The sequence below is a fragment of the Gemmatimonadota bacterium genome, from assembly GCA_026702745.1.
Lineage (GTDB): Bacteria > JAAXHH01 > JAAXHH01 > JAAXHH01 > JAAXHH01 > JAAXHH01.
On the sequence record JAPPBT010000020.1, the window covers coordinates 1 to 57,671 of the forward strand.

The 57,671-nt window shown below is 63.8% G+C and carries 51 protein-coding genes (1 of these 51 running past the window's edge); 24 read left to right on the forward strand and 27 right to left on the reverse strand.

Annotated features, from left to right (window positions below; genetic code table 11):
- From OXH56_03485 to OXH56_03500, 4 genes are all read right to left on the reverse strand, one after another.
- A partial coding sequence (locus OXH56_03485; protein ID MCY3554364.1) for a mitomycin antibiotic biosynthesis protein occupies positions 1-303 on the reverse strand: 303 nt, incomplete at its 3' end.
- A 210-nt stretch (positions 304-513) separates the two neighbouring features.
- Positions 514-870, reverse strand: a complete 357-nt coding sequence (locus OXH56_03490) for an L-rhamnose mutarotase (GenBank protein ID MCY3554365.1) — start codon at positions 868-870, stop codon at positions 514-516.
- 159 nt (positions 871-1,029) lie between these two features.
- On the reverse strand, positions 1,030-2,190 hold the full coding sequence (locus OXH56_03495) for an aldo/keto reductase (protein ID MCY3554366.1): 1,161 nt from the start codon (positions 2,188-2,190) through the stop codon (positions 1,030-1,032).
- Positions 2,177-3,277, reverse strand: coding sequence for a Gfo/Idh/MocA family oxidoreductase (locus tag OXH56_03500; protein MCY3554367.1), 1,101 nt, complete (start codon positions 3,275-3,277; stop codon positions 2,177-2,179). The genes OXH56_03495 and OXH56_03500 overlap by 14 nt, the downstream gene beginning before the upstream one ends.
- A gap of 757 nt (positions 3,278-4,034) precedes the next feature.
- Here OXH56_03500 and OXH56_03505 point away from each other — a divergent pair.
- Together OXH56_03505 and OXH56_03510 are read left to right on the forward strand one after the other, a co-directional pair.
- Complete coding sequence (locus OXH56_03505; GenBank protein MCY3554368.1) at positions 4,035-5,672, forward strand: DUF2339 domain-containing protein; 1,638 nt, start codon at positions 4,035-4,037, stop codon at positions 5,670-5,672.
- A 202-nt stretch (positions 5,673-5,874) separates the two neighbouring features.
- Positions 5,875-6,543 (forward strand): hypothetical protein, encoded by a 669-nt coding sequence (locus tag OXH56_03510; GenBank protein ID MCY3554369.1) that lies wholly within the window; start codon positions 5,875-5,877, stop codon positions 6,541-6,543.
- 88 nt (positions 6,544-6,631) lie between these two features.
- Here the strand turns inward: OXH56_03510 and OXH56_03515 are convergent, their stop codons facing one another.
- The 6 genes from OXH56_03515 to OXH56_03540 all read right to left on the reverse strand — a co-directional run bounded on the left by OXH56_03515 (position 6,632) and on the right by OXH56_03540 (position 13,626).
- Entirely contained in the window at positions 6,632-8,500 is a 1,869-nt protein-coding gene (locus OXH56_03515) for a bifunctional homocysteine S-methyltransferase/methylenetetrahydrofolate reductase (GenBank protein ID MCY3554370.1), read from the reverse strand.
- A gap of 88 nt (positions 8,501-8,588) precedes the next feature.
- Positions 8,589-9,497: an HAD hydrolase family protein gene (locus OXH56_03520; GenBank protein MCY3554371.1), complete on the reverse strand. Its 909-nt coding sequence runs from the start codon at positions 9,495-9,497 to the stop codon at positions 8,589-8,591.
- A gap of 19 nt (positions 9,498-9,516) precedes the next feature.
- Complete coding sequence (locus OXH56_03525; GenBank protein ID MCY3554372.1) at positions 9,517-11,292, reverse strand: PfkB family carbohydrate kinase; 1,776 nt, start codon at positions 11,290-11,292, stop codon at positions 9,517-9,519.
- 155 nt (positions 11,293-11,447) lie between these two features.
- Entirely contained in the window at positions 11,448-11,975 is a 528-nt protein-coding gene (gene dcd, locus OXH56_03530) for a dCTP deaminase (GenBank protein MCY3554373.1), read from the reverse strand.
- A gap of 30 nt (positions 11,976-12,005) precedes the next feature.
- On the reverse strand, positions 12,006-12,821 hold the full coding sequence (locus OXH56_03535; protein ID MCY3554374.1) for a DMT family transporter: 816 nt from the start codon (positions 12,819-12,821) through the stop codon (positions 12,006-12,008).
- A 157-nt stretch (positions 12,822-12,978) separates the two neighbouring features.
- Positions 12,979-13,626, reverse strand: a complete 648-nt coding sequence (locus OXH56_03540) for a DUF1326 domain-containing protein (GenBank protein MCY3554375.1) — start codon at positions 13,624-13,626, stop codon at positions 12,979-12,981.
- A 250-nt stretch (positions 13,627-13,876) separates the two neighbouring features.
- Here OXH56_03540 and OXH56_03545 point away from each other — a divergent pair, with 250 nt between their 5' ends.
- On the forward strand, positions 13,877-14,818 hold the full coding sequence (locus OXH56_03545; GenBank protein MCY3554376.1) for an aldo/keto reductase: 942 nt from the start codon (positions 13,877-13,879) through the stop codon (positions 14,816-14,818).
- Between the two features lie 10 nt (positions 14,819-14,828).
- On the opposite strand, the gene OXH56_03550 is transcribed toward OXH56_03545, so the two are convergent.
- The 12 genes from OXH56_03550 to OXH56_03605 all read right to left on the reverse strand — a co-directional run bounded on the left by OXH56_03550 (position 14,829) and on the right by OXH56_03605 (position 25,996).
- Entirely contained in the window at positions 14,829-15,251 is a 423-nt protein-coding gene (locus OXH56_03550) for a SufE family protein (protein MCY3554377.1), read from the reverse strand.
- Positions 15,252-15,417: 166 nt separating this feature from the next.
- On the reverse strand, positions 15,418-15,990 hold the full coding sequence (locus tag OXH56_03555) for a HupE/UreJ family protein (GenBank protein ID MCY3554378.1): 573 nt from the start codon (positions 15,988-15,990) through the stop codon (positions 15,418-15,420).
- 130 nt (positions 15,991-16,120) lie between these two features.
- On the reverse strand, positions 16,121-16,699 hold the full coding sequence (locus OXH56_03560; GenBank protein MCY3554379.1) for a hypothetical protein: 579 nt from the start codon (positions 16,697-16,699) through the stop codon (positions 16,121-16,123).
- A 10-nt stretch (positions 16,700-16,709) separates the two neighbouring features.
- Positions 16,710-18,206 carry a M28 family peptidase gene (locus OXH56_03565; GenBank protein ID MCY3554380.1) on the reverse strand — a complete coding sequence of 499 codons (1,497 nt, stop codon included), beginning with the start codon at positions 18,204-18,206 and terminating at the stop codon, positions 16,710-16,712.
- 87 nt (positions 18,207-18,293) lie between these two features.
- On the reverse strand, positions 18,294-18,809 hold the full coding sequence (locus OXH56_03570) for a MogA/MoaB family molybdenum cofactor biosynthesis protein (GenBank protein MCY3554381.1): 516 nt from the start codon (positions 18,807-18,809) through the stop codon (positions 18,294-18,296).
- Positions 18,810-18,820: 11 nt separating this feature from the next.
- Positions 18,821-19,060 (reverse strand): 50S ribosomal protein L28, encoded by a 240-nt coding sequence (rpmB, locus tag OXH56_03575; GenBank protein MCY3554382.1) that lies wholly within the window; start codon positions 19,058-19,060, stop codon positions 18,821-18,823.
- A 23-nt stretch (positions 19,061-19,083) separates the two neighbouring features.
- Positions 19,084-19,245 carry a 50S ribosomal protein L33 gene (gene rpmG / locus OXH56_03580; GenBank protein MCY3554383.1) on the reverse strand — a complete coding sequence of 54 codons (162 nt, stop codon included), beginning with the start codon at positions 19,243-19,245 and terminating at the stop codon, positions 19,084-19,086.
- Positions 19,246-19,409: 164 nt separating this feature from the next.
- Complete coding sequence (locus tag OXH56_03585) at positions 19,410-19,769, reverse strand: DUF2237 domain-containing protein (GenBank protein ID MCY3554384.1); 360 nt, start codon at positions 19,767-19,769, stop codon at positions 19,410-19,412.
- 46 nt (positions 19,770-19,815) lie between these two features.
- Positions 19,816-22,116, reverse strand: coding sequence for a DUF5916 domain-containing protein (locus OXH56_03590; protein MCY3554385.1), 2,301 nt, complete (start codon positions 22,114-22,116; stop codon positions 19,816-19,818).
- Between the two features lie 4 nt (positions 22,117-22,120).
- Entirely contained in the window at positions 22,121-24,469 is a 2,349-nt protein-coding gene (locus OXH56_03595) for a TonB-dependent receptor (protein MCY3554386.1), read from the reverse strand.
- 82 nt (positions 24,470-24,551) lie between these two features.
- Positions 24,552-25,232 (reverse strand): type 1 periplasmic binding fold superfamily protein, encoded by a 681-nt coding sequence (locus OXH56_03600; GenBank protein MCY3554387.1) that lies wholly within the window; start codon positions 25,230-25,232, stop codon positions 24,552-24,554.
- A gap of 485 nt (positions 25,233-25,717) precedes the next feature.
- Positions 25,718-25,996: a hypothetical protein gene (locus tag OXH56_03605; protein MCY3554388.1), complete on the reverse strand. Its 279-nt coding sequence runs from the start codon at positions 25,994-25,996 to the stop codon at positions 25,718-25,720.
- A gap of 250 nt (positions 25,997-26,246) precedes the next feature.
- On the opposite strand from OXH56_03605, the gene OXH56_03610 reads away from it, so the two are divergent.
- From OXH56_03610 to OXH56_03635, 6 genes are all read left to right on the forward strand, one after another.
- Positions 26,247-26,969, forward strand: a complete 723-nt coding sequence (locus OXH56_03610) for an ABC transporter ATP-binding protein (protein MCY3554389.1) — start codon at positions 26,247-26,249, stop codon at positions 26,967-26,969.
- Complete coding sequence (locus OXH56_03615) at positions 26,966-29,713, forward strand: Gldg family protein (GenBank protein MCY3554390.1); 2,748 nt, start codon at positions 26,966-26,968, stop codon at positions 29,711-29,713. The genes OXH56_03610 and OXH56_03615 overlap by 4 nt, the downstream gene beginning before the upstream one ends.
- A gap of 2 nt (positions 29,714-29,715) precedes the next feature.
- Positions 29,716-31,152, forward strand: a complete 1,437-nt coding sequence (locus OXH56_03620; GenBank protein MCY3554391.1) for a DUF4340 domain-containing protein — start codon at positions 29,716-29,718, stop codon at positions 31,150-31,152.
- Between the two features lie 12 nt (positions 31,153-31,164).
- Positions 31,165-32,865 carry a thiamine pyrophosphate-binding protein gene (locus OXH56_03625; protein ID MCY3554392.1) on the forward strand — a complete coding sequence of 567 codons (1,701 nt, stop codon included), beginning with the start codon at positions 31,165-31,167 and terminating at the stop codon, positions 32,863-32,865.
- A gap of 190 nt (positions 32,866-33,055) precedes the next feature.
- Positions 33,056-34,318: an inorganic phosphate transporter gene (locus OXH56_03630; GenBank protein MCY3554393.1), complete on the forward strand. Its 1,263-nt coding sequence runs from the start codon at positions 33,056-33,058 to the stop codon at positions 34,316-34,318.
- A gap of 56 nt (positions 34,319-34,374) precedes the next feature.
- On the forward strand, positions 34,375-35,142 hold the full coding sequence (locus OXH56_03635) for a type II CAAX endopeptidase family protein (protein MCY3554394.1): 768 nt from the start codon (positions 34,375-34,377) through the stop codon (positions 35,140-35,142).
- Between the two features lie 156 nt (positions 35,143-35,298).
- On the opposite strand, the gene OXH56_03640 is transcribed toward OXH56_03635, so the two are convergent.
- The gene (locus OXH56_03640) at positions 35,299-35,475 is read right to left on the reverse strand and encodes a hypothetical protein (protein ID MCY3554395.1); all 177 of its coding nucleotides are present in this window, start codon (positions 35,473-35,475) and stop codon (positions 35,299-35,301) included.
- Positions 35,476-35,748: 273 nt separating this feature from the next.
- Between OXH56_03640 and rlmN the strand changes: the two genes are divergently transcribed.
- The 3 genes from rlmN to waaF all read left to right on the forward strand — a co-directional run bounded on the left by rlmN (position 35,749) and on the right by waaF (position 39,124).
- A complete protein-coding gene (gene rlmN, locus OXH56_03645; protein MCY3554396.1) occupies positions 35,749-36,834 on the forward strand; it encodes a 23S rRNA (adenine(2503)-C(2))-methyltransferase RlmN in 1,086 nt (361 codons plus the stop codon).
- A gap of 133 nt (positions 36,835-36,967) precedes the next feature.
- The gene (locus OXH56_03650) at positions 36,968-37,996 is read left to right on the forward strand and encodes a glycosyltransferase family 9 protein (GenBank protein MCY3554397.1); all 1,029 of its coding nucleotides are present in this window, start codon (positions 36,968-36,970) and stop codon (positions 37,994-37,996) included.
- 66 nt (positions 37,997-38,062) lie between these two features.
- Positions 38,063-39,124, forward strand: a complete 1,062-nt coding sequence (waaF, locus tag OXH56_03655; protein ID MCY3554398.1) for a lipopolysaccharide heptosyltransferase II — start codon at positions 38,063-38,065, stop codon at positions 39,122-39,124.
- 39 nt (positions 39,125-39,163) lie between these two features.
- Here the strand turns inward: waaF and OXH56_03660 are convergent, their stop codons facing one another.
- From OXH56_03660 to OXH56_03675, 4 genes are all read right to left on the reverse strand, one after another.
- On the reverse strand, positions 39,164-39,715 hold the full coding sequence (locus tag OXH56_03660) for an adenine phosphoribosyltransferase (GenBank protein MCY3554399.1): 552 nt from the start codon (positions 39,713-39,715) through the stop codon (positions 39,164-39,166).
- 30 nt (positions 39,716-39,745) lie between these two features.
- Entirely contained in the window at positions 39,746-42,610 is a 2,865-nt protein-coding gene (locus OXH56_03665) for a protein kinase (protein MCY3554400.1), read from the reverse strand.
- Positions 42,611-42,726: 116 nt separating this feature from the next.
- Positions 42,727-43,782, reverse strand: a complete 1,056-nt coding sequence (locus tag OXH56_03670) for a Gfo/Idh/MocA family oxidoreductase (GenBank protein MCY3554401.1) — start codon at positions 43,780-43,782, stop codon at positions 42,727-42,729.
- 2 nt (positions 43,783-43,784) lie between these two features.
- Positions 43,785-44,390: a cysteine hydrolase gene (locus OXH56_03675; GenBank protein ID MCY3554402.1), complete on the reverse strand. Its 606-nt coding sequence runs from the start codon at positions 44,388-44,390 to the stop codon at positions 43,785-43,787.
- Positions 44,391-44,689: 299 nt separating this feature from the next.
- Between OXH56_03675 and OXH56_03680 the strand changes: the two genes are divergently transcribed.
- From OXH56_03680 to hpaD, 12 genes are all read left to right on the forward strand, one after another.
- Positions 44,690-45,883: a phytanoyl-CoA dioxygenase family protein gene (locus OXH56_03680; GenBank protein ID MCY3554403.1), complete on the forward strand. Its 1,194-nt coding sequence runs from the start codon at positions 44,690-44,692 to the stop codon at positions 45,881-45,883.
- Positions 45,884-45,917: 34 nt separating this feature from the next.
- Positions 45,918-47,036: a hypothetical protein gene (locus tag OXH56_03685; GenBank protein ID MCY3554404.1), complete on the forward strand. Its 1,119-nt coding sequence runs from the start codon at positions 45,918-45,920 to the stop codon at positions 47,034-47,036.
- A 28-nt stretch (positions 47,037-47,064) separates the two neighbouring features.
- The gene (locus tag OXH56_03690; GenBank protein MCY3554405.1) at positions 47,065-47,676 is read left to right on the forward strand and encodes a hypothetical protein; all 612 of its coding nucleotides are present in this window, start codon (positions 47,065-47,067) and stop codon (positions 47,674-47,676) included.
- Positions 47,677-47,678: 2 nt separating this feature from the next.
- A complete protein-coding gene (locus OXH56_03695) occupies positions 47,679-48,803 on the forward strand; it encodes a mandelate racemase/muconate lactonizing enzyme family protein (GenBank protein MCY3554406.1) in 1,125 nt (374 codons plus the stop codon).
- 16 nt (positions 48,804-48,819) lie between these two features.
- Entirely contained in the window at positions 48,820-49,797 is a 978-nt protein-coding gene (locus tag OXH56_03700) for a DUF523 and DUF1722 domain-containing protein (GenBank protein ID MCY3554407.1), read from the forward strand.
- Positions 49,798-50,051: 254 nt separating this feature from the next.
- Positions 50,052-50,828: a phytanoyl-CoA dioxygenase family protein gene (locus tag OXH56_03705; protein MCY3554408.1), complete on the forward strand. Its 777-nt coding sequence runs from the start codon at positions 50,052-50,054 to the stop codon at positions 50,826-50,828.
- A 53-nt stretch (positions 50,829-50,881) separates the two neighbouring features.
- Positions 50,882-51,853, forward strand: coding sequence for a D-glycerate dehydrogenase (locus OXH56_03710; protein MCY3554409.1), 972 nt, complete (start codon positions 50,882-50,884; stop codon positions 51,851-51,853).
- A gap of 34 nt (positions 51,854-51,887) precedes the next feature.
- On the forward strand, positions 51,888-53,546 hold the full coding sequence (locus OXH56_03715; protein ID MCY3554410.1) for a thiamine pyrophosphate-binding protein: 1,659 nt from the start codon (positions 51,888-51,890) through the stop codon (positions 53,544-53,546).
- Between the two features lie 91 nt (positions 53,547-53,637).
- Positions 53,638-54,522, forward strand: a complete 885-nt coding sequence (locus tag OXH56_03720; GenBank protein MCY3554411.1) for a hypothetical protein — start codon at positions 53,638-53,640, stop codon at positions 54,520-54,522.
- A 40-nt stretch (positions 54,523-54,562) separates the two neighbouring features.
- On the forward strand, positions 54,563-55,318 hold the full coding sequence (locus tag OXH56_03725) for a fumarylacetoacetate hydrolase family protein (GenBank protein ID MCY3554412.1): 756 nt from the start codon (positions 54,563-54,565) through the stop codon (positions 55,316-55,318).
- 53 nt (positions 55,319-55,371) lie between these two features.
- Positions 55,372-56,844 carry a 5-carboxymethyl-2-hydroxymuconate semialdehyde dehydrogenase gene (gene hpaE / locus OXH56_03730; protein ID MCY3554413.1) on the forward strand — a complete coding sequence of 491 codons (1,473 nt, stop codon included), beginning with the start codon at positions 55,372-55,374 and terminating at the stop codon, positions 56,842-56,844.
- Between the two features lie 11 nt (positions 56,845-56,855).
- A protein-coding gene (gene hpaD / locus OXH56_03735) for a 3,4-dihydroxyphenylacetate 2,3-dioxygenase (protein ID MCY3554414.1) crosses the window boundary here: on the forward strand, positions 56,856-57,671 show its 5' portion. It continues 180 nt past the right edge of the window; 816 of the gene's 996 nt are visible here — the first part of the coding sequence; it begins with the start codon at positions 56,856-56,858; the stop codon falls past the right edge of the window.

Here is a 57,671-nt window from a genome sequence, read left to right on the forward strand (position 1 = left end):
GGCGTCGAGCAGGTTGTCGTTCCGAAGGAAGTCGAAGACTGGTTCCGCCCGCAGATCGTAGATGTCCATGCCGCGGCCGATCTCGGCGCTCTGGGCAAACAGCCTTGCATAGCGCGTCAGGAAGGGTTCGTCCTCGTAGAGATCGATGATCTTGCCCTCGGCCTGAAGGTCCCGCGCCCGCCGGTCTACGAACTCGGTCATGGTCTCGATCACGGGATCCAGGTCCGCGTCGGTCAGCACGTCCTCGACGACCACCAGGCCGCGGTCGTGGAATTCCGCCAATTGCGCTTCGGTGAGGGCCATATGCGTTCTCCTTCACTCTCCTTCACAAATAAACGATAGAGTCTTTTAGCCTTAACAATCCAATCGTTGTGCTGCTACCGGTAACATAACTGTAGCAACGACCATTGGCAACTTTGGAAATGCCAGGCCCGGTTGAAAACGCGTTGTCCTGCTTTTGCCCAAATTCGCAACTACGCGTCGCCTCATCCCAATGGCGATCGCGAATCGATATCAGTCCTGGTGGAACACCTCTTCCATCTCCGCCCACCATTCGCCTTCCTTCCGCGTCGGCAGCGGTTCCTGCATGGGCATCATGATGTCCCACCACTCCTGCGTGACCGGGTCGGCGGCCATCTTCGCCATGTCCGCCTCGAAGTCGTCGCCAACATATTCGAAATAGGAGAAGAGAAAGCCGTCCTTCAGGTAGATGGAGTAGTTTGTAATGTTGCATTCCGTGATCATCTTGGCAACGCCGGGCCAGATCTCGACATGATATTCTTTGTATTCCTCGATCCGTTCGGGCCTGACCTTGAGGACCATGCCGTAGCGCTGGGGCTTGGTTTCCGGTACGGGCCTGTGTGCGGTCATTGGGATCTCCTTTAAGATGCGGTGTGCTGGCCGCCGGGCAGATGACGGGCCGCCGGGCGGGGGTATCCAAAACAGATTTATATGTTGATGGATATTTCAATCAATATTGACAATGCTATTTTCTGCGTTTTGGGACATATGCGCCGTCCCCCGCAAGTATCACGCCGAAGCCGGCACATCAGGCGTCGGCGCCGCTGGCGGAGGCACCCCCGGCGTCGGCGCCTCCTCGGGAATCAATCCTTCCTCCCGCAATTCCGACCAGAAATCCGCAGGAATCTCGACTTCAAACATCCGCACGTTTTCGTCCACTTCCCCCGGAGACCGCGCGCCTGGAATGACGGCGGCCACCGCCGGATGAGCCGGGGGAAACTGCAGGGCAGCCGCCTTGAGGGGCGTGCCGTGGCGGCCACAGACCGCTTCGATGCGCCGCACCTTATCCACGATATGCGAAGGCGCCTTGCGGTAGTCGAACTTCGCTCCGTCCACGGCGCCCTGCGCCAGGATACCGCTGTTGTATGGGCCGCCTATGATGATACTAATGTTTCTTTCCTTGCAAAGGGGCAGAAGCCGCTTGAGCGCCGTATGATCCACCAGGGTGTACCTGCCCGCGCACAGAAAGCAGTCGAAATCGCCTTCGGCGGCGAAACGGGCGAGCATCTTCGCCTGGTTCATGCCGACCCCGATGGCGCGGATGACCCCTTCATCCCGGAGCCGGACGAGCGCTTTGTAGCTGCCCGTCATCGCTTCTTCGTAGTGATTGTCCGGATCGTGGATATGGAGGATATCGACCCGGTCGAGTCCAAGTCGGGCGAGGCTCTCTTCCAGGGAGCGCAGCGTGCCGTCGTAGCTGTAGTCGAAGACGGGGCCGACGGGCGGGAGATCGTCGGACCAGACGTCCTGGTCGCGTGCCGGATCGGGCACGAGGAGGCGCCCCACCTTGGTGGCAAGGACGAAGGAATCGCACGCGGGGGCGTTGCGCGCGTGGGCATTGCGCGCGGGGGCGTTGCGACCGTATCCGCGGTTTGAGAGTGCGGCCCCCAGGCGGGTCTCGCTCACGCCGCTGCCGTAGAGCGGGGCCGTGTCGAAGAACCCCAGGCCGTGGCCGAGGTAGGTGTCTACGACCCGGGCGGCAGCCTCATCGGTAACCCCCTGGTACAACCCCGCCAGAGGCGCGCCGCCGAGTCCCAGGCGGTTGACCTTGAGCCCCGTGCGGCCAATTACCGCTTCCGCGCGTTTGGTCTCCGATGCCGCGCGACCGCTCTCGGCTTCCGTGCGCACGGGCCTTACTGCACTGGTCCGGCGCTGTTCATCCTGCTTCATCTGGCTCGCCCTGCATCTCGTCCGGCGTCTCGCCCTGCATGGACTCCCCGCGCAACAGGAAGGCTCGGATGTCGTAACGACCGGGACGCTCCACGGGCAGGTCGCCCGCCTCGATCATCTCCTCGATGGGCGAACTGTGGGTGCGCACGGGCATCTGGACGACCTCGTGGAGTCGGGCGGATTCGTATATACCCATGATGATCTCCACGGCAGCCCGGCCGTTGGACGCTTCGCCCCGGTGTTCGGACTTGCCCTCGATCCAGTCCGCCAGTTCCACGGCCTGGTCCACGCTCGGGTCCTCACCGGTCGAGGGGCGCTCCTCCCAGCCGCCGGTCTTCGAATTAATGAGCAGGACGCGCTGTTCGTTCACGTCCATCATGCCGTCTGTGCCGTAGAGGTAGCCGCCCTGCCGCCGCTCCGGATGAAGCTCCTGAAGAAGCTGCCCCACGGCCCCGTTGTCGAAGCCCACGATGCCCGCGCTGCGGTCCTCGATCCGGATGTCGCGCTCGTACCGGTCGGTCTTGCGTTCGATGTTCCCGAGCACCCATTCGGGCGCGGGATCGCTCATGACGTAGCGCATGAAATCGAACATGTGGGAGCAGTCGTTGAGCAGGCCCTGGCTGCCGCTGCAGTGGACGTGCCGTACGTCGCCGATGGCCCCTTCGGCCACCAGGTTCCGGGCATCGGTCCACACCGGGTTGAACCGGCGCTGGTGGGCGATGGCCAGCTTGACGTCGTTCCGGCGGGCCGCGATCATCATCTCGTCGCATTCGCCCATGTTGACGGCCATGGGCTTTTCGCAGAGAATGGCCTTGGGACGGCGCGCGCAGGCGGCAATGGTCAGGGGGGCGTGGAGCTTGTGCCAGGTACAGATGCTGACGACATCCAGCCCTTCCTCGTCCAGCATTTCCCGGGCGTCGGCATAGCGTTTTCCGATATCGTACCGGTCGCCGAAATCCTGCCTGGCATCGGCCACCGGGTCCGAAAGCGCCACGACCTCGAACCGCTCTTCTCCCAGGTATCCCTTCATGTGGAGGTGCGAGATGCTACCGCACCCGATTATGCCGACACGATAGACCGTGGACATCTAAGACTCCTCCCAGGACGAATTTTGCGTGTATACGCGTTGCGACAATATGTGTAGACGATGTGATGACGCGTTGCGACGATATGTGTAGACGATGTGTGGACCCGTCGCGACGACGCGGCGAAGCGTTGCACCGATGCGGCGAAACTCGACGATCGGCCGCGCCAGACCTTTAGATGGTCGAAATCGAATATCGGAATATAGACGGCGGCATGGGCCGTGTCAACGGTCCCGAAGGGGGCGACGCGCGACGTGTCTACGATGTCGCTATCGGCGCCTCGGAGGGGTGTCGACGATCCCGATGTCGGCGCCGCGAAGAGGTGTCGACGATCCCGATGTCGGCGCCGCACACCGCACATTAACCCGGCGGACATGACTTGACACGGGACCCGGCATTAGCATAAGATTCAGTACGATGGAACTACTGATCGTACTCAACGTAATTCTGCTCCTCATCCTCATCGGGACCTTCCTGTCTCTCTCGGGGCGCGTGAAACACCTCGAGGACACCATCCGGCGTTATTTAAAGGATGTAACAGACCCGGTTGCGGGGATGTCCAGTAGTGGCACGCCGTGGCCAGACGACGTACCGGAGCCGGAGACTGCCGGCCCCGCACATCCGGCCGCGAGCGTTCCAGACCAGCCACGGACCGCACAACCTGTCGCGGACGTTCCAGGCCGGGCACGGGCTGCACATGCGCCCACCGAAGTGCCGGGCCAGGCGCGGGCCGGTGGCGGAACCAGCCGCTTGTCCCACATGCTCCGTCCCCGCACCCGCGAGGAGTGGGAGACCCTGATCGGCGGCAAGCTGTTGAATCGCGTGGGCGCCCTCGCCCTCGTCCTCGGCGTGGGTTTTTTCCTGAAATACGCCTTCGACAACGACTGGTTGAACGAGACGGCGCGCGTGGTCCTGGGCGGTGCGGCCGGCCTGCTGTTGGTTGCCGGTGGCCATCGGTTCCACCGGCGCGGCATGTCCGTATTCGCGCAGGGCCTGACCGGGGCGGGCGTGGGCATCCTCTACCTATCGATTTACGCCGCCTACGATTTCTACCGCCTCGTTCCGCAACCCGTCGCCTTTCTGCTGATGGCACTGGTGACGGTCGCGGCCCTGCTGCTTTCCCTGCGCTATGACGCCCGGGCCATCGCCCTACTCGGCTGGGCCGGTGGATTCCTGACGCCGTTCCTGCTCGTCACCGCCCAGTTGAACACCCTCGGACTCTTCGTCTATATCACCCTGCTCGACGCGGGCCTGATCGCGGTGCTGCTCAGCCGGCGCCACTGGAGAGTGCTCGAGCCGCTGGGCATCGCGGCAACCTACGCCACGTACCTGACCTGGTCGTTCCGGGCCGATCTGCCCGAAGGATTCGGAACGGCTTTGGCCTTCCTGACACTGTGGTGGGCGCTGTTCGCCTGGTTCAGTCTCTACCGGTCCGCGGCCGGCGATACGGGAAGGCGACGGTGGCGATGGATCGCGGTAACCGTCAACGCACTGGGTTTCTACGTAATGCTTATGCGCCTTTCGCGGCACACGGACGGCATATGGGATTTCATCGGGTTCCAGTCTCTTACTCCACAAAACTATCTGGTCTATTCAGAAGGGATCGCCACAGTCGTCCTTTCACTTGCGTACTTCGCGCTGACCGCGTGGATCACGCGCAATACAGTCGACCGGTCCGCGGCCGCCGTGCATGCGACCGCGGCCATTTTACTGGCGGTACGCGCCCCGCTGAGCTTTTTCAGCCCTTACGTCATCGTCGTCATCTGGGCCTTTGAGGCCCTGATCCTGTTCGGGTTCGGTGCATATCGCGAAGTGCGCGCCGTCCGACACGCCGGTACGGCCCTGTTGGCGCTTTCGTTCATCGGGATCTTTCTCTTTGGCGGGACCTACGTATCCAGCCTGGTTTCCGCATACGTGCCCGTGTTTTCGACACGCACCGCCGCATATTGGGTCGTGGGCGGAGCGCTGCTTGCCTGTGCCGGCTTGCTGCAGGGCCGCACCGAATCGACGAGCGAACGAAGGCATTACACGGTTTTCCACCTGGCATGGACCTTCCTCTTCCTGGTATGGGGCACGGTGGAAGTGCTCAGCTATTTTCAATACCTGGTTGTCACGACGGAACGCGGCTTGACGGAGCAGCTGCAGAACCTGCGCCAACTCGCGGTCTCAGGCGCCTGGCTGATCGGTGCGGCGCTGGTCATGACGCTGGGACGGTGGCAGGACATCCCCGCCCTGCGCGCGGCGGCCATCGTCTACCTCGGCTGCACCGTGGTGAAAGTCTTCGTCTTCGACCTCATGTTCCTGGACACCCTCTACCGGATCGCCGCCTTCCTCGGCCTGAGCGCCATACTCATCGCCGTCTCCTACCTCTACTACCGGAACCGCCCGGCTTCCTGACCCGGTACGCATTCCTGAATTGATATGCCCAGCCTGGCTCGATCATCCCAGCCTTGCTCGATCATCCCAGCCTTGGATCGATCAATCCGATTAAAAAACGTGCGAGAGGTTACAAAAAACCTCCGACTACTTCGTTAGACCCTATCGAATTGGTCCATTCACTAGCGCGTCCATCTATACACCGACATAACGGGAGGCAATCATGGGAGACGACAAGGTAAAGGAATCGACGGCTGAGGTGTTCGCCACGGTGGCGGAGGTGAACACACTCTTCCATTCATTGGAGGATATGCTGGCAACTCGATTCGAGGCGATCGATGGGAAGTTTGGGGTCGTCGTAGATAAGCTGGCCGAGATGGACGCCAGGAACGAAGGCAGGTTCGCCGCGATCGATGGCAGGTTCGGGGTCCTCGAGAAAAACCTGGCCGAGATGGACGCCAGGTACGAAGGCAGATTCGCCGCGATCGATGGGAAGTTTGGGGTCGTCGTAGATAAGCTGGCCGAGATGGACGCCAGGAACGAAGGCAGGTTCGCCGCGATCGATGGCAGGTTTGGGGTCCTCGAGAAAAACCTGGCCGAGATGGACGCCAGGAACGAAGGCAGATTCGCCGCGATCGATGGCAGGTTTGGGGTCCTCGAAGAAAAACTGACCGAGATGAACGCCAGGAACGGGGTTCAGTTCGCAGCACTAGAACAAATGATTGTGGAACTGGATACCAAAACCGAGGGGAAATTCGATCTGGTTGAGCAGAGTTTCAAATCACAGGAACAAAAGATCGAGCATTTCGTGACATCGGCGAACAACAAGTTGATGGCTATATTGCTCGTGATTGCCGGGTCGATCATTGCCGGCCTGCTTTACGGCGGTTAGTGCCGGGCCGACCGATCCACGGCCCAAGTGATCCGCACGCATAACGCGCGGGTCGGCCGGCCCGAGCGCTCCGCGGGCTGACCGATACTTACCCAGGCTCTTCGCGCGCAGTGGCCTGCAGGGCAAACTCCGTCAGTTCAACCGTCATGGGATAACGGTTGAAGGGCGTGATCAGGTAGAGCCCGTTGAAGTACGCCAGGACGGACTCGATGAGTTCCCGGGCAATGGCGACGCCCTCTCGTCGGGCCTTGCGTCCACGGCCCACGCGGGCCATGCGCGCACGCACGTCGTCGGGCACGACGAATCCGGGCACCTCGTTGTGGAGAAACTCCGTGTTGCCGTCGCTGACGAGCGGCATGACGCCCGGGAATATGGGTACGCCGGCATCCCGGGTCGCCTCGTAGAGTTGCTTCGCCTGGCGGCGGTCGAAGAGGGGCTGCGTCATGATCATGTCGGCGCCGGCTTCGACCTTTCTTTCCAGCCTTCTGATCCTTCTGTCCAGGTTAGGTCCGTTGGGGTCGAAGGCCGCTGCGACGGTAAACGCGGTCCTGCCATTCAGGGTGCGGCCCGAAAACCCCACGCCGTCGTTCATTTGCTTGATCAGACTAATCAGTTCGAAGGACGAAACGTCGTAGACATTGCTCGCTCCCGGCTGATCGCCGAACTTGACGGGATCGCCCGTGACGGCGAGGACGTGGTCGATGCCGAGGGCGTGCAGTCCGAGTACCTGGGACTGCAGGCTGGCGAGGTTCCGGTCCCGGCAGGTGATGTGCAGCAGCGGTCGGATGCCGGCCTCCTCCTTGACGATCTGCCCCACGGCCATGTTGCTGATACGCGTGACGGCAAGAGAATTGTCGGCCATGGTCAGGGCGTCGGCACCCGCCTTCTTGAGGGCTTGCGCGCCCCGGACGGTAGGTCCGTGATCCAGGTCCCGGGGCGGGTCGAGCTCGACGATGACGGCCACCCTTTCCTTGACCAGGTCCACGATCGACGGTTCAACCGCCGGGGGCGGGGGTACGGGACGGGCAGAGCGGGCGGGAGGCGCTGGAACTCGTACGTCTACCGGCAGGACCTTCTTGTGCGTGACGATCTCCCGTCCTTCCAGGGCCCGGGCCATGGCTTGCACGTGCTCGGGCAGGGTGCCGCAGCACCCACCGATCAACCGCACGCCCTGGTCGCGCAACCGGAGCGCGCTCGTAGCGAAGTACTCCGGCGTCGCCTCGTAGATGAACCGTCCGTCAACGTATACGGGTGAACCGGCGTTCGGGAATGCCGAGAGCACCAGCCCCTCCGACAGGGGTACCGGCGCCAGGGCGTCCAGCAGACCCTTGGGACCGCTGCGGCAATTGACCCCCACCACGTCGGCGCCGGCCGCGCGAAGCTGATCGAAGGCCTCCACGACCTCGAACCCGTCGTCCGACTGTCCGTGCTGGTCCACCGCGAGCTGGCAGATCGTTGGCAGGCCGCATATCTCCTGGCAGACCTCAAGCGCCGCCTTGAGTTCGTCGAGCCGGAGAAAGGTCTCCAGGATGATCGCGTCCGCGCCGCCGCCGGCAAGGGCGGCGATCTGTTCCGCGTGAACCCGCCGGTGGTCCGCTTCGGTGTAATCCCAATGGGGCATACCCCGGGCCGGTCCGACGGCGCCGGCCACATAGGCGCGGGACCCTGCCGCCTCCCGGGCGATCTCCACACCGCGGGCATTCAAGGTTTCCGCCTGGTCTTCCAGGTTGTATTTCGACAGGGACAGGGCATTGGCCCCGAAGGTATTGGTTTCGATCAACCCGGCGCCCGCGTCCACGTATTCCTCGTGGATCTTCCGGATCAGGTCGGGCCGGCTCAGGTTGATCTCGTCGAAGCAGACCTCCATCGGCACGCCGCGGGCGTACAGCATCGTACCACTGGCGCCGTCCGCCACCAGCATGGAAGACTGGAGATGGTCGAGGAGTGATGAGTTCATGGGATGAGGTCCGTTGGCGCAGCACTGTGGCCGCCGTTTTGTGGCGCCGCACTATGGCCGCCGTTCGGCACGTATAGACGCGTCCCGGTCAACGACCGTTGCTCAGCGCGTATCGACGGATCGCCCATGCGAAGCCGTTCTCGTGGTTCGGCGGGGCGATGACCAGGCCCTGCGCCCGGCCCGCTTCCTTGACCGCGTCCTGGGCGTTTTCCATGATCACGCCCAGGCCCGCGTTGAACAGCATGGGCAGGTCGTTGTCGCCGTCCCCGACGGCCATCACGTGATCCATGGATATCCCGTGCCCGCGCGCGACGAACTCGACGGCGACCTTCTTGTTGACGTCGGCATGCATGGCTTCGATCCGGTCCGGGTTCGTCTTGACGAGATAAAGGCGGGACGCGAAACGGTTCTTCAACTCCGCCAGGACTGCCTCGCGCCGGTCCAGGCCGGGCAGGATCAGCATCTTGGGCGGCGACGGATAGTCGCCCTGTCTCAGTCTCGCCATGAGATCGTCGTCCCGGTCGACGGCGGCGCGGCTTTGCTCCTCGATGGATGCAATGGAAGGGGTGTATTCGTTGGTGATCACGCTGTCCAGGGGACCCTTTTCCGTGACGCGCAGCCAGCTGTATACGAAGTTGAATCCGTTTTCTTCGATGAAATCGAGCAGGTCCAGAAAAACGTCCCGTTGAATGCGCTTTTCGAAGAGCAAGGGCCTTTGTCCATGGCGAACCGGTCCGAGTATGATCCCGCCGTTATTGGCGATGACGTAAAGCCGGTCGAACAACGGCCGCGCATCGCTGAAGGGCTCGCTGCTTCGGTCGATGTTGCGGCCGCTCACGGAACTTACGACCAATCCCTGGTCGAGGGCGGCTTCGATGGCGCCCAGTCCCTCGGGGGAGGGTTTCCCGTCGGACCGCAGCGCCGTGTCGTCCTGGTCGAAGGCGATCAGCTTGATTTCTGGAGTGTCGTCGCTGGCTTTCAGTACTTCGGCGGTCATGGCGTTCCTTTCCAATCCTTCAGGTTTCTGCTTCACTATCCTTCATTCGCTTTCCGAGACTCCCTCCGGGATGGTACCGGGCGAAGTCCTCCCGGGTAAACCCGCGGCCGGCCTTCAGGGCCATGGCAAGCCCATCGGCCACGGCGAGTTGGCAGGACGTGCTTGCCGTCGGCGCGAGTCCTAAGGGACCGGCCTCGCCCGCCACGGGCACGTGCAGGGTCGCTGCGCTCGACCGGGCCAGACTGGATGAAGGATTCCCGGTGATCGCAATGATTGTCGCGCTGTTCGTGGTGAGGGTTCGCACGGCAGCCATCAGTTCCTCCGTCTCCCCGCTGTGGGAAAGGGCGATGACGACGTCCCCCTGCGCCACCTGGCCGCTGTCGCCGTGGTTGCAGTCGACCGGGTCGAGGAAATAGGCCTTCGTGCCGGTACTCTGCAGCGTGGCCGCCAGCTTGCGGCCAATATGGCGGGATTTCCCAACGCCGGTGACGTGTACGCGGCCTCCCGCTGCTTCCGACTTCCGTATGACGGAGATGGCTTCGTCGAAGTAAGCGCCGGACATGCCTTCATGCAGCGTGGATAGCGCCTCGGCGGTCCGCCGCACCGCGTCCAGTCCGGCCGCGCCGGGGGATGCCGCGCCGGGGGATGCCGCGCCGGAGGATGCCGCGCCGGGGAATGCCGCGCCGGGGAATGCCGCGCCGGGGGATGCCGCGCCCTGAGCGGTCTCGTCCGAATCGTCTGCGTCCACTTTCACTGTTGCCGTTTCCGAGGCGGTCACGGTTTCAGCCGGGTTCCGGACCGGGATCCGAGCGCCTTCGTACAGGGCCATCACGTCGTCCCGGCTCGATCCCAGTCGCGGGAAAGCCCCAGGGATGCGGCAACACACGGCGCCGCAGGCATTGGCGAGCGACGCGGTATCCCGCAGGGAAAGTCCGTGGAAGAGTCCCGCGATCAGTCCGCCCAGGAAGGCATCCCCGGCGCCGGTGGTGTCCCGGGCCTCCACGGGATTCGCCGGCGCGCGGAGCGTCTCCATCCCGTCGGTGACGACCGAGCCCTGCGCCCCTTCGGTGATGGCCACCAGGCGGGCGCCGTACCGGCCGAAAATTCCCTCGGCCCGTTTTTCGGAAGTGTCGGCTGCCACCATCTGCAAGGCGGCGGCCTTGGCGGGTTTCACGATGTCGGCGAGACGCAGGGCTTCCTCGAAATCTTCAGCCGATCCGAGTCCGGCCACCTGGATGGCGAAATCCGGGGGGACATCCACGTCCAGCACGGTGGGCACGCCGGCCTCCCAGGCAATGCGCAGCACGGCGATGACGGCGTCCAGCGGGAGTTGGGATATCTCTGTCGTCACCATGGCAGCCGACCTTATGTAGTCGGCGAAATGCGTCTCCACGTGCGCGGCCGTGGTCTCCGCCGTCAGGGCACGGGCCATGTAGATCGCACGGTCCGCGTCTTCGGCCACGTTCACCACCGAAAAGCCCGATGCGCGGTCCTCGAGGACCCGAACGGCCGACCGGTCGATGCCGTGACGGTCCATCTCGTCTCGGATCATCGCGCCGTACCGGTCGTCGCCCTGGTATCCGAAGAGCCCGGCGGGGACCCCCATCTGGGCCGTCCAGGCCAGGTGGTTGAGCGTCACCCCGCCCGTGATCTCGGTCACGACCGAGCCCGCTTCATCCGGCAGGATATAGGTTTTCTCCTCCGGTCCCGCGATCCGGTTCACCCGGTAGATCACGTCCACCACGTTGCTTCCGATGCCCACTACCCTGCGTGTGCGGTCGATGTCCTGGATCACGAAACACCACCTTCTTCGGAATCACTTGAGCGACCGGTACCTCTTGAAATACTTAAAATTATATTGTCAACATTGATTAAAATAAGAATCAACATATGTTTCTGTGATGGACGTACCTGCGCTATGGACAAGCTTTCGTTTTGGACATGCTTTGGTTATTTACTGTCTAGAAAATCGAGATACAAACGACTAGGCTGGATGCCCTTGTTGTTCTGATACTTTCCACTTACATAGGTCTCGAAATCGCCATTCAGCGTGTGGTAATAGACCTGGCAGATTTCCACGTTCGGATAGATCCTTATGGGCCGGACACAGAACATCTCCAGAGTCCAGTAGCCGGCGAATCCCACATCGCCGAAGCCTGCGGTTACGTGGACAAATAGCCCCAATCTACCCACGGATGACCGTCCCTCTAGCATGGGAACGTAGTTATCCGTCCTGGTAAATTCCGCTGTCCTGGCAAGATAGAGCGTCTGGGGGCGCAGTTCGTACCCTTCGTCCGGGATCCGAATGGATCGCGTGCGGTGTTGCTTCTTCATATCGAGCACGTCATCCTCGTAGATCAGGAGTTCATCGGCGAGTGAGAGATTGTAACTGTTCGGATTGAGCCTGGCGGGATCGAATGGCTCAATAAAAATGTCTTTCCCAATGCGCTCCTGGATCATTTTTCCCGATAGGATCACTACGATATTCCTTTCTGGGTTTAATGTGTCTCAACCGCTGTTTACCAGGACTACGGCAACCAGGGTCAGGCCGATGCCGACGTAGGCCGGCCCGCGCACCTGTTCTTTCCAGTACAATATAGCCACGAGCGTGGTGATGACAAGGCCGACCGCGCTGACGAAGGGAAAGACGACGGTGCCGGGAAGGTACTTGAGCGTGAGGACCAGAAGCCAGGTCCCCGCGACGTTACAGGCGCCCAGGAAGACGCTCCACCGCACTTCGGGCAGGCGCGCCTGGATCGGTTTGCTCCAGAGGTAGAAAAGCCCCATGATGCCGGATACGGCGAAGAGGGTGAAGAGGTAGAGCGGCATCTGGCTCTGGGGCGCGAGTTCGCTGAAGACCTTCGGGGACAGGTGGCAGAACCCCGTCGTGATGAAGAGAGCGCCGACCAGCCAGGCTACGCCTCGCAGGGACAGTTCGGCCTGTCTTCCCACGCCGATCGTCAGGAGCGGCAGGGCGATGCAAACCGTAACGATGCCCGCGGTCTGCGTAAGGCTGGGGATCTCGTACCAGATGACGATGGAGCAGAGGATGGGAATGAGGACGGACAGGCGGACGATGGCCAGGGTCACGGCCACCCCGCCCTGCAGGAGCGCCTGGATCAGAAAGCGGAAGGCAACGAAATAGAAGAACCCGCTGGCCGCGCCGATCACCACGGTGGTCCAGTGCCAGACCCAACCCGGGTCCGCGAGCATCAACAGGCCGGAGATCACGGCGCCTGCGCCATAGTTGAGGCTGCCCACGGCCAGGGCATTGTGTCCGTTGTGATGGGCGGACTTCAGGATCAGGCCGAAGCACGATGTCACGACGGTCGCCGTGATCAACAAAAGGAGTCCGAGCGCCGTAGTCTGTTCTCCGTCCTCAAATAGCAAGAAGCCGGCGAACGAATACCGCCTCGCCGGCTTCTTGATTCATGATCGCCGATTGTGCCGTTTACGGCGGGGCCGTTTACGGCGATAGCGCTTACGGGGTGAAGGCGAATGTACCCACGTAGGCGCTGCGCTTGTTCGGAATGCTCCAGGTCGCGATCAGGTCCGATCCGCTATACGCGTGAGCGGCGGTCTGGACCAGCGCGGCCGATGCGTCTTTCGTGAAGGGATCGTACCACACCATGCGATCGCAGTTGGGCTCGTGGTCGGTCGCCAGCATGGTCCGGGTAGCCACGCGCACCTGGCCGTCCACCGTAACGGCGTAGGCGTCCCCGCCGTCGTGACGGAAGGAGATGTCCGTGGGCTTTACCGTTTTAACCGTGCCGAACAGCTCGCCATACCGGGCGGTGAAAGCGCGCTTCAGTTCCTGGCGCTGGCCTGGTGTGGCCCGGCTGTCGATCAACAGCACGGTCTCGCGGGCGTGATGACCGAGTTGCAGGTTGCCCTTGCCGAGAATGACGGCGACGACGGAAAGGTCGGCCAGCGCGCCATCACGGATATGCCAGGCCACCACGGCCTGGTTGGCATCGCCTCCCGCTTCCGCCGAGTAGGTACAGCCGCCGCCCAGGATGTGGTTGGAGCGAACTTCCACGTAATCGCCGGCAATGGAAGGTGAGCCGGCCAGCGCCGGGGATGCCGCGAGGACGATCGCGGCCATGAGTGCGAAACCGGTCTTCATCATATTGCCTCCCTGTTCGGAGTTTCTGGGTCTCTGTTTTGGGGGTTGGCGCGTCCGGCCTCGTAGTTCGTGACGAAGTCTGAGACTCCGCAGGCTCGAAACGGACAGCCACCCCGATTTCATGTCAATATCGTTTGGGCGCGTATCTGAAACGCGGTATATTCTACCGTACCGGAAACATCGCAGTATATTCAATATATGTGCTCCACGCCTATCAAGTCAATCGCATTTCGAATCGATCGGGGAAACGAACATGGAATACAGAGCGCTCGGTAAATCGGGGCTGACGGTATCGGCCATCGGCATGGGCTGCTGGCCCATGGCCGGCGTGGGGTGGACCGGGATCGACGACAACGCGTCCCTGGCAGCGCTCGAGGCGGCCATGGACGGCGGCGTCACCCTCATCGACACCGCCTACATGTACGGGCGCAGCGGCGAATCAGAACGGCTGGTGGGACGGGCCATCGCGGGCAGGCGCGACCAGATCGTCCTGGCGACGAAATGCGGCATGCACTGGGACGGCACGACGATCATTCGCGACAGTTCGAGGAAATGCGTTCTGGCGCAGGTCGAGGAGAGCCTGCGCCGGTTGAATACCGACTACATCGATCTGTACCAGGTACATATGCCGGACGAGAACACGCCTTTCGAGGAGACGGCCGCCACGCTCGCCGAACTGAAGGAACAGGGCAAGATCCGCGCCATCGGCGTGAGCAATTACGACGTGGCGCAGATGCGGGAATTCGCCCGCCACGCGCCGCTCCACTCGGACCAGCCGCCGTACAACCTGCTCAAACGCGACATCGAGGCGGAGATCCTGCCCTACTGCCGGGAAAACCGGATCGGCGTGATCTCCTACTGGCCGCTGTACAAGGGGCTGCTGACCGGGAAATACGGCCGGGGCCACCAGTTTCCCGAAGGCGACAACCGCAACGAGGACGTCCGGTTCCAGGGGGAGGAGCTCGATCGCACCCTGGACATGCTCGACCGGATGAAGCCGATCGCGGACGAATACGGCAAGTCCATCGCCCAGCTCGTGATCCACTGGACGGCCCGGCAGCCGGGCATCACGTCGGTCCTTTGCGGCGCAACGCGGCCCGCCCAGGTTGAACAGAACATTGCAGCGGTGGGTTGGGAGCTGTCCGAAGATCACCGCGCGCAGGTCGACGAGATCGTTGCCGGCATGGGCGACTAGGTCGGCAATACTAGTTGGCCAGCGCGCTGCCGGCGATCGAGCGGATCTTCTTGACCATGGACCGGAAGCCGTTGCTTCGGCTCGGGCTGAGGTGGGACGCCAGGTCCAGCCGGCTGAAAATGCCTTCAATGTCGGCGTCCAGGATCTGGCGCGGCGTCTTCCCTGAATAGACCATGAGCAGGATGGCCACGAGGCCGCGGACGATGTGGGCGTCGCTGTCGGCGTCGAATGTGATGGTCGGCGGAAGGGTCTCGGCCACGTGGGGTACGAGCCAGACCTGGCTCACGCAACCCTTGACCTTGTACACATCGGTCTTGTAGGCATCGTCCAGGGACGGGAGCTTCTTTCCCAGGTCGATGATCTCCTGGTACCGCTCTTCCCAGTCATCCAGGTATTCGAAGTCTTCCAGCACTTCTTCTATCGTCGTGTCCATCGTCACGATCGTATATCCTTCCGGTATATCCACTCGATTCAACGCGTCCATGGCTGCCAGCTCAACGCGTCCATGGCGGCTGCCTGCTCAATTCGTCCGTGGCGGCGGCCTGCTCAACGCGTCCGTGCCCGCTGCCAACTCAACGCGTCCGTGGCGGCTGCCCAGCTCAATTCGCCCCGATCAACAGCATGGCCGAAACGCCGGCGGCCGCACCCGATACGAAGAGGTTCCACTGGCGGTGCGGCGTTCCCAGGATCCGCAGAATCACGAAGGCCACGGCCGCGAAGACCGCCACGATCATCAACTGGCCCAGCTCCAGCCCGATGTTGAAGGACAGGAGCGGCACGACGATCGATTCTTCCATGCCGAGCAGTGCCCTCAGGTAGTTCGAGAAACCCAGGCCGTGGATCAGGCCGAAGAAAAGGGCCAGCCCGTAGCTCGTCTTCCGTCCGAGTTTACCCTCGAACGGCCGCCAAACGTTCATCAGGCAGGTCGCCAGGATCGTCACGGGGATGAGCGTTTCGACCAGGTCCGTCGGGACCAGAATGATGCGGAGCGTAGCCAGCGCCAGGGTGACCGAGTGCCCGATCGTGAAGGCCGTGACCAGTACGATCACCGAACGCCACCGGTTCAGCGGATAGGCGGCGCAGAGCGCGATGATGAAGACGATGTGGTCGTAGGCGTTCAGGTCCGAAATATGGTCGAAGCCGAGTTGCAGATATACCTGGAATTCGGACATCTTCCGCCCAAAGTTCAGCCGGTGCCGAGGTCCAAACCCCGACCCGGACGCGACCGGTCACCAATGTCATGACCCGAGACGACCGGAACCGGACGAAGGGCCGGACCTCGCGTACGGTTCAGCCCCATCGTCATGACCCGAAACGAACGGTCCCCGTGACGGTTTTCTTGCTCAGGTTGACGTATTTCTTCTCACCGCCGACTTCGAACCGCATGACGTTGGCCTGCGTGTCGAACATTTCGATCAGGATCCGATTCTCGACCTCGATCGTCTCCACGCGGTCCACACCTGTAATCTGCACCAGGCAGGCCGTGGCGTCAAGGGCGTCCTCCATGCCGGCGTAGGTCAGTTTCCGGTCTGCGCCGTTGACCCGAAAGGCCAGCCGGGAGGCCAGATACTCGGCCACGTGCCGTTCGCGGTCGGCGTGGGCCTGGTCGGTCCAGAGCCTGAGCCGGGGGCCGCCTTTCGCCACGATGGCCTCCTCCAGATCGTCCGTGAATATCCGTACGGATACGTCGAGAAGGGCATCGCCAGCGTTCCACTTGACCCGCGTGATGCTCACGTAGAACACGTGGGCGTGTGCCGTGACTGGACCCGGGGTTGCGGTCGGACCCGGGACGACGCCCGGAGATGCTACCGGCCCCGCGGCCGGAGTCGGAACGGCTGCGGCGGCAATCATCAGGCAGAGAAGGACCCCGAGCGTCTTCATCGCCACCATCCTACTGGGCCATATCGTCCCTCAGGCCGTACTTGTCGATCAGGTAGATCAGCGTGGCGATGGACGCGCCGCCCAGTTCCAGCTCCCGGCGGTTCACGGCTTCGAATACGTCGGTGGGCGCGTGATGGTAGTCGAACGCCCTTTGCGAGTCGGGGTTGAACCCGATGGTCGGTGTACCCGTCTCCCTGCGGAGCGGACCGATATCGGCGCCGCCGCCGCCCTTGTTGATGTAGGAGATGGTGCTCTGGGGAAACAGGGGCAGCCACGACCGGAAGCGTTCGATGACGTCATCGTCCGCAGACACGCCGAATCCCCGCGGGCTGAAGCCGCCCGCGTCGCTTTCGAGGGCGATCACGTGATTCTCGCCCGTTTCTTTCGCCACCTCGGCGTACTTAAGGCCGCCGCGAAGGCCGTTTTCCTCGTTCATGAACAGGACGGCCCGGATGGTGTGGCGGGGCCGGATGCCCAGCTTCTGGAAGGTCCGCAGCACGCCGATGGAGTGGACCACGCCCGCGCCGTCGTCGTGGGCGCCTTCAGAAACGTCCCATGAGTCGAGATGACCGCCCACCAGGATGATCTCGTCCGGCCGCTCGCTGCCTCGGATCTCGCCGATCACGTTGTGCGAAAGGGCGTCGGGGTGCCACTTGCTGGCCAGGCGCATGTAGAGCATGGCTTCGGGCTGCTCCTCGAGAGCCCGTTCCAGGCGGTCGGCGGACTGGTAGCCCAGGGCCGCCGCGGGGATGCGCTCCACGTCTTCGAGATAGCGCAGACCGCCGGTGTGAGGCGCGTCGCCGAAGTCCGAACCGGCCGACCGGATCACCACGCCCACGGCGCCGAACCTGGCCGCCTGGGACGGACCGGCGGTCCGCTGGTCCACCGCTCCGCCATAGCCGGGCCCTGTGGCGATCACCGTCTGGTCGAAGCGCCGGTTGTAGAAGACGATCTTCCCTTCAACGGCCTCGCGGCCGAGTTCTTCCACTTCTTCCAGGGAGTGTGCCACCACGACTGGTGCCGTGATCCCTACCGGAGCGGTCGGAACCGATCCCCCGATGGCCAGGGCGGTCAGCTCGATCATGCCTTCGTTGACGTTGACGATCCGCACCTGCTCCGGTTCGCCCCGTTCCCAATGGGGCACCATGACTTCCTGCAGGTAGACCCGGTCGAATCCGTAGCCTTCCATCACCTCTTTTGCCCATGCCACGGCGCGTTCAGCGCCTTCTGAGCCACTGAGGCGCGGTCCGATGTTCTTGCTCAGGTCTTCCAGGAGGTAGTACATCTCACCGGAAGTCAGCCGTTCGTTGAAGATCGCGGTGACCGTTTTCTCGTCATCGGTCTGCCCACGGGCCTCGCCGGGAAAGGCCGTCGTAAGCGCCAGCGTGAGCGCTACCGAAAAGGCCAGTGAAAGGGACAGGGTGAGCAGGGGGATGCGGGCCCAGAAACCGCACGGGCTGACACGGCGCGCGAGACCCGGCAGTGATCCGGTAAAAGCGGACAGCATGAAGACCTCCGTGTTGATATGGAAAGGGACCGCCCTGCGCATGGCCGGGCGGCCTTGCTGAATTCGAATTGCTTGATTCGAAGACGGTTACCGCGTCAGTTCCCAGCCCAGGTGGGCAATCTCCGGCGCGATCAGCTTCTCCCAGGCCAGTTCCACCGCGGCCGGGGAGCCGGGCGTGGAGATAACCACCGTGTTGCGGTACACGCCCGCGGTGGCGCGGGACAACATGGATGCGGCACCGACCTGTTCGTAGCTGAGCATGCGGAAAAGCTCGCCGAAACCGGTCAGCGGCTTTTCCAGCTTGCGGTTCAGCACGTCGAAGGTCCGGTCTCTCTTCGAGATGCCGGTCCCCCCGTTGAATATGACGATCTGGACGTCATCGCCGGTACTCGTCTCGAGGGCGGCTTCGACCTGGTCCGGTTCATCCTGGATCAGGTGATAGCCGGCGACCCGGTGGCCCGCTTCCTCGATGCGTGTCCGGAGGTAATTCCCGTTGATGTCCGTTTCCGGCGTGCGGGAATCGCTGACGGTTACCACGGCGACGGCCAGGGGTCCGAGCTCGGCCGCCTGGGACTTGTGGGATGAAGTGCTCTTGGACGACATGAGGCCGAATGCTACAGCACGTCCTGCAGCCGCAGTCCCTGTTTCTTCAGGAAGGGCATCAGCCCAATTTTCGTGACCGTCCGCAAGGCGCTGACGGACATCTTGATGCGCACCGTGCGGCCCAGTTCGGGCACGTAGATACGCTTCAACTGCAGATTTGGGTACTGACGCCGCTTGGTCTTGTTATGGGCGTGGGATATGTTGAAGCCGACCAGGGGTCCTTTTCCGGTCAACTTGCATTTTCTGGACATGGAGCAAACCTCCAGGAACGACGCTACCGCGTCTCCCGGTACATGACGTGCCGTCGCAGCGTCGGGTCGTACTTCTTGAGTTCGACGCGGGCGGTCGTGTTACGCCGGTTCTTCTTCGTGTAGTAGCAGTGCGCGCTTTCCGTGCTCTTGAGTTTCACCAGTTCGCGGTTCTTGCCCTTGGCCATGCTGTACTCCTAAGACGAGCCCATCTTCAAAATGCCGGTTTTTCCAATCAGGCGTTCAAATTTAAGCGGCTCGCCCGCCGAAATCAAGGAAATAAAACAAGACCCGCAACGTCCGAGTCGTCCGTGACGCCTGGCCGGGTCGTCCGTGACACCTGGCCGCCGGTCTACGCCTCGTCCATGGCGCAGGCTTGCAGCTCTTCCAGCGACACGAATTCCAGGGACATGGCGTGGGTGGCGCTCAGCACCACCGGCGGCGCCACGCCCGCGTCATAGGCTTCTTTCCAACGGTTCACGCAAATGCACCAGCGATCTCCGGGCTTCAGGCCATGGAAGCCGAAGGCGGGTACGGGCGTGCTGAGGTCGTTTCCCGCCGCCTTCGAAAAGACCAGGAACTCCTCGGTCATTACCGCGCAGACGGTGTGGACGCCCGCGTCGCCCGATCCGGTGTTGCACGCGCCGTCGCGATAGAACCCGGTCAGGGGATCCATCGAACAGCCCGTGAGTGGTCCGCCGAGTACGTTCATGGTCCGCCGAGTACGTTCATGGTACGCTAAGTACGTTCATGGTGCGCTAAATGTCGAAAAGGTAGGCGAGCTTGACGATCAGCGTGCGGTCCAGCGGGTCGCCGAGCAGGGCTTCGGTGGCCTCCCCGTTGTCGCGCCGCTCGTTGTACACCACGTAGAGGTTGCTGCCCGGGCTGATGATGTAGTTGAACCGGAAGTTCGACACGAACCGGTCCTGGTTCGTATCCCACTGGACCAGCGCGTTGAGGGACACGTCGGGCGAAAAGGAATAGCTGGACCGGACGCCGAACAGATGGGCTGTAATATCCTGCTTGGTTCCGCCGGTGTCGGTGAGCGTCACGTCGTTCAACTCGTACCGGGGGCCGATGGTGAAACTCGAACCGGCGCGCAGCCCGCCCTCGAGATTGAGCGATCGCCGGTTCCCGTTGATGTACCGGCCGACAATGAGCTGGAAGTCGGCGAACAGCGGCTTGCTCAGGTTCGTCGTGTAATGCATGCGCGAAGAAGCGTCCGTGTAGTTCCCCGCGGGGAGCTTGACGCCCAGAATCGGGCGCGTGTCTTCGCTGATCCTTCTGAAGTCGCGGTCAAACGTGATCCCGGCCTGTTCGCCGCCGGTGAAGAACAGCTCCCAGTGGTAGTGCTCTCTCCGGGTCAATTGCGTGCCGTCGTCGCCGAAAGTCGCCGCGAGTACGACATGGGGAAAGTACCGGCGAACGATGCTGTTGGTGGGTTCGGGCGTGTAGAACGCACGGGCCGAAACCTCGTGGAATCCGCCGAAATTCCGGGCCAGGCTCCGGCGGCTGAAGAAGCCCATGCCGGGATTGAAGAACTCGGAAACGCCCATGTAAAGGCCCTCGAACTGCCACAGGGGCCCGTTCCAGCGCGACCACAGCCGTCCCGCGAATCCCGATTCGCTTTCCTCGCCTGCCTGGTAGGTGGTGCCTGCCAGGAACCCGCTGACGGCCAGCTTGGGACCGATGGCCAGGTTGAAGTCGCCGCCTGCCGCGCGGTTGAAGTCGCCGCCGCCGACCCGCTGGTTGGTGACGATGAATCCCACGTTGGATTTCTCACCCACGTCCTGGCTGATCCGCGCCACGGCGTAAATGTTGTCCTCGAGCTTTGTGTTTCCGAACTGCTCGTCGCCCGTACGCATAAGCAGCAGGCCCAGGTTCGTGCGCCCGTGCTTGCCCGTCAGGCGGCCGCCGCCGGTGATCGGCACCTGTCTAAGCGCACCGGAACCGTCACGCGCAAGGCCGACGTTTCGGCTGTAGAAAAGTTCCGTCTCCCGGGCTACGCCGAATCGGAACAGTCCGCCGTTCTCCAGGAAGAAGGCGCGTTTTTCGGGGAAGAACAGGTTGAACTGCGTAAGGTTGACCTGCGCGTCGTCCACTTCTACCTGGGAGAAGTCCGTGTTGTAGGTCAGGTCGAGGGACAGGTTGTTGGTCAGGCCGTACTTCACGTCCACCCCGCCGTCGAAATCGTCCTCCCGCGTCGAAGGGCCGGGCTCGTAGGTCCACGTGGCCCCGCCCAGGGAGTAAGGCGTAATCTGCAGGTAACGTTGGTCGTGCCGCGTGAGGTTCAGGCCCGACAGCGTCCCGGCCACGGACACCTGGGAGATGTTGAAGGGGCGGATGACGGGCGCCCAGAAGGACTGCTCGTTGCGGCGGCGGACCTGGCGCTCCAGGTTGATCCCGAAATCGACGTCGTCCCCGGTCTCGAAGCGCAGCGTGCTCCAGGGAATGGCCATCTCGGCGTACCAGCCCTCTTCGTTCCGGGAGGTGTACACGTCCCACACGCCGTTCCAGTCCGTCAGAACGTTGGTGTTGAAACGACCCTCGGACCGGCCCTCGTTGCGCACCTGGGCGTCATAGCGGGCGCCGTCCGGATTGGTGGCGAAGAGAATGCCGTTCTGCCGGTCCATGTACGTATCCAGAATGATCTGGAAGTAGTCGTCGTCCGCCAGGTCTCCGTCCCGCGCCATCTGCGTGGCGATGATCTGGGCGGGGTTCGAGTCGTACGCCCAGACGCCGATGTACAAGGTCTGTTCGTCGTAGAGGACCCGCACCTCGGTCCGCTCGGTCGCCGGCTGGCCCTCGTCGGGGCGTTGCTGGGTGAAGCCGCTGGCCGCCAGGGCGTTCTGCCATATACCCTCGTCCAGGACGCCGTCCATGTGCAACGATTCCAGGATGCGCAGCGGAACGATCTCCCGCTCTTGCGCCGACGCGGAGCCCGTGGTCAGCATGGTCTGCATAGCCAGCAGGACGGCCATCAGGACCGTGAAGCAGCAGGGGGTCACCGTGAAGCAGCAGGTAGTCAATGTACGCGCGTATGTACGCATACGGTACATCAAGCTATTCCTCCATAGACTGCCCGAACGGCACCGACAGGCTGATCGTAACATTCCGACCCGGATCGTCGGTGAAATAGCGGAACCGGCTCAGGTAGTCCCGGTAGCGCTTGTTGAACAGATTGTGCACGCCGAACTGCATGCGGACCGGTTGGTCGGCCACGGCCAGCTCCGCGTGCAGCAGCACGTCGAAGAGGTTGTAGCCGGCTGGCGGATCCGCAAAGTCGATGCCTTCGGGAAAATGATCCTGCCGCATGACGAAATGGCCCTCGAACCCTATCCCGGCTTCCAGCAGGCGCCCGGTGGGAGGCAGGCGGAAATCCAGGCCGGTGATCAACCGGGTGGGCGGCATCTGGAACAGAGGCTCGTTGCCCGACGTGTTTCGTCCACGGACGATTGAAGCGGAAAGATACGTGCCCACGTATCGGGTCAAGTCGTATTCCAGGTATCCGTCTACACCCTGGATCACCGCGTCAGACTGGACATAGGTAAATTTGGGGAACGCACCCCGGATTGTCAACACAAGATCGCCCGCCGGCAGCAGCGAGATGAAGTTGCGGTAACTCGACCTGAACAGCCCCAACTCGCCGTGGCCCCGGTCCCCCCGGTACCGCAGGGTGAGGTCCGTGTTCAGGCTCGATTCCGTGTCCAGACCCTTGTCTCCGATCTCGAATTGCGCCGTACCGTGATGAACGCCGTAACTGTACAGCTCGTTCACCCCGGGTGGACGCCAGGCCCTGCCGATGTTGGCGGCGACGGCCAGGGTCGGGGTCAGTTCCTGGATCAGGCCGATCACCCCCGTCATGTTTCGGTAGGTGAAGATCCCTCCTTCGACGATCTCGGTGGCGCGCCGGCCTTCGTTCGAGTAGATCTCCGCCCAGCGGTAGTCGTATCGCAGACCGGTTTCCACCGTGGTCTTGCCCTTCGTCCAGGATTCCAGGGCGAACACCCCGGCGCTGTATGCCAGGAAATCGGGAATGAGGAACCCCGTGCTGAACCGTGTGTTCCGCTGACGCATGCCGCTGACGCCGATCTTGCCGTACCAGTTTCCGAAGTTCCGGTGGTGGAAGATTACTTCGCCGCTGTGAGTCTGCAGTCCCAGGTCGAACCCGGGCCTGGTCGGCGGGGCGCCGCTCCGGGTGGAGTCCCACTCTTCGCGCCGGTTGTACTGCTGTCCGTACCGCATTTCGAGATTGCCCACCCCTTCGAAGCGTACCAGGGACCGAACGGACAATAGATCGTGCTCCACCCGCTGACGTGGATTGTCGATTTCGTAGGTGAATTCGCCCGTGACCCATGGGTCGCCCCGCTCAATGGCCCGTCTCAGGTCCGTGGTATTGCCGATGTGGGCGCCTTTGTAGATCCCCAGCCAGGTACCGAAATGACTGAAATAAGCCTCCGTGTCCATCCAGTCCGTCGTATAGCCCAGTGCCAGGGAGTAGTTTCGTTCGTCGAATCCGGAATTTCGTATGACGTGCTTCGGCGCCCGGGCGTCGCCCGCCCGGCGAAGACTGCCCTGCACCCGCCACTTGAGTCCCGGCAGCCGGTGAAGCGCCCCCTGCACGAGGAGGGAAGCGGCCCCCTGTTTGTTGTTGGAAAAGAGGTTCGTGTTGAACCTGCCGCCCATCCCCGGATCCTCGGGCAGCTTCGGCGGTTCGATGCGGATGACGCCCCCGATGGCACCAGCGCCGTACTGCACGCTGGCGGCGCCCTTGAGCACTTCGATGCGGGCGGGGGCAAAGGGGTCGATCTCCGGTGCGTGGTCCCCGCCCCACTGCTGTCCCTCCTGGGTCACCCCGGCGTTCAGTACCAGCACCCTGGCGCTGTGCACGCCGCGCACCACGGGCTTCGAAATGGCCGGTCCCGTGGTCAGGGAGGATACGCCCGGCAGGGATTCCAGCGTCTCGCCCAGGGTCTGGCCCCGGCGTTCCTCCAGGGCGGACGGGGGCAGGACGAGTACGGACTGGCTGGATCCGGTGAGTTCGCCCGCCAGGTCCCGATCGCCCGTGACGGTGATCTCATCCCCCATCAGGACCTCCGGCTCCATGCTGACTTCGAGCACGGGAGACTGGCTTTCGGTAATGATGACCTCGCTCTGGATCGTCCGGTAGCCCACAAACCGGAACTCGATCGTGTGGCGGCCCTGTGGCACGTTTTCGAGACGTAATACGCCATTCTCGTCTGTAAATGCACCGATTTCGAGCGCGGGCAATACAACGGTCACCGCCGGCAACGGATCCCCGTGCTCGTTCAGCACCTTGCCGCTCACCGTGGCGGCGCGTGCTTCTGCCGGAAGTACGAGGCAGGACACGGCGAAAGCCAGGAGGGCACGCAGTACTTTCGTCGCTTTCATTTGCAATCACTCCAAGCCCGTTTCTAAGGGGAACAGGCCACGGCCGTGACCGTGCTGCTAGTGGACCACGGCCGTGTCCGTACTATGAACGCACCTCGACTTCGAAGGTCACTTCGAAATCCGTCTCGTCGCTTCGCGTCACGCCGTCCTTGGGTCCGGCATCGTAATGACTCTGAGAGATCCGGAACTGACCGTTCCGCGCGTTAGCGGGGACCGTAAGCGTGAATTTGAGTCCGACGGGATGATCGACGCCCGTGTTCGTCACATAATCGGATTCCTTGTCCGCATAGGCGACGGTAGCAGGCGAAAATCCTCCGAGGGTTTCGAAGAACACCTGGTGGGCCTCGGCTTCCTCCTTCACTTCCTCGGTGATGTCCTCCGGCGGGGTTTCCAGTTCGTTCAACTCCAGCAACCTTCCGTTGTAAACCGTACCGGCGTCTACGACGATTTTGTCCACGACCGGGTCGTTGCCGCCTTCACCGTCGAGGTCCTGGAACTGTACGGTGATCGATGATCCCCCGCCCTGGGGCGTAAGCGTGACCTTGATCGTCGTGAAGAGCTCTACTTCGCCCGGACCGTGGTGGTGGCCGTGGTCGTCGTCGTGATCGTCATCGTCGGCGTGGTCGTCGTCGTCCTGATGTTCGTCATGATCGTCCGGACCCATTGGATTGGAGTCGTTGTCGTCGGCGCAGGAGAACGTCAGTGCTGCGGCCAACATCGCGGCGGTCATGACGGACAGTAAGTTCCATCGGTATTTCAACATTTTGGGCTTCTCTTCCTTTTCTGTGCTGCGTGAAGTGAATGATTTGTTTCTTCGATCGTGCACTGAACTTCCCTGCTTGAAAACCGCCATCTCGATATCCCTGACTATAGATTCCGAATTCCGTTATAGGCCTGTGCAACTATCGTACACGTGCATCGGCCCGGTGGAACAAGACTCCGGTCACGCGTCGAAGCGCGGCCCAGATTCCCCGATCGGCGGATCTGACACGGTCCGGATTACCCGGGCCGCCAATTGCATGTTCCATAACCAATATTATGGCCGACTGAAGGGGGTGAACCCGGAGCCGTCGGCCAACGGTTTCAACTGTCTGACCGGGCGCTACGTATAGAACAGCCTGGACGGCCAGAACAGTCTGATCGATCTGGAAGTCTGGAAACATGTGCCAGCGTTGTCCGTATTTGATCGCGGAACGCGCCTGATGGATTCAGAACGTTCGTCCGGAACATCCGGGCCGGCAGGATTGGTCAGGTAAGGGGCGGCGCTCGGTTTCGGTGCTGCTTGCCCTGAATCCGGGGGTGACCGGGTTGCGACGCACCGGCCGCGGGGCCGACAACATCGTAGACCGGCAGGATTGCAGGAGTTTTCTCAGCCACCGCGGAGAATGTGGCGGCACAAAGGCAGGTCAGGCAGTGGTCCACATGATCGGCATGATCGGCGTCGGTCTCCAACTCATCGCAGTCGTGCGGGGGACTCGCGAAAAACAGGGCAAACGCGACAGCGCAGGAAAGCGTGAAGAGTTTCATGGAATACCCGTCACCAGGTGGCCTGATCTATCAAAGAATTGGATCTTTTTCGACGAAGTTCCAGTTGCGAAAAATTAAACGGGGAGCACCGGCTTGTCAAGTGATTTCACGCCTTTGCTCAATACAGGCTTGACACGGACATGGCCCCTTGTTATTATCCGACGCCGCGAAAAAAGCAATGCGAGAAGTACGCGGACATCTGCTTTTTACAGCAAGAAAAGGAGCGAGAACAGGGGTGTCCGGGAAAACCATGATCGAGGCGAAGGGCCTGAGCAAGTTCTACGGTTCCTTTGTCGCCGTGCAAGACATCTCCTTTACCATACCCGAGGGCCAGATCGTGGCCTTCCTCGGACCGAATGGCGCGGGCAAGTCCACGACGATGAAGATCCTCAGCGGCTACCTGGGCGCCAGCGCGGGTACCGCGGCCATCGCCGGACTCGATGTAAGTCGCGACCGCCTCTCCATGTCCAGGCGTCTTGGATACCTTCCGGAGAACGGTCCGCTTTACCAGAACATGACGCCGCTCGAACTCCTTCGGTTTTTCGGCGAGGCCCGTGGACTCGATCGGCTCCGGCTGTCCGACCGCCTGGACTACGTCATCGACCGGTGCAGCCTTCACGAAGCGCTCGAAAAGCCCATTGACAAGCTGTCCCGGGGCAACAAGCAGCGGGTTGGACTGGCGCAGGCCCTGCTCCACGACCCCGACGTGCTCATCATGGACGAGCCGACCGCCGGGCTGGACCCGAACCAGATCCGTGACTTCCGCCAGGACATCCGGTTGCTCGGGCAGACCCGGACCATCCTGCTCTCCACCCATATCCTTCAGGAAGTAGACCTCATCGCCGACCGTGTTCTCCTGATCAACGAGGGCCGGCTGGTCTTCGATGGGCCGCCTGACGATCTGCGCCACGACGGATCGCTCGAAGCGTCTTTCCACGCCCTGACCGGACACGGAGGGGAGGCGGACGAATGAACCTCGGCCCGGCAAGCCGGATCAACGTCCAGCTGGTGGCGGCCATCGTCCGCAGGGACCTGCGGTTGGCCTTCAGCAATCCCACGGGATACGTCTTCGTTACCCTTTTCATCTTCCTCAGCGCGGCCGCCGCGTTCTGGCAGGTCCCATTCTTCCTGAACAACCTGGCGAACCTCGACCAGTTGAACGCCGTGTTCCCTTACCTGCTCCTCTTCTTCATCCCGGCGCTGACCATGGGCGTCTGGGCCGAGGAAACCCGGCAGGGAACCGATGAACTGCTGCTCACGCTCCCGGCAACGGACCTGGAAATCGTCCTGGGCAAATACCTCTCGGTGGTGGGCGTCTATACGGCCTCACTCGTGCTGTCCCTGACCCACGTGCTGGTCCTGATGTTCCTCGGCAGTCCCGATCTCGGGCTCATGGCCGGCAATTACCTCGGATACTGGCTCGCCGGCGCCGCGCTCATCTCCGTCGGCATGCTGGCGTCCCTGCTGACCTCGCACGTGACCATCGCCTTCATTCTCGGCGCGCTGTTCTGCGCCGCCTTCGTACTCATCGGACCCATCGCCGGGGGTATCAGCGACGGGCTGCGGGACCTGCTTTCCCCCCTGGGACTGTTTACCGCCTTCGACGACTTCGCGCGCGGCGTCGTCAGCTTCTCCGGACTGGTCCACTTCGTCTCCGTCACCGGTCTGATGCTGTACCTCAACGTCGTGCTGATCGGCCGGCGTCACTGGCCCGTACAGGCCGGCGGATACCGGATGGGGATCCACCATGGCGCGAGGGCGGCGGCCCTTGTCGCGGTGGTGATCGGACTAAACGTCATCCTGGGCCGGGCGGGCGTCCGCCTGGACGTAACCGCCGAAGGACTCCATTCCCTTTCCGACGAGACCGTGCAGATGCTGTCGGAACTGGACCCGGAGCGTCCCGTGTTCATCCAGGCCTTCGTGAGTCCGGAGGTGCCGGAGTCCTACGTACAGACCCGATCGGGCCTGATCGACGTGCTCAAGGAGCTGGACGCCGTGGGCGGCAGCCGGGTCCAGGTACGGATCCAGGCCACGGAAATGTACACTCCCGAGGCCCGGGAGGCCCGCGATCGGTTCGGAATCACCCCCCGCGAGCTGCCGGACCTGCGCAGCGCCCGGTCGGGGTTCACGAACGTCTTCGCCGGGATCGCCGTCACCTGCGGCCCCGAGGAACAGGTGATCGGGTTCCTGGATACGGGGCTTCCCGTCGAATACGAACTGGTGCGCAGCCTGCGCGTGGCCGCCCGGGCGGACCGCGCGAAACTCGGCATTCTCGCCACGGAGGTGCGGCTCTTCGGGGGATTCGATTTCAACACCATGCAGAGCCGCCAGCCCTGGGCCATGACCGAAGAGCTGCGCAAGCAGTACGACGTGGTGCAGGTCCAGCCCCAGGAGGACTATCCCGACGATCTGGACGTGCTCCTGGCCGCCCTGCCCAACACCCTGACCCAGCCCGAAATGGACCGGCTGTCGGACTACATCGCCGCAGGGAACCCCACGTTGCTCCTGACGGACCCGCTGCCCTCCTTTAACCTGGCCCTTTCCCCTTCCGAGCAGAAGGGCGCAAGCGCCAATCCTTTCGCCGGCAACCAACAGCCCGCTCCCGTGCCGAAAGGCGATATCCAGGGCCTGCTGCGCGGGTTCGGCGTGGAATGGACCACCGGCCTGATCGTATGGGACCAGTATAACCCCCACCCCGGCATGGCCCATCTCCCGCCGGAAGTGGTCTTCGCGTCTCCGGGCAACGAGAACCCGGACACCTTCAACCAGGAAGCCGTCAGCACCGCGTCGCTGCAGGAACTCGTCTTCATCTTCCCGGGCCGGTTGCAGCATACCGGTTCGGCGGACTTCACGTTTACCCCCCTGGTGCAAAGCGGTACCATGTCGGGGCTGACCGCCTATTCCCAGCTCGTTCAGCGCAACTTCTTCGGCGGATCGCAACTGGTGCTCACCAATATCCCGCGTCGCGCGAGCCAGAACGCCTACACGGTGGCGGGCCACGTCACGGGCAACGCGGCCGGCGCAGTGGCCGGCGAGGCCGCGGCCGGGGGAGGCGCGGCCGGAACTGCGGCCGGAGGAGCCGCGGCCGGAACCGAAGAGAACGCGCCGGTCAACCTGGTCGTCGTAGCCGACGTGGATTTCGCTTCGCAGCAGTTCTTCGACATTCGCCGCATGGGCGCCGGCGGGCTGCACTTCGACAACGTCACCTTTTTCCTGAACCTTATGGACGTGCTGGTCGGGGACGAGTCCTTCATCGCCCTGCGCAGCAAGCGGGTTCGTTACCGCACGCTCGAGACCGTCGAGAGGCAGACCCTGGCCTACACCGAACAACGGGTCAGGGACGAGGACGCCGCCGAGGAGGAGGCCCAGGCGGCGCTGGACCAGGCCCGCCGCCGGCTCACGGCCCGAGTGGACGAGGTCCGTCAGCGGACCGACCTGGACGAACAGACCCGGCGGATCATGGTCCGCAACCTGGAGGAAGTGGAGAACCGGCGGTTCGAGACGCTGCGGACCAATATCGAGGCCGAGAAGGAAGCCAGGATCGAGGAAAGCAAGGAGATGATGGAAAGCCAGATCCGGCTGATCCAGAACACCATCAAGAACCTGGCCGCGCTGCTTCCGCCCGTGCCGGTCTTCCTCCTGGGCGTATTCATTTTCCTCCGGCGCAGGCGTCGTGAGAACGAGGCGGCCGCCGCCGCGCGGCGGCTGAGGAGCTGACCATGGATGAAACACGCAAGACCCTGGCCTTCGTCGCAGCGGCGGCCGTGGTGACCGCCGCCGCCTTCCTCGCGGCTCCAGCCGATCCCACGCCGGAGGCTTTTTCGGACCGCGGCGAGGCTTTCTTTCCGGAATTCGTGGATCCGAACGACGCGGTCTCCCTCGAGGTCATCGACTTCGACGAAGCGACCGGAGGCATCAACGCCTTCAGTGTGGTATTCAAAGGAACGCGCTGGCGCATTCCCTCCCATCACAACTACCCTGCCGACGACAAGGACCGCCTGGCCCGCACGGCTGCCGGGCTCATCGAGGTCCGCAAGGACGACGTGGTCGCCGAAATCGCCGCGGACCACGAGGCCCTTGGCGTGGTGGACCCGCTGGACGAGTCGGTCGCCTCCCTGTCCGGACGCGGCAAGCGCGTTACGATTAAGGACGGAAACGACAACCTGCTCGCCGACCTCATCGTCGGCGGGAACGTACCGGGCCGGGAAGGCCAGTACCGCTACCTGCGGGTGCCCGGTCAGAAGCGGACCTACGCGGCGCGGTTCGACGTGGATGTCTCCTCCCGGTTCGGCGACTGGATCGAAAAGGACCTGCTGGAGGTGGACCAGGCGCGTATCGGACAGGTGATTCTGAAAGACTACTCCATAGACGAAGGTACCCGCATGCTGGACCAGCGCGACACGATCGTGCTGTCTAAAGGGGATCCCGACTGGACGGCCAACCGCATGCGGACCGGGCAGAAGGTCGACGCGGTGAAGATGGAAGATCTGCTCAAGGCCCTGGACGAGTTGACCATCGTGGGCGTCCGGCCCAAGCCCGCCGGTCTTTCCAGGAGCCTGGAGAATAACGACGAAGGCATCAGCATCACCCGCAGCGATCTGGCCTCGCTGCAGCAGAAGGGCTACTACTTCACCGGGGACGGCCAGCTGGTCTCCAACGAGGGCGAAACCCAGGTTAGCACGGAGGACGGGATCATTTACACGCTACGCTTCGGGGAGATCGTGTACGGCGCGGGAGACGAGGTCACGGCGGGTCTGGTGGGCGCGGGCAGTGCTGGCAGCGAGGGCAGTCCGGGCGGCTTGGGTGGTGCGGGCGGATCGGGCGGCCCCGGCGGGTTCGGCGCCGGAAGCCCCGCGGGACCGGGCGAGAACCGGTACCTGTTCATCACGACCGGATTCGACGCCGGCCTCTTCCCGGAGCCCCCCGGACCCGCCGACCTGGGATTCCAGGCCAGGGCGGACTCCCTCTGGACTGATGCCGACCGGACCAATGCCGATCTCTACGAAAAACACGAGGCCTGGCGGCAGCGCGTCGATACGGGACGCCGGACCTCCGCGGACCTGAACGCCCGTTTCGCCCAGTGGTACTACGTCATATCCGCGGAGAGCTTCGACCGGATCCGCCTGAGACGCGCAGACCTGGTAACCTCCGAGTAGAAGGTGACCGGTTTGAATCCAAATCACACCTGCGCGGACGTCATCGCGCAGACCCTTCACGAAGCCGGCGTCCGATTCGCTTTCGGGCATCCCGGCGGTGAAGTGCTTGAGCTGATCGACGCACTGGAACGCTCCGGAATCCGGTTCGTCCTGACCGGACACGAGTCCACGGCGGCCTTCATGGCGGCGGCCGTGGGACGATTGACCGGCATCCCGGGGGTCTGCGTGGCGACCCTGGGACCCGGTGCGTGCAACCTGGTGCTCGGCGTGGGGACCGCCTACCTGGACCGCGACCCCGTCCTGGCCATCACCGCGCGGACGTCGACGGAAAGGCACCACCGGAGCAACAAGCAGAACCTTCCCCTGATCGACCTGTTCACCCCCATCACCCGGTGGTCCGTCGACCTCGAAGGTGCGGACGTCGGAGAGACCGTAAAAACCGCGCTCTCCGTCGCGGCGGGGCCGCCGCGGGGTCCGGTGTACCTCTCCCTGCCGTCGGACGTGGCGGGAAAGCCGGCCGGCGGCCCGGATTCCTCGGCCAACCCGGATTCCTCGGTCAACCCGGATTCCCCCGCAAGCGCGGCCGGCGCGGCCAGCCAGGAAGGCCAGGCCGGCCACGGGACCGCGCATCCACCGCATCCGGCCCCTGCGGACGAATCGGACCTGCCCCGCATCCTGTCCACGTTGAACGGCGCCGAACGACCCGTCGCCGTGGTCGGCATCGCCATGGACGCGGCCAGGGACGCTCAGGCGGTCCGGCGTTTCCTGCGCGATACCGGCCTGCCTTACGCGACGACCGTGCAGGCGAAGGGCATCGCCGATGAGCACGGAGACCGATTCCTGGGCACGATCGCGCCGGCTGCCGGTGAAGACCGGATCATCGAATGGCTGCAGCAAAGCGACTGCGTCCTGGGCATCGGCTTCGATCCGGTGGAGGTCTCCCGGCTCTGGCATTTCGACGCGCCGCTGCAGATCGTCGCCAACGCCCCCGTGGGGTTCGGCACCTATACGCCGCCGGCGGCCTGCGTGGGCGACGTTTCCGCCCTTCTTGGCCGCATCGCGGAAGGATACCGCGGACGATGCCGGTGGACGGCCGACGACATCGGTTACCTGAAGGCGCGGGTCGACGCGGTCTACCACCCGCCGTCCGAGGAAGGACCGGAGGGCATGTCGCCCTATCACCTGGTGGGCGCCCTTCGGGAACTGCTTCCGGAAGACACCGTCGTCTCCTCGGACGTAGGCGCACACAAGAATGTAATGGGACAGCGATGGCGGGCGCCGGAACCGGGCACCTTCCTCATGTCCAACGGCCTTTCATCCATGGGTTACGGGGTAGGCGCGGCCATGGGCGCGGCCATGGCCCTGCCCGATCGGCCGGTGGCGGCGATTACGGGTGACGGCGCCTTCGCCATGATGGTCCAGGAACTCGAGACGGTCAGGCGTACCGGCATCGCGCCGCTGATCGTCGTCCTGTATGACGCGTCGCTGGCGGTCATCAAGATCGCCCAGCAGGCCAGGAAACTCCCCGTGACGGGCGTCGATTTCGCGCCGGTGGACTGGGTGAAAGTCGCCGAAGGTTTCGGTATCGACGCGGAGGCCGTCAGCACCCTGGATGAAACCCGCGACGCCGTTTCGCGGTGGGTGCGCAGGCGGGAGGCGCGGGTCCTGGTCGCCCCCGTGGACGAGCGGCTTTACACCGGGTTGAAGTACTGATTGTACCGGTACTCGGAAGCTTCCGTTCTCCATCGCTGCGGTACGGAATGTTATCCGCGGCGCAACGAAAAAAACCGTGGCGCTGAAGCGTCCTGTCGGTATATTGAACCCGCCTTTAACGGACCCGGTCCACCACCGACCCGGACCGCCGTCTCACCACCCAACGGACACCTGGAGATAAACTGCATCTATGGGGGGCGACTTTACCCTGTACCTGGCCGTAGCGCTCGGGTTGTACATGGCCTTCTCCATTGGCGCGAACGATGTGGCCAATGCCATGGGAACCTCGGTGGGTTCCAAAGCGCTCACGATCAAGCAGGCCATCCTGATCGCCGGAGTGCTCGAGTTTCTGGGCGCCTACCTGGTGGGAGGACAGGTCACTAGAACCGTTCGGGGAGGCATCCTGGACCCCCAGATATCGGCGACCGCGCCGGAGCTCATCGTGTACGGCATGCTCGCGGCGCTCATGGCCGCCGGTACGTGGCTCGTGGTCGCATCCAGGCTGGGCTGGCCCGTGTCGACCACCCATTCGATCGTGGGCGCCATCGCGGGATTCGGCATCGTCGCCTTCGGTTTCAACGTCGTACAGTGGGAACAAATAACGCAGATCGTCGCATCCTGGATCGTCTCGCCCCTGCTGTGCGGCGTCCTGGCCTACCTGATCTTCAGTGCGATCAAATGGACGATCCTCCGCCACCCGGATCCCGTGCGGCGGACCCGGAAATGGGCGCCGCTCTATATCTTCAGCGTCGTCGTCGTGATTTCGCTGGTCACCCTCTTCAAGGGATTGCGTAATGTCGACCTGGATCTGACGCTCGCCGAGACGCTCCTCTGGTCCAGCGTTCTGGGCATCTTCGCGGTGATCGCCGGACACTTCCTGCTCGGGCTGATCAATAATCGGCCGAGCGCCGAGACCGGTGACGCATCGTCCGGCGACGGCCAGATGGCGGTCGTCGAGAAAATGTTCGGCGTGCTCCAGATCATGAGTGCCTGCGCCGTAGCCTTCGCACACGGGTCCAACGACGTGGCGAACGCCATCGGACCGCTGGCGGCGGTGGTGGACATCAGCCAGTCCGGCGTGGTCAATCCCGAGTCTCCCGTACCCAGCTGGCTCCTCCTGGTCGGCGGCATCGGCATCGTCATCGGCCTGGCGACCATGGGCTACCGCGTCATGGCGACCATCGGCACCAGGATCACGGAACTGACGCCCACCCGGGGATACTCGGCCGAATTCGCCGCGGCCATCACTATCGTCCTGGCCAGCCGCCTCGGGCTGCCCATCTCGACGACCCAGACCCTGGTCGGCGGGGTCATGGGCGTGGGACTCGCCCAGGGCGTCAAGGCCCTGGACCTGAGTATCCTGGGCCGGATCGCGGCGTCCTGGATCGTTACCGTTCCCATCGGCGCCCTGCTGGCGATCGTCTTCTTCTACATGTTCCGGGCTATTCTTTAGATTTACGGCCGGCTCCGCTCATTCCCTGCAGGCCCTCGGATCGACGGAAACCCCGCATGAACGAACCCCCTCTGGACGCCGTCGAACCTGAAGAGGTCCATCCGTCGCCGCGTCTCGGATTCACCCTCGTTTCCACCGCGCTTGTGCTGGGCGCCTACCTGGTGTTGCAGGTCGCCGTGACGGTCGTCCTGATCGCCGTGCTGGACCTGGATCCAACGGAACGCATGGGCGACCTGATCGCCCTGGGCGTGATCCTCTCCGCCATCCCCTGCACGTTCCTCCTGCTGCTCATCCTGGACCGCCCCGGCCGCGCGCGGGGCATGGACCCGGGAATCTGGCTGGCGCTCCGGCCGGTCCGGAGCTCGACCATGCTCGGTTGGGTGGTCTTCGCCTTCCTGCTGCTTCAGCTGGCCGACCTGGTCACCGTAGAGCTCGGACGGTCGCCGGTGCCGCCGGTCATGGAGACGATCATCGAAACGACCCGGTACACGGCGCTGCTCTGGTTCGCGCTCGTGATCGCCGCACCGGTCTTCGAAGAGGCGTTGTTCAGGGGGTTTCTCTACGAGGGGCTGCGCCGGACGAAGCTGGGCGCCGGGGGAACGATCGCCGTCACCACGCTGCTCTGGACTATGCTGCACGCCGCCCAGTACGACCATTTCTTCCTGACGCTGATCGCCCTGATCGGCATCCTGCTCGGGATCGCCCGCGAGCGTACCGGTTCGCTCTACGTCCCCCTCGCCATTCACGGGGTGAACAATCTGCTCAGTACGCTTCAGATGACGGAAGAAGGGGACGCACTCGTCAACGCGTTGTTTTTGCGGTGATGTATTTCGTGCGGTGAAGGTGGGAATTCTGCGGTGTCCGGTCGTGACGGAACTGCCGGCCGTGACGGAACTGCCGGCCGTGACGGAACTGCCGGCCGTGACGGCGGTACCTGGTCGTGCCCGGTCGTGCGAGGGTCCGCCCGACCCGGTATGGCCTCAGACGCCCAGGGCTTTCTTGTTCTCGGGGGTCAGCCTGGTCAGCGTCCGCTTGAACTTGTAGTGACCCTCTTCGGACTTGACGGGTTTGACCAGCAGCACGGTCTGGACCTCGTCCTCCTGGTTCTTGTCGCTCCCCTTGGCCATCTTGGCCGCAAAGCTTCGGTCCTTAGCCATTTCCGTTTCCTCCGTTACGGGTTCCGCGCGGGAACACGATGCCTCGCCGCACAATTCTGCTGTTCGTGTTCCTGTTGGTATTCCGGCTGGAAGTATACGCGCTCCGGAGGTTGAAATCAAGGGAATTGTCCACCGCTTCGTTTCACGGACACCAATACTTGTGTACAGGATATCGAATCGATTCCGACCGGCACGCATCCACTGCTTTTCAATAGACATCGACTACGATCCACCGTATCTTCAGTCGGGTTTTGTCATCGACAGGAGCGGACTATGCGGGCACCGGCATCACATACCCCGACGCGCGGAAAACCGGATCTGAGAGGCCTTACCTTGCCCGAGATCTCGCGTATCGTCGCCGAATTGAACGAGCCGTCGTACCGGGCAGGTCAGATCGCCTCGTGGGTGTACGAGAAGGCCGCGGGGTCTTTCGACGAGATGACCAACCTGTCCAAGTCGTTACGGACCGAACTGGCCGACCGTGCGTGTCTGAACCCCCTGACCCCTGTTAGCAGGTCGAAGTCCCGTCACGGACCGACCACGAAGTACCTGTTCGAACTTCAGGACGGCCAGAAGGTGGAAACGGTGCTGATCGGCGGGTCGCGGCGCAATACGCTTTGCATTTCTACGCAGGTGGGCTGCGCCATCGGCTGCCGGTTCTGCGCGAGCGGGCTGGAGGGCCTCGTGCGCAATATGACGTCGGCCGAGATCGTCGACCAGGTCGTGCAGGTAAAGAAGCAGGCCATGCTTGCCGGCGATGCCCGGCCCATCAACAACATCGTCGTCATGGGTATGGGGGAACCGCTGGCGAATTACCGCCAGGTACTCCGGGCTGTGCGGATCATCAACGCCGACTGGGGGCTCGGAATCGGCGCCCGCAAGATCACGCTTTCCACCAGCGGGCTGGTTCCGAAGATCTACCGGTTGGCCGAAGAGAAGATCCAGTTCGAGTTGTCTGTTTCGCTCCATGCCGCCGACGACCGTACGCGGACCGCCATCGTCCCGATCAACCGGCGCTATCCGCTCAAGCAGCTCATGAAGGCCTGCCGCCATTACACCGGTACCACCGACCGCATCATCACCTACGAATATGTCCTGCTCAAGGGTGTGAACGACCGGTTCCAAGACGCGGAGAAACTCGTAAAGCTGTTGAAAAAGGACAAGTGCAAGCTTAACCTCATTCCCTATAACCCGGTACAGGGCCTGCCATACGAAACGCCCGACGAACACCGGCGAACGGCCTTCGCGGATGCGCTGCGGACGGGCGGCCTGCAGTTGACCATTCGCCGGGAGCGCGGACGGGACATCGACGCGGCATGCGGGCAACTGCGCCTGGCCGAGTCCCGCAGATCCGGTTGACCGTTGACTGACGGCCGAACAGACCGGACTGGCTAACCTGGCGGGGTCGGGCGGACCTGGCGGACCAGGTGGACGCGAGGACCAGACCGGCCAGGCTGCGGACCGGACGGACCTGGCGGACCGGAGTAACGCCATGGATCATGTATCGTCACCCCGGATCCTCGTGGTGCGGCCCGACCGGATCGGAGACGTGGTGCTCTCCCTGCCGGTGCTGGACGCCCTCCGGCATCGCTGGCCCAAGGCCTACCTGGCCATGCTGGCCCGTCCCTACACCCGCGACGTACTCGAACGTAACTCCTGCCTGGACGCCATATTCGAAGACGACCCGGAGTCCCTTCACCGTGGACCGGCGGGCTTTTACCGCCAGGTGCGGCGGCTGCGCGCCCAGGCTTTCGACACCGCCCTCGTCCTCATGCCGACCATGCGGCATGTGTGGATGATCTGCCTGGCTGGCATCCCCCGGCGCATCAGCGTGGGACGTAAGGTCTACCACGCGCTTACCCGCACCCGGTCCCTCAGCCGTCACCGCTATATTCCGCTCCGCCACGAATCGGACTTCTGCCTGGACCTGGCCCGGGTCATCGACGCCCGGGAACCCGGGAACGGACCGCTGATCGAATTGAAGGAGGAAGAGCGCCAGGCGGCCCGCGCGGTCCTGGTCCGGACGCACGGGCAGCCGGTCATCGGCATCCATCCCGGCAACGGGCGCAACGCGCCGAACTGGCCGGTCGAGCGTTACGCGCGGCTCGCGAGGACCCTTCAGGACCGACACGGCGCAAAGATCGTCGTCACCGGGAGTGCGGAGGAGGGACAGCTCGCTGAATCCATCATGTCCCGCCTGGACGGTCCCGCCCTTTCGCTGGCGGGGCGGCTAACACTGGGCGAGCTCATTGCGGTGATCGGCGAAATGGATATCCTGGTGAGCAGCAGCACGGGGCCCATGCACCTGGCCGGGGCGCTGGGTGTTCCGACGGTGTCCGTCTTCTGTCCCCTGCCCGCCAGGTCGCCCGAACGGTGGCGGCCCCTGGGCGGCCGGGACCACAACCTCCTGCCGCCGGAGGGACAATGTCCAACCTGCGACCGCGGTCCCTTCTGCGACCTGTCCGGCATCACCGTGGACATGGTCGGGGAGGCGGTCGGAGAGCAACTGGTCAGAGGGTAAGGACAGCATGGCGGTAAGCCCGTCACCGCACTGACCCGAATACCCGTATCTTCGATGAGCGCAACGATGACCGTCTCCGGAACGCCATCCCGTATCCTCGTCATCCGGTTCAGCTCGATGGGCGATATCGTGCTGACGTCGCCGGTCACCCGGCAGTTGGGCAGGCTCTGGCCCAATGCGGAGATCGAGTTTCTTACACGCGCGGAATACGCGCCACTGGCCCGCGCGCTCCCCGGGGTCGCCGCTGTGCAGTGCTTTGACCCCGACACCAGTCTCATGAGCCTCGTCTCCCGCCTGCGCGAAAGACGCTACGACCTGGCGTTCGACCTTCATGGGAACCTGCGCAGCCGGCTCGTCACCACGGTGGGCATCGCGGGGCGGGTGCTCCGGTACGACAAGCGCCGGTTTGCCCGGATGGCCATCGTCAGAAGGCGAATGCGGTCCAGGCCCGTCCCCCATACGGTCGACCGGTACCTGGAAGTGCTCGACCGGCTCGACGCGGCCGCCGCACCCGGCCTGGAAGGCCCACATGACGCGGCGGAGAAGCGGCTGCCGCAACTGAAAGTCGGCGGGGCGGCGGCGGCCGAAGTGGAGGAACGGCTGGCCGGGGCCGGCATCGGGCCGAATGTCCGGGTACTCGGCGTGGCACCGGGGGCCTCCCATGGTCCGAAACGCTGGCCGCCGGAACGGTTCGCCCGGGTTGCGGACCACATGGCGAAGTCCCGTGAACTGAAGTTACTGCTGCTGGGCAGCGAGACCGATCGGGCGGTTACCTGCGAGGTGTTGAACGCCATGGAGCGTCCGGCCGTGGACTGGACCGGTGCGACCGATCTCGCGTTGCTGCCCGCGGCCGTACAGCGGTGCGCACTCCTGGTCAGCAACGATTCCGGCCCCATGCACGTGGCAACGGCCGTGGGCACACCCGTAATCGGCCTATTCGGCGCTACCCATCCCCGCCTGGGGTTCGCGCCTGTCGGACCGGCGGACGCTGCCGTAACGCTCGACCTGCCGTGCAGCCCCTGCAGCCTGCACGGGAACCGGGCCTGCCGGTTCCGCACCCATGCATGCCTGGTGGATCTCGATCCCAGCCGCGTCATTCTCGAAGCGGAGCGCCGAGTACCGGTTTGATGGCCCGCGTGAACAAAGGTTGAGGCTTTGAGGAGGGTCTTACTCGTCGGCGCCGTATTCGAGGAGTGAGAAGACCGGGCGATCGCCCAGTCGCTTCCGGCCGTCCAGGAAGGACAGTTCGATCAGGAACCCCACGCCGGCCACGACCCCACCCGCGTCTTCGACCAGTTGACAGGCCGCGGCCGCGGTTCCCCCCGTGGCCAGCAGGTCGTCCACGATGAGGATGCGGTCCCCGGGTCTCACGGCGTCCAGGTGCATTTCAAGCGCGTCCGTGCCATACTCCAGTTTGAATTCGATCCGCCGCGTCTCTGCCGGGAGCTTGCCGGGCTTGCGCAGGGGAACAATGCCCTTGCCCATGTGGTAGGCCAGAACCGGCGCCAGGATGAAACCCCGGGCCTCGATGCCGGCCACGAGATCGATGGAGCAGTCCGAGTACTCGGTGACGAAACGGTCCACGGCCGTACGAAAGGCGGCGGGATCCTTGAAGAGCGTGGTCACGTCCTTGAAGTTGATCCCGGGTATGGGAAAGTCCGGCACGTTGCGGATCTTCTGTTTCAGAGCGTCCAAGTCACACCTCGATTCTGAATCCACTTAAGCCTGTGGAAGCGCAGAACACGCAGGTCACTTTTCGAATTCCCGCATCCAGTTCTGTATGATGGAGAGGGATGGACGGGATTCTTCCGCGTTGGTTGCGATGATGAACGACGCCCCGCCCGCGGACACTTCGTATCCGGGGAACCGCAGATCATCGGCGCCGGCCTGGACGCCTTCGAAGAGCGCTTCGGGACGGCCGAACCGGAAACCCGGCCCATCCAACACCGGAACGACCATCAGCCGGTTGCCTTCAACGTAATACAGCTCATTACCCGACGGACTCCAACGGGGCGTCCAGCCACTGTTCGTCGAAACCTGCCATCGCCCGGTTCCATCAGGAAAACGGGTCACGTAAACCTGCCAGCCAACCCCCTGGTTCGATACGTAGGCCAGGAAACGATTGTCCGGCGACAGGGCCGCCTGAACCACCCGCCCCTGGTCATCCACGAGCACCTGGTGTTCGGTACCTTCCTCCATGGAAACAAACCTTACCTGCCGCCCCTGGTGGAGATAGACGATAAACCGGCCGTCTTTCGAAAGCATGGGCCCCCAACCCCTCAGCGAATCGGCGGAGAAAGGCGTCATTACGCCCAGCACGTCGAGATCCATTCGCATGAAAATCGCGCTCCTGCGTGTACGGCCCGGATTCACGGCCGGGGATACCGTGAACACGACTGATCCGCCGTCTGGCGCAAAGCTCGGTCTGCTGTAGTTCAAATCCGCAGAGGTTAGCCGGCTGCCGATACCGCTTTCGATTTCGTACAGCCAAAGCGCGGCCAGTACGCCTTCCTCACTCTCCACCATGACTTGCTTTTCATCAGGGGATAGTACCAGTTCGCGGATCCTGTCCTGGGGCTGGCCTATGATTCGGTCGATCCGGCCGCGGCGATCGACTACGGCCAGTTGCTGCGGTGACCTGAACACCTTCCGGTAGACCATGATGCCGTCGTCGGACACGCTGAGCGTGTTGACACGCCGGGCTACCCGAAAGGCCTCGCCCGTTATCTCACCGGAACCCGGCGAAAAGGCCACGGCCCAGAGGTCGTCCTCGGGATGGGTCGTGGTCTCCCGGTAGTATAGTAGGTGGCCCGACGCATATCCTGCGACGGTGAGGAAATCGCCTTCCAGCGGAAGCAGGCGTCGAGAAAAACCAGGCGAACCGGACGTGCCGGGCGAAGCAGCCGGATCGGGGAATTCCACGGCAATGCGGGACGCCGTGATCCGGGCCATGGAGATCGTCATGCTCAGATCCCCGTTCCCCCGGTATCTTTCACTCAGTTCGGCAATCACTTGCGGATCGTCGGAGGACGAGACTACCGTGTACAGGTGCAAGTTGTATTCGGACAGGTAGAGTGGGGAAAGCAGTGCCCTTTCGTAGTTCGTCCCGTCCGGTTCCAGCAAAAGGACCGGATCACCCCCGTTTTCAGACACGGCATATAACCCGCCGCCGGGCCTCATGCCTGCCATGCTGAAGCGTATCCGGCCGTCACCACTCCATGAAACTCCCATCAGGTCCCGTTCCGGCAGGTCGCAGAGATGCACCTGGCCGCCTCCGTCCGCCGCGACCTTCCAGATCGACCGTCTGACCAGGTAGCCGATATGACGGCTGTCGGGCGACCAGAATACCTGACTGATTTCTTCCGTTCCGGGAATCTCCCGACCCTCGTCCTGGTCCAGGGAACGGATCCAGAGACGGTTCTCATGGACATAGGCGAGCAGGGTACCATCCGGCGAGATGGCCGCGTTGTCCCGTCCCAGGTTGTCCAGGCTCACCTGGAACTTGCGCAGCGGCGCGGCGGGTTCTACGTCGAACGCACCCATCAACGCCGCGACGATCAGCGATCCGGCGACCAGGCATGCGGCACAGGCGCCGAGCACCACCGGACTCCTCAGGAGGGTTGCGGCAGACCCCTGTCGCGACACGCCGCCGACTGTACCGGCCGCCGGTCCCGTCTCGTACTCACTGCGGCTGTCGGACAGGTCATGGCCCACGTCGAGCACGGACTGGTACCGGGATCGGGGATCCTTGCCCATGCAGCGCCGGACGACCCGGTTCAGCAAGGCAGGCACTTCGCTGTTCGTCACGCTCACGGACTTCGGGTCATCCTTCAGGGTGCTGCTGATGACGGAAACGTAATTGTCGCCCGTGAAGGGCCGGACACCCGTAAGCGCCTCGTACATCATGACGCCCAGGCTGAATACATCGCTCCGGTGATCGCCCCGGTCGCCGGTGGCCTGTTCCGGGGACATGTACGCCGGCGTGCCCAGGACCGTGCCGGCCTGGGTGAGACTCATCGTAGGTCCGGCGCCATCGCTTTCGTCAGAACTTTCGGTGACGACCCGGGCCAGGCCGAAGTCCAGGACCTTCGGTACGCCGTCGTCGGAAATCATGACGTTCGCGGGCTTCAGGTCCCGGTGCACGACGCCCCGCTCGTGGGCGTGGTCCAGGGCCTCCACGATGGGCATGAACCAGTCGTAGAAGGATTCCAGCGGAAGGGGCGTGCCGGTCAGGTGCTCATGGAGTGGCCGGCCGGACACGTACTCCATGGTGATAAAGTACACGGTGCCGGGGCCGCCGGGGCCGCCGCTACCGGGATCGGCGTCGGCAGGGGCGTCCGGGCCATCCGGCCCGCCGCTGCCCACGTCATCCAGCCGCGCCTCCTCGATCGCGTACACCTGGGCGATATTCGGGTGGTTCAGCTTGGCGGCCGCCTCCGCCTCGATCCGGAACCGCTGGAGCAATGCGGGATCACGGGCCAGGTCCTCCGGCAGCAACTTCAGGGCAACCGGTCGCTTCAGACGGGTGTCCTCTGCCAGGTAGACCTCGCCCATGCCTCCCCGTCCGAGGATGCGTTCGATGCGGTAATGGAGGACGGCATCGCCCTGCTGCATGCGCTTACTCCATGGTGATGGCCAGTCCAGTTGGCGATGGCCAGGCCAGCCGACGACTGTCAGGCCAGGCGGCGACTGCCAGGCCAGCCGGCGACTGCCAGGCCAGCCGGCGATGGCTAATCCAGTTCGTCCAGGCGCACGGGCCGACCCTCCGACGCGGACCGGTCGGCCGCGAAGACTACGCGGTGGGATTCGTAGGCCGTGGTCATGTCGGTCAGGGGCATGGGGCTACCGCTTCGGATGCTGTCCGCGAAGGCCTGGAACTGGGGCTCGTAGGGGTGGTCCTGCACGTCGCCCGAATCGATCAGCGAGGTCTCGAGGATGCTCCACCGGCTTCGGTCCATCCCCCGGATCTTCTCAGAGTAGAACCGGTTGTCCAGCAGGCTGCCTTCGCTGCCCACCAGGTGCACGTGGAAATAGTAGGGCTGCAGGCAGTCGATGCAGGAGGTGACTTTCCCGATCCGGCTTCCGCCTTCGAACCTCAGGATGGATACACTGGTCGTGTCGTACTCGTAGGGTGCGAAGTGGGGACTGGAAGATTTCGTATTGTAGCTGGAGACTTCCTCCACCGTGCCGTCCATGAAGAACAGCAGGGCGTCGAGGGCGTGGCAGCCGGCCGTCAGCAGGCTGGTCCCGCCCATGGCCTTCTTCACGTTCCAGTCGTACTGCCCGTACCACGGTCCGATACCGTGATAGTAATCGACCTCGGCATAGTGCAGGTCGCCGAGAAGCCCCTGGTCGATGACGGACCGGATCAGGGTGAAGTGGGCGCTGTAACGGCATTCGAAGCAGACGCAGACCGATACGCCGGCCCGGTCCACGGCGGACTGGATGCGCGCCGCGTCTTCGGGGGTCAGGGCGATGGGTTTCTCGATGATGAGGTGCTTGCCGGCCTCCGCGGCGGCCACGGCCTGGTCGGCGTGAAAGGGATGGGGCGTGCAGATGTCGACCACGTGGATATCCGGGTCGGTAAGCAGGTCGTTATAGTCGAGACAGGACTTCAGCGGCGTTCCGAATTGGGACGACAGGGCCGCGTCGTCATGGGTCCTGCGGGAACAGACGGCGGTGACGTCCGCCCCGGTCACGGCCTTGAACGCGTCGATATGCGCCCCGGCCACCCAGCCGAGGCCGACGATGCCTACGTTCAGTTGGTACGCGTTAAGTTGGTTCACGGTCAACCTCCGGGTCTTTCCAGGGCGTTCAACTGGGCCATCCACCGGCCGTGGTCGGTTTCCAGCTTGGCGAGGGAGGTCCGCTCGAAGACGAAGGGATATCCGTTGATCGCCGCTTCGTGTCTGGCGGGATCGTCGGCGCAGCAGTCCTCGACGACCGCGGCGAGAAACCCGCGCTGCACCGCGGAAGCCGCGGACAATAGCACGCAGACGGAAGTTTCCAGTCCCGCAACCAGTATAAAGGATTTACACGCGCGATGTAAACGGGTTAATAGGTCCGGCTGGAGGAAGGCGTCGAAGGTCTGTTTGCGCAGGACCGTTTCTCCGGTCCGTTCGGCGGCGCAGGGCAGCACGTCCGCGCCGGACGTTCCCCGGATACAGGGCGTCTCACCCTTGACGCAGTAAGACGTCATCCAATCCGTACCGTCCGGTTCGAACTCCGCCCGGACGTGCACGATGTCGAGGCCGGACGATCTGCTGTATTCCAGCAGTCGTTCGATGTTCGACGGAAAGTCCGGAAAGGCTTTCGCGGTTGCTGCAGGCCAGAAATCCTGCTGGACATCGATGAGCAACAGCACAAACCGGCGCCAATCTAACTGGGCGGACATAGATGATCCTTCGTCTAACCGAGGTGCCACGCTCGGAGACACGATGGAGCAGGACGATTTAAGTGAAAATCCAGGCCCGTAATCTAAATTCACCGCGGGCTCCGGGCAAGTCGATATACTCAGCCGTCGCAGCAGCGGCCGGCGGATTTATGTGCCGGTCTAACAACCTTTTGATGAATGCGGATATTTCTGCCTTCACACCCTTGACATTCCCATAAGCCGGTGTAGATTGAATGCTAACCCTGTACCACGGCGCGGGCATCGTTCTGCGTCGAATCTTTTTTAATGGTTATCCATACATGCATTTCGATCCTCGTCAACTGATCGAAGACGGATTCATCGTGCTTCGCGAGGTGGTTCCCCCCGACTGGCTCGGTCCCCTGAGGGACAGCTTCGAACGCATGGTGGACCGCCAGCGGGAGATCTGGGCCAGGGATAGAAAACCGGACGATCCGCCCGGTGGGGAGTGGGAAATCGGCCACCAGCCCAGGCTTCATTTCGAAAGCCTCGTGGACGGGGATACGGCCAATACAATGGCCTTCTGCCTCCACGAGCACACCATGGGCGTCAGCCGGCGCATCATGGGTTCGGAAGCGGCAGGTAACACGGGGTTCATGTTCATGTGCAACCCGGTGACCGACCGCGGGCCGGCGTCCTGGCACCGGGACATACACCCCATCGACCAGGCTCCGCTGCGGGGTCTTCAGGACGACCTGATCCAAAACGCGCCCGGTTACCTCCAGTGGAACATCCCCCTCTACGACGACAACGTGTTATGGGTCGTGCCGAAGAGCCACCGCAGGGGGAATACGGCCGAAGAGAACCGCTGCCTGGCAAAGGATCCCCGGAAGCCGCTGCCCGGCGGCGTCCAGGTAGAACTGAACGCGGGCGACGGCGTGGTCTACACCAATACGATCCTGCACTGGGGAAGCAACTACAGCGCCAGGACCCGGCGCACCATCCACCTGGGCTACCGTGCCTACGGCGGTCCGGTCTTCCCCTACGTCAACCGGACGTTTCGCGACCTCGCCTTCATCGAACGCCTGCCCGCTGATCTGCAGGCGGTTTTCGGGGACATCCGGCGCAGGTATGACGAGGAGTCCGACCGGATCGAATTCGTTTTCCGCGCCGCCATCGACGGCGACGAGGACGCTTTCCTGGAAGGTGTCGCCGCGCTGCATCCCGGTGAAGCGGGCCGGATCGTATGCGCCATCCTCCTGTCCAAGATCGTGTACAAGATGAGGTTCGCCACCCATCCGGTCCGACCGCATTACGGCAGCGACATCTCGCACGACGAAGACTTGAAGCCACGGTTCACCGACAGCGAGCTGGATACGCTCTGGCGGCGCTTCGTACCGCTGGACGAACAGATACAGTCCGACGCGCTCCAGTACGTGCCGGGATTCCAGTCGGATCCCATGCACTACTATTTCGAGAAAATGCCTTCCGGTCTGAATATGGAATCTTTCATGGCGGGATGGCGGAACAACTGACGAGCCGCTTACGCGCCCTTCGGGGGAGAGCACGATGAAGATCACCGCAGTTTCCGTATGGACCGTTGTCGTGCCCATCATTCCGGGCCGTGTGCACAGTCCGATATACACCGACAAGTCCGGGTGGGACCTGGTGCCGAAGCACCTCATCCGGATCGATACGGACACCGAGTTCTCCGGCATCGGGGAAACCTGGCGGGGCATGCCCATCGAGGAGGTCAGGGAAGGGGCGGGACTGTTGATTGGACGCGATCCGGAGACCATCACATTGCAGGACATCTTCGCCCGGCGCGCCGACCGGGCGGACGACGACATCACGGTGGGAACAGGTCCGGCCTACGACGCCTATGAGATGGCCGTGCTCGACCTGGTGGGACGGGTCCACCGGCTGCCCGTGCACACGCTCCTGGGCGGAGCCGTGCGGGACCGCGTCCGGGCCGACTACTGGATGGGCCACCAGACGCCCGAGGACGGTCGCAGGGCCGTGGAACGGGCGTTGCGGCACGGTTTCAAAGGTGTCAAGATCAAGTGCCGGATCGAAGAGCCCATGTACGAGCGCCTGAAGGCCATGCACGACGTGGGCGGTTCCGAATTCAAGGTCACCGTGGATCCCAACGAGCGGTTCCACACGGCCGCCCAGACCATCGAACTGGCCGAGCGCCTCGAGCCACTAGGGAACGTGGAGGTCTTCGAGGATCCCATTCCGAAGTCGGATATTGAGGGCTACGAAGAAATACACCGGTCCATCCCCTTCCCCCTTGCCATGCACCTGGGAGACGGTCCGGGCGTGGTCCGGGCCCTTCAGGCCGACGGGGGCCGGGGCGTGGTGGACTGCGTGAACCTGGGCGGCAGCATGTTCGGGTTCCAGCGCAACGCCGCAACGGCCGCCGCGGCCGGCCTGCCCTGCTGGCACGGATCGGGGAATGACCTGGGCATCGCCGACACCTCCTACGTCCACGCCGCGGCCGCGGCGCCCAACTGCACCATGGCCTCCGATTTCGTGGGTGGTTGGACCCGGGAGGACGACCTCATCGTCGAACCGATTACCTATGAGAACGGATACGTGCCCACGCCGATGAAGCCGGGACTGGGATGCGACCTGGACTACGACGCGCTGCAGCGGTACACGCAGGGCCATGAAGAACTGAACTGATACCCGCTGTACCACGAAAGGAACGTCCATGCGGCTGATCGCCGTGGGCTGCGAATACTCGGGGGTCACGACGCTGATCGACGGCCTCTACGCCTGGGGAAACGAACGGGGCGTGCATCACCACCTCGACGACCACTTCACCATACCGGACGCGTACCACCTCGACGAAGCGGAACAGCAGGGATTCATCGACATGCTGCCGGCCATCAAGGAGCGGTTCCAGCGGTTCCAGATCGTGTACCACGTCCGCCTGATGCACAAGTTCGATCACATCCTGCTCGGCGGGTTCCACATAGAGGAGATGGTGTACGGGCCCCGCTACTACTACCCGGGAATCAACATCGCTGTGCGGGAATACGAGCCGGACATGCCGGACGACGCGATCCTGGTCCATCTCCACGCCCGTCCGGAAGTCATCCTGCGGCGCATGGAGGCGAACCCCCATCCCCGGCAGCTGGTCCCGGCGGAGGACGTCGAACTCATCCTGGAGCGGTTCGATGAAGAGGTCGCGCAGTCGTGGATCCACCGGAAGTTCGCCATCGACACGTCCGATCTGACGCCCGGAGCACTGCTGGATACGTTCCTGGAACGATCGGTTCCCTATCTCAACACCCGGGATGCATTGACCAGGATGCAATAAAAATGAAAATAACACACGTGGGGGCTGTGCTGCTCCAGCCCATGCCCTGGGTGCTGGTAAAAGTGAAGACCGACGAGGGGCTGGTCGGCATCGGCGAGGCCTATCACGGCGCCGGGGTCCACCAGATCGCCACCGATCCCAGGCTGGTCGACCGGGCGCTCCTCGGCCAGGACCCGCGGAACGTGGACAAGCTCTTTCACGACATGATGGGATCCATGTCCGCCTCCGGTTTCTACCAGGGCGCGGTCATGAGTGCCATCAGCGGGATCGAGATGGCCCTGTGGGACATCACGGGCCAGGCCTGCGGCGTGCCCATCTGGCAACTGCTCGGCGGCAAGTTCAGGGACCGCATCCGGGTATACAACGACTGTCACGCGGGCGACGAAGAAACGCCGGAAGCCTACGCGGAGAAGGCCCGGGCCGTGGAAGCGCGGGGCTTCGACGCCATCAAGTTCGACATCGATCCGCAGCCTTCCCGGCGGGACCGGTACAACCGGACCATCAGCAACCACGACGTGGCCTACTTCGTCGACGTCATCACCGCCTTGCGGGAGGCCCTGGACCCCAACACCGACCTGCTCATCGACGCCCACTGGAACTACGCCCCGGTCGATATACTCAAGGTGGCCTACGCCATCGAGGACCTCGACCTGATGTGGCTGGAGGACCCCGTGCCGCCGGAGAACATCGAGGCCATGGCGAAGGTCACCCAGGCCACCCGTGTCCCCATCTGCACCGGGGAAAACTTCTACACGCGCCATGGCTTCCGGGACCTCATCGAGGCGCAGGCGGCGGACATCATCTCACCCGATCACGCCAAGGCGGGCGGGCTGCTGGAGGGCCGGAAGATCGCCGACCTGGCCGACATGTACTACATCCCCATTTCGCCCCACAACATCTGCGGCCCCATCGGGACGATGGCCGTGTGCCACCTGTGCGCGGCAGTGCCCAACTTCCAGGTGCTGGAGTTCCACCACCTGGACGACGAGGTGTGGAATACGCTGACGGTGCAGCGGGACCTGATCCGGGACGGGCACATCGACCTGCCTGTGACGCCGGGACTGGGCGTGACGCTGGACGAGGAAGTGGCCCGGCGCGCAGCCCGGGAGGACCTCGGTTTCTTCTGATACGGCGCGAGGGACTATGAGCGAACTGTCCATGATGGATATCCACCGGGCCGAAATGCCTGTACGCATCGGCATTTCGTCCTGCCTGCTCGGCGAGCGGGTCCGCTACGACGGCGGACACAAGCGCGACGACTACCTCGTGGACGTGGTCGGCCGTTACGTGGAGTGGATCCCGGTCTGTCCGGAGGTGGAAGCGGGCATGGGTACGCCACGGGAGACCGTGCAGTTGACCCGGGTCGACGGCGATGTCCGGATGCTGACGAAGAACGGAGTCGACCACACCGACAGGGTGGACTGGTTCGCCCGGCAACGCGTGCAGACCCTGGAGCAGGCCAGGCTCAGCGGCTACATCCTGAAGAGTCGGTCGCCCTCCTGCGGCATGGAAAGGGTTCCCGTGGTCCAGCCCGAGGGCGCCGCGCTGCGAAGCGGGCGCGGGATATTCGCCCGGCGGCTGATGGATGCCCTGCCCCATCTGCCCGTGGAAGAAGAGCGGCGTCTAAACAACCCGCGGGTCCGGGAGAACTTCATCAGCCGGGTTTTCGCCTGCTACCGCTGGCTGCAGCTCGCCGATTCGGGCCTGACCCGGCAATCATTGATGAGCTATCACCGGGCCTACAAGTACCTCCTCATGGCGCACAGCCAGGAAGGCACGCGCCGTCTCGGACGGCTGCTGGCAAAACCGGAGCGTTATGCCACCACCCGGGAACTGGCGGACGCCTACCTGGGCGAATTCAACCGGGTCATGAAAAGAACGCCGTCCCGGCGGAACCACACCAACGTGCTGCAGCACATGGCGGGCTATGTCTCCGACCGGCTCGACGGCCGCACACGCCGTGAACTGACGCGCATGATCCAGAAGTACCACGAGGAACTGCTGCCCCTGATCGTGCCCGTGGTCATGCTGCGGCATTACGTGCGGGAGTTCGACATCACCTACCTGCAGGACCAGACCTACCTCCATCCCTTTCCCGGCGAACTGATGCTGCTCAACTAGTTGTAGTGCCCCGGATTCGCGGCGTCGGGCGGCCGGTATGTCTGCGTCGGGCGGCCGTCATGTCTGCGTCGGGCGGCCGGTATGTCTGCGTCGGGCAGCCGTCATGACTACAACGGGCAGCCGTCATGGCTGGGACATACTCCTTGACCGGAAACTGCCAGGCCGTTTTCTTAGGTTGATTGTCTTCCGACGCGAATCCACGCCGCGTTGAGTGTACTTTTCTTCGCTTGATGCCTTCGAGGCCACGGCGGAACATGACGCAGAAAGCCCTGCCCATCCAGCTCACCGACGCGCAGGTCGCCCGGTTCCACGACGAAGGCTACCTCGTCGTCCCGGACCTGCTGGCGGCGGATGAGGTCGAGGCCTTCGTCCGGCACCAGGCCGATCCGGAAGCCGAGTCCCTGCGGCAGGGGCTTCGTACCCATCTTTCGGACCCCTTCTGGCAACGGCTGGCTCACCATCCCAACGTGGCCGGCGTCGCCCGCCAGATCCTGGGTGGACGGCCCCGCATCGTACAGACCATGTACATGGCCAAGGAACCGGCCAAACCGGACGAGGAACTGGGCGGCGCCGGCATCTCGCTGCACCAGGATTCCCACTACCTGCCCAACGAGCCCGATACGCTGATGGCCTGCTGGATCGCCATGAGCGATACCGATCCGGAGAACGGCGGCCTGTGCGTGGCGCCGGGCAGCCACAAGGACACTCTGCGGGAAACGACCCTGAATACCAATCCGGAGCACATGAGCTGGGAGAATGACTACGGCATGAGATCGCCGGACGGCCGCGAGTGGACCGAGAAGCTCTACTCATTCGACGTGGTGGGCATCGAGGAAGACGACCTCGTCCGGCTGACGGTGCCGCGCGGCAGCGGGGTGTTCTTCACCAGCAGGACGGTACACGGTTCCTATGCCAACCGTTCCCACACGCGGGCGCGCCTGGCCTTCGCCGTCCACTACGTGAAGGAAGGCACCTGGGTGTTCCGGACCGACGTGCAGGATACGACCCCGGTGGACCTGCCGGGGGCCTGACCCGGGTATTTACTGTAGCATCAATTGCCGGAGATACATTTCCTGGAGAATCCATGAAGCGCCTGAACGTGCTGCTGCTTCCCGTACGCCCCATTTACAGCCCGTGGTGCGTGGACATCCGGGAAGCCATCGGAGATCGCCACGATTTGAGGGACCTTGACGATGCCAAACCCCTGGCGCCCCAGTTCGCGGGCGTGGATGTGGTGATCGACCAGGGCGGAAGCCGGGGTACGCGGGAGATGATGGACGCAGCGGCCGACTGCCGGCTGTGGCAGATCGTGGGCACGGGATTCGACCACTTCGACCTGGCCTATATCAAGACGAAGGGCATCCCCACGGCCAATACCCCCGGCCTGTTCAGCGACGTCGCCCTGGCCGAGACCGCCATGATGTTCATCATTATGGTTTCGCGGCGTTACCGGGAAGCGGTGGACAATTTACGACAAGGCCGTATGTACAATCCGCTCGGATATGAGCTGGAGCACCAGACACTGGGCATCGTGGGATTCGGCGCGAGCGGACAAGCGCTGGCCCGCCGGGCGAAACCTTTCGGCATGCGGATCCTGGGCATCGACGTCCGGGAGATCGAATCCGAGGTGCTCGACGACATTCAGCCGGACTTCATCGGCGGCCCGGACGATCTGGACCGGGTCGTAGCCGAAAGCGACTTCCTCTCCCTGCACCTGCATCTGAACGACGAGACCCGCCATATCATCGACGGCCGGAGGCTGGGCCTGATGAAACCGACGGCCAGCGTCATAAACGTGGCCCGCGGCGCCCTCGTGGACGAAGCGGCCCTCTACGACGCTTTGGTCCAGGGGAAGATCGGCGGGGCCGGCCTCGACGTCTTCGCCCAGGAACCGCCCGATCCGTCCCTGCCCGTCTACCAGTTGCCCAACGTGGTCGTCACGCCCCATATCGCCGGGGTGACGGACGGTACCTCCCGCCGGCGGGCCGCCGCGGCCGCGGAGAACACGGACCGGGTCGCCCGGGGCCTGGAACCCCTGTACCGGATCGACCAGTGACCGGCCGGCCATCATTCCCGGAAACCCGCCCTCCATGCCACAGATGACCACCGCCGAAGCTATCGTCCGGACACTGATTGCACATGGCATCGATACCGTCTTCGGACTGCCGGGCGTGCAGAACGACGCCCTCTACAACGCGTTCTACGACCATCGGGACGATATCCGCGTCGTCCACACGCGCCACGAGCAGGGCGCGGCGTACATGGCCCTTGGGTACGCACTCTCAACCGACCGGACGGGGGTCTACAACGTGGTCCCGGGACCGGGGTTTCTCAACGGGACCGCCGCCCTGTCCACGGCCTATGCCACCAACGCAAAGGTGCTCTGCCTGACGGGCGAGATCCCGACGAAGTACCTCGGGCGCCACACGGGCCAGCTGCACGAGATCAACGGCCAGCTCGACGTGCTGCGGTCCCTGACCAAGTGGGCCGCCCGCATCGACAGCACCGCCGGTGCGCCTTCCAGGACGGCCGAGGCCATCCGGCAGCTGAACTCCGGCCGGCCGCGCCCTGTCGGCCTGGAATGCCCCTGGGACGTGCTCGCGTCCGAAGGCGAAGCACCAGGCATTCCCGGACCGTTACCCATATCCAATCCCCCGGTGGACGCGGAGACGCTGGAAGCCGCCGCGCGGAAACTGGGCCGGGCCAAAAACCCCATGATCTTCGTAGGCCGGGGCGCCATGAACGTTTCCGAAGAGATCACGCGGCTCGCCGAGCTGCTCCAGGCGCCAGTCATCGGGTACCGAACGGGCCGCGGCGTGCTCGACAGCCGCCACTACCTGAGCCATCCCAACCCCACGGCCCACAAGCTTTGGCCGAAGGTGGACGTCGTCCTCGCCGTGGGGTCCAGGCTGGCCATCCCCCAGCTCTACTGGGGCGTTGACGAGCACCTGACGACCATACGGATCGAGGTGGACGCCCGGGCCCAGGACCGCATCGCCCGGCCGGACATCGCCATCACCACGCGGTCCGAAGACGCCATGCCACTGCTGGTCGAAGCGGTGGAAAGACACAACCGCGTCCGCCCGTCCCGGGAAGCCGAAATGCGCGCCCTGAAAGCGGAGACCGATGAGATGTTCGCGTTCCTGGAACCCCAGACCTCCTTTCTGCGGGTGATCCGGGAAGAACTGGGCGAAGACGGCCTCTTCGTGGAGGAACTGACCCAGGTGGGTTACGCCGCCCGGCAGATCATGCCGGTGTACAAGCCCTACACCTTCATCTCCACGGGTTACCAGGGCACCCTGGGCTGGGGCTTCCCCACGGCTCTCGGCGTGAAGGTCGCCCACCCGGACAAGCCCGTCATCTCCGTTACCGGCGACGGCGGGTTCATGTTCGGCGTGCAGGAACTGGCCACGGCCGTCCAGCACCGCATCGGCCTGGTGACGCTCCTCTTCAACGACAACGCCTACGGCAACGTAAAGCGGATGCAACAGAAGCTGTACGGCAACCGGGTGATCGCCTCCGACCTGCACAACCCCGATTTCGTCCGGATGGCCGAATCCTTCGGCGCACGGGGCATCCGGGCGGAGACCCCGGAGGAGATGCGCCGGGCCATCCGCGCGGGATTCGCCGAAGACGGTCCCACCCTGGTGGAGATCCCGGTGGGCGAGATGCCGGACGTGGACCGTTTCAAGCGGGGAGCCCGCGTGCGGGGCACGGCCGAACGCTCCGAACACGCCCTGCAGTGGTAGGACCCGGCCACGTACCCGGCACCAGACCCGGTCCGCGCACCCGGCAGGCGGTCCGGTGGACACCCGTGAACATGTACGGACATGCGCAGACATGTTTCTGATACCCGAAGACAGCGGACTGTTTCGGGCCCTTGAGCGCCTGGTGGACACCCGGAAGATGGTTTTCCTCGCCGGACTGCCGGGCACCGGGAAGAGCCTCCTGCTGCAGCAGCTGGCCATCCTGGCTCACGGCCGCGGGCGAACGCCCCACCTGCTCCAATGGGACGTCTGCCGGCTGCCGTTCTTGACAAACGACCGCGTGAAGGAACATTATCACGAGCAGGACGGGATCACCCACGCCGGCGTCCGCAAGGCGGTGGGCCTGTGGGCCAGGCGCGCCGTCGGGCTCTGGGCCGAAGCGCACCGGGACGACCGGGATATCCTCATCGGCGAGGTCCCGATCATCGGCAACCGGTTGGTCGAACTCGTCCGCAGGGAACAGGACCCCGTCGAACCCCTGCTTTCGGACGGGGAATCCGCCTACTTCGCCATACCCACGCCCTCCCGGCGGGTCAGGCGGCTCATCGAGGCAAAGCGCAAGGAACGGAGCGTCAGCCCGCTGCACGAACGGGAGAAGGGGGACGCGCAGCCCGACATCATGTATGCGCTGTGGGAAGACCTGCGCGCGGTGGCGTCGCGGTTCGGCCTGCTCGATGAAGCGGGGAAGGCATGCGGGACGGGCGCGGGGGCGGGCGCGTACGATCCGGACCTGTATAGCGATACCTACTCCGCCCTGCTCAAGCGCCGGCCCGCGGGCCGGATCGACCTGGATATGCTCCTGTCCACGGAAGGCTGGTCGGTCTACGACCTGTCCGCCGGACAGCGGGACCTCGTCCCGTCGGCGCAGGAAGTGGAAGCCGCCATCCGGGAGATGGAAGAACAGTACGCCCGTCCCGAAGCGCTGGCGCGTGCCGTGGAACGGTGGTATGAGGTATAACAGTGGTATGAAAGGTAATCGTGCATAACGGAGATCAAGCATGAAAACTGCGCGCTTCGCCTGCAACGGCCAGGTCCTGGAGGCCGTCTTCGAGAACGGAAAACTCATGGTGGGCACGGTCGCCTACGATCCGGAGGACGTCATGTTCCTGCCGCCGGTAGACCATACGAGCAAGGCCATCGGCGTGGCGCTGGGGTACACCGAGCACGCGAAGGAACTGAACCTGGACCTGCCCGAGGAACCCATCCTGTTCAACAAGATGCCCCAGACCTTCATCGGCCACCGCGCGAAGATCGTCGTCCCCCCGGAATTCGACTACCTGCACTACGAATGCGAACTCGTCGCCGTGATCGGACGGCCCGCCCGGAAGGTAAAGGTCGCACAGGCCCTGGACTACGTGGGGGGCTATACCATCGGCAACGACCTGACGATCCGGGACTTCGTCAGCAACTACTTCAGGCCGCCGATCAAGGCCAAGGGTTTCGATACCTTCGGACCGCTCGGTCCCTTCCTGACCACCGCGGACGAAGTCGATCCCACGGACGTACACCTGCGCACCTACGTCAACGGGGAACTCCGCCAGGAGGGCTGGACCGGCGACCTGCGCCACGGCGTCGCCGAACTCATCGAGTACATCACCGCCTACATGACCCTGAACCCCGGGGACATGATCTGGACGGGCACGCCGGAAGGCATATCCCACATCCACGCGGGCGACAGCCTCCGGCTGGAAGTGGACGGACTGGGTGCCCTGGAGAACGACGTAGTGGCCAGTCTCAAGGAGGGCGGATCATAACCATCCAGGTTTCCCCGCAGGTTCACCCCAACGAGGCCAAAGCGAAGGGGCTCATCGCCCGCTTCCGAGATGAGGGCATCGGACACCTCATCGGCGGATCGTCCGTCCCCGCAGGCGGAGACACCTTCGAAAACGTCTCGCCCATCGACCATGCCGTGCTTTGCCCCGTAGCGAAAGGCGGCCCCGGGGAGGTCGACGCCGCGGCCCGCGCGGCTACGGAGGCCTTCGCCGTCTGGCGCGAGACGACGGGAACCGAGCGAAAACGGTTGTTGCACCGGGTGGCCGACCTGATCGAGGCGAACGGCGAGGAGATCGCCCTGCTGGAGACCTGCGACACGGGACAGCCCATCCGGTTCATGTCGAAAGCCGCGACGCGGGCCGCCGAGAACTTCCGGTTCTTCGCGGACCGGGCCGAAAGTGCATCGGACGGCCTCGCCTTGCCGGCGGCCGGGCACCTGAACTATACGCTGAGACAGCCCATCGGACCGGTGGGCATCATCACGCCCTGGAACACGCCTTTCATGCTCAGCACGTGGAAGATAGCCCCGGCGCTGGCGGCCGGCTGCACGGTGGTGCACAAGCCCGCGGAATGGAGTCCGGTCACGGCCACGCGCCTGGCAGAACTGGTCCACGAGGCGGGTATTCCCCCGGGCGTGGTCAACGTGGTCAACGGCATCGGCGAGACCGCGGGACGGGCGCTCACCGAGCACCCGGACATCAAGGCCATCGGATTCGTGGGCGACACGCAGACCGGGCGGGCCATCATGCGCCAGGGCGCCGAGACGCTGAAGCGGGTGCATTTCGAACTGGGCGGCAAGAACCCGGTGGTCGTCTTCGCCGATGCGGACCTGGACCGGGCCCTGGATGCCACGATATTCATGATCTACAGCCTCAACGGGGAGCGGTGCACATCGGGCAGCCGGGTGCTGGTGGAGCGGGCGATCTACGACGATTTCACCGGGCGGCTTGCGGAACGGGTAAAGCGCATCCGCCTGGGTAACCCCTTCGACCCGGCCACCGAACTGGGTCCCCTGATCCACCCGCTGCACCTGGAGAAGGTCCAGAGCTACGTGACCGCGGGGCTGCAGGAGGGCGCCACGCTGATCGCCGGGGGGAAATGCCCGGAGCACGCCGGCGCCGGCAACTACTTCGAGGCCACGCTCTTCGGTGACGCCGACCGGTCCATGCGTATCGCCCGGGAGGAGGTTTTCGGTCCTTTTCTCACCGCCATCCCCTTCGACTCGGAAGCGGAAGCGCTGGAGGTGGCGAACGACGTGGACTACGGCCTGTCCGCTTATCTCTGGACGCGCGACGTCACCCGCGCCCATGCCTTCGCCCGGCGCCTCGAAGCCGGCATGGTCTGGGTGAACTCGGAGAACGTGCGCCACCTGCCCACGCCATTCGGCGGCATGAAGTCGAGCGGAATCGGCCGTGACGGGGGCGACTACAGCTTCGACTTCTACATGGAAACGAAGAACATCGACATCGCCCTCGGACACCATCCCGTACCGAAACTGGGTAAATAAGAGGACACATCGTGGCCCTTCCCGCAGCGAATCCCTCCCCGCCCTTCAACATCGTCCGCGCCAGTCACGCGGAGTGGGGGGTGACGGACCTGGACTACGCCCGTGACTTCTATATCGACCTGCTGGGGTACGTCTGCGAGGACGACGCGGGGGACGCACTCTACCTGCGCGGGATGGAGGAACGGAACCACCATTCGCTGGTCCTGTCGAAGGCGGACGAACCGGTCGTGCATCGCATTGCCTTCAAGGTCGCCGGCGACGCCGATCTGGACCGGGCCGAAGCCTTCTATGACGGCGCCGGCTGCCGGACGGCTTTCGTCGACCGGTACGCCCAGGGCCGCACGCTGCACGTGGACGATCCCTTCGGCATCCCCCTGGAGTTCTACCACGAGATGGAACGCCGGGACTTGCTGCTGCAGGAGTACCACCGTTACCGCGGCGCCCACATCCAGCGCATCGACCATTTCAACCTGTTCTCCCATGATGTGAACGGGATGACGGCCTTCTACGCCGAGTCGCTCGGGTTCCGGCCGACGGAGGTGACCGTGGCCGACATCGCAGACGAGGACTCTGACCTCTGGGCCACCTGGCTGCACCGCCGGGGTGGCGTCCACGACATCGCCTTCACCAACGGGCTGGGGCCGCGACTGCATCATATCGGCGTCTACGTGCCCACGGCCATGGACATCATCCACTTCTGCGACCGCCTGGTCAGCTCGCAGCACCGCGACGCCTTCGAGCGGGGACCGGGGCGCCACGGCATCTCGAACGCCTTCTTCCTGTACCTGTTCGACCGGGACGGCCACCGGATCGAGCTGTTCACGGGA

Coding starts and splice junctions, on each gene's coding strand:
- OXH56_03725 (MCY3554412.1), top strand. CDS start 54,563: ATGAAAACTGCGCGCTTCGCCTGCAACGGCCAGGTCCTGGAGGCCGTC.
- OXH56_03545 (MCY3554376.1), top strand. CDS start 13,877: ATGGAATACAGAGCGCTCGGTAAATCGGGGCTGACGGTATCGGCCATC.
- rlmN (MCY3554396.1), top strand. CDS start 35,749: ATGCGGGCACCGGCATCACATACCCCGACGCGCGGAAAACCGGATCTG.
- OXH56_03685 (MCY3554404.1), top strand. CDS start 45,918: ATGAAGATCACCGCAGTTTCCGTATGGACCGTTGTCGTGCCCATCATT.
- OXH56_03600 (MCY3554387.1), bottom strand. CDS start 25,232: ATGTTGAAATACCGATGGAACTTACTGTCCGTCATGACCGCCGCGATG.
- OXH56_03595 (MCY3554386.1), bottom strand. CDS start 24,469: ATGAAAGCGACGAAAGTACTGCGTGCCCTCCTGGCTTTCGCCGTGTCC.
- OXH56_03650 (MCY3554397.1), top strand. CDS start 36,968: ATGGATCATGTATCGTCACCCCGGATCCTCGTGGTGCGGCCCGACCGG.
- OXH56_03510 (MCY3554369.1), top strand. CDS start 5,875: ATGGGAGACGACAAGGTAAAGGAATCGACGGCTGAGGTGTTCGCCACG.
- OXH56_03500 (MCY3554367.1), bottom strand. CDS start 3,277: ATGTCCACGGTCTATCGTGTCGGCATAATCGGGTGCGGTAGCATCTCG.
- OXH56_03665 (MCY3554400.1), bottom strand. CDS start 42,610: ATGCAGCAGGGCGATGCCGTCCTCCATTACCGCATCGAACGCATCCTC.
- OXH56_03610 (MCY3554389.1), top strand. CDS start 26,247: ATGATCGAGGCGAAGGGCCTGAGCAAGTTCTACGGTTCCTTTGTCGCC.
- OXH56_03605 (MCY3554388.1), bottom strand. CDS start 25,996: ATGAAACTCTTCACGCTTTCCTGCGCTGTCGCGTTTGCCCTGTTTTTC.
- OXH56_03495 (MCY3554366.1), bottom strand. CDS start 2,190: ATGAAGCAGGATGAACAGCGCCGGACCAGTGCAGTAAGGCCCGTGCGC.
- OXH56_03590 (MCY3554385.1), bottom strand. CDS start 22,116: ATGTACCGTATGCGTACATACGCGCGTACATTGACTACCTGCTGCTTC.
- OXH56_03630 (MCY3554393.1), top strand. CDS start 33,056: ATGGGGGGCGACTTTACCCTGTACCTGGCCGTAGCGCTCGGGTTGTAC.
- waaF (MCY3554398.1), top strand. CDS start 38,063: ATGACCGTCTCCGGAACGCCATCCCGTATCCTCGTCATCCGGTTCAGC.
- OXH56_03565 (MCY3554380.1), bottom strand. CDS start 18,206: ATGCTGTCCGCTTTTACCGGATCACTGCCGGGTCTCGCGCGCCGTGTC.
- OXH56_03680 (MCY3554403.1), top strand. CDS start 44,690: ATGCATTTCGATCCTCGTCAACTGATCGAAGACGGATTCATCGTGCTT.
- OXH56_03700 (MCY3554407.1), top strand. CDS start 48,820: ATGAGCGAACTGTCCATGATGGATATCCACCGGGCCGAAATGCCTGTA.
- OXH56_03715 (MCY3554410.1), top strand. CDS start 51,888: ATGCCACAGATGACCACCGCCGAAGCTATCGTCCGGACACTGATTGCA.
- OXH56_03585 (MCY3554384.1), bottom strand. CDS start 19,769: ATGAACGTACTCGGCGGACCACTCACGGGCTGTTCGATGGATCCCCTG.
- OXH56_03620 (MCY3554391.1), top strand. CDS start 29,716: ATGGATGAAACACGCAAGACCCTGGCCTTCGTCGCAGCGGCGGCCGTG.
- OXH56_03560 (MCY3554379.1), bottom strand. CDS start 16,699: ATGAAGACGCTCGGGGTCCTTCTCTGCCTGATGATTGCCGCCGCAGCC.
- OXH56_03675 (MCY3554402.1), bottom strand. CDS start 44,390: ATGTCCGCCCAGTTAGATTGGCGCCGGTTTGTGCTGTTGCTCATCGAT.
- OXH56_03550 (MCY3554377.1), bottom strand. CDS start 15,251: ATGGACACGACGATAGAAGAAGTGCTGGAAGACTTCGAATACCTGGAT.
- OXH56_03640 (MCY3554395.1), bottom strand. CDS start 35,475: ATGGCTAAGGACCGAAGCTTTGCGGCCAAGATGGCCAAGGGGAGCGAC.
- OXH56_03695 (MCY3554406.1), top strand. CDS start 47,679: ATGAAAATAACACACGTGGGGGCTGTGCTGCTCCAGCCCATGCCCTGG.
- OXH56_03490 (MCY3554365.1), bottom strand. CDS start 870: ATGACCGCACACAGGCCCGTACCGGAAACCAAGCCCCAGCGCTACGGC.
- OXH56_03615 (MCY3554390.1), top strand. CDS start 26,966: ATGAACCTCGGCCCGGCAAGCCGGATCAACGTCCAGCTGGTGGCGGCC.
- OXH56_03570 (MCY3554381.1), bottom strand. CDS start 18,809: ATGTCGTCCAAGAGCACTTCATCCCACAAGTCCCAGGCGGCCGAGCTC.
- OXH56_03710 (MCY3554409.1), top strand. CDS start 50,882: ATGAAGCGCCTGAACGTGCTGCTGCTTCCCGTACGCCCCATTTACAGC.
- OXH56_03635 (MCY3554394.1), top strand. CDS start 34,375: ATGAACGAACCCCCTCTGGACGCCGTCGAACCTGAAGAGGTCCATCCG.
- OXH56_03515 (MCY3554370.1), bottom strand. CDS start 8,500: ATGAACTCATCACTCCTCGACCATCTCCAGTCTTCCATGCTGGTGGCG.
- rpmB (MCY3554382.1), bottom strand. CDS start 19,060: ATGTCCAGAAAATGCAAGTTGACCGGAAAAGGACCCCTGGTCGGCTTC.
- OXH56_03505 (MCY3554368.1), top strand. CDS start 4,035: ATGCTCCGTCCCCGCACCCGCGAGGAGTGGGAGACCCTGATCGGCGGC.
- rpmG (MCY3554383.1), bottom strand. CDS start 19,245: ATGGCCAAGGGCAAGAACCGCGAACTGGTGAAACTCAAGAGCACGGAA.
- OXH56_03720 (MCY3554411.1), top strand. CDS start 53,638: ATGTTTCTGATACCCGAAGACAGCGGACTGTTTCGGGCCCTTGAGCGC.
- OXH56_03520 (MCY3554371.1), bottom strand. CDS start 9,497: ATGACCGCCGAAGTACTGAAAGCCAGCGACGACACTCCAGAAATCAAG.
- OXH56_03555 (MCY3554378.1), bottom strand. CDS start 15,990: ATGTCCGAATTCCAGGTATATCTGCAACTCGGCTTCGACCATATTTCG.
- OXH56_03540 (MCY3554375.1), bottom strand. CDS start 13,626: ATGATGAAGACCGGTTTCGCACTCATGGCCGCGATCGTCCTCGCGGCA.
- OXH56_03690 (MCY3554405.1), top strand. CDS start 47,065: ATGCGGCTGATCGCCGTGGGCTGCGAATACTCGGGGGTCACGACGCTG.
- OXH56_03705 (MCY3554408.1), top strand. CDS start 50,052: ATGACGCAGAAAGCCCTGCCCATCCAGCTCACCGACGCGCAGGTCGCC.